Raw genomic sequence first — 52,924 nt, forward strand, 5'->3', positions numbered from 1 at the left:
GGCGGCGGCTTGCCGCCGGGCAGTCCGCCGCTAGGTTGGCGGCATGGCTCCAGCCGACCTGCGCGTCACCGTCGCCTCCTCACTCTCCGCCGTCGATCCGGCGGCGTGGGACGCCTGCGCCAACCCGCCGGCCGCGCCAGGCGCCGTTGAATCGGTTTCCGAAGGACCTGAATCGGCGTCTCAGCCGGACACGGACAACCCCTTCATACGCCACGCCTTCCTGCTGGCGCTGGAGGAGTCCGGGTCGGCCGTCCCGCGCACCGGATGGGGCGCCGCCCACGTGCTGGTCGAGGGCCCCGGAGGCGAGTTGCTGGCCTGCGCGCCGGCCTACCTGAAGTCCCACTCGCAGGGCGAATACGTCTTCGACCACGGCTGGGCCGACGCCTACGAGCGGGCCGGCGGGCGCTACTATCCCAAGCTGCAGGTCAGCGTGCCGTTCACCCCGGCGACCGGACGCCGGCTGCTGGTGCGCCCCGGCCCCCGGGCAGCGGAGGCCCGGGCGACGCTGGTCGCGGGCCTGCGGGCCCTGCGGCAGGAGGCGGGCGCCTCCTCGATCCACGCCACCTTCCTGCCCCGCGACGAATGGGAGACGCTCGGCGCCGCCGGATTCCTGCAGCGCACCGACCAGCAGTTCCATTGGCTGAACGCCGGGTACGACAGCTACGACGCCTTCCTCGCAGAGCTCGCCTCTCGCAAGCGCAAGGCGCTCAAGCGCGAGCGTCGCGAGGCGGTGGAGAACGGGATCGTCATCGAGCAGCTGACCGGTCCGGCCATCACCGAGGAGGCCTGGGACGCCTTCTGGACGTTCTACATGGACACCGGCTCGCGCAAATGGGGCCGCCCCTACCTGACGCGCGCCTTCTTCCGGATCGTCGGCGAGCGCATGGCCGACCGCATCCTGCTCGTGATGGCGCGGCGGGCCGGGCGCTACGTCGCCGGCGCCATCAACTTCATCGGCGCCAACGCCCTCTATGGCCGCAACTGGGGTTGCATCGAGCAGCACCCCTTCCTGCACTTCGAGGTCTGCTACCATCAGGCCATCGACTTCGCGATCGCCCGCAAGCTGGCGCGAGTCGAGGCCGGGGCCCAGGGCGAGCACAAGCTGGCGCGCGGCTACCGGCCGGTGACGACCTATTCCGCCCACGACATCCCGGACCCGGCCCTGCGCCGCGCCGTGGCGCACTACCTCGAGCGCGAGCGCGCCCACGTCGAGGCCGTGCACGAGGAACTGGAGGAAATGGCGCCGTTCAGGAAGGGCTGACGGCGGGTGCGATCCCGGGCGCCGGAGCCTCGCGCGATCCCGCCACGATCAGGTCGCGCACGGCCTTCGCATTCGGGATGTTGAACAGCGTCGGCCGCCGCCACAGGAGGGGGAACACCATCTCCTCGGCGCTCGCCTGCATCCTGTGGTCGCGGAAGATGACGGAGCCTCGTCCGTCCGGCCCCTCCTCCACCTCGACCCGGCCGACGTCGGACAGCGGCACCGTCGTGACCTGCCGGTTCTCGATGATCATCACCTGGTTGTGGGTGAGCGCGTAGACCGTGTGCCGAAGCCGGTACGCCCGCAGCCAGGGATAGGCCGGCCCGACCACGGCGGCGGCGCCCAGCACCGCGAGCCCCGCGATCTTCAGCATCGGCGGGCCGTTGAAGTAGATGATCACCGCCATCCAGATGACGGTGAAGCCGGCCAGGACGCCGGCGTAGATCATCCGCTCGCGCCCCCCGAGCGCGAACGTCACCTCGGCCAGCGGGCGGGCGGCCCACTTGATCCGGTCGGTCGGCTTCAGGTAGCCGTTGAAGGCCACCGCGGCATCCATGTCGATCATTCTCGCAGCCCCCCAGCGGAGACGGACCGTGACCGAAGCCTACGACCCCTCGAACGTCTTCGCCAAGATTTTGCGTGACGAGCTGCCTTGCGAAAAAGTCTATGAGGACGACGCGACGCTCGCCTTCATGGACATCATGCCCAGGGCCGACGGCCACGTCCTCGTGATCCCGAAGGCGCCGGCGCGCAACATCCTCGACATCGCCCCCGACGATCTCGCCCGCCTCGCGCGGTCCGTCCAGACCGTCGCGAAGGCCGTGAAGGCCGGCATGGGCGCGGACGGCCTGACCATCCAGCAGTTCAACGAGAGTGCGGGCGGACAGGTTGTCTTCCACATCCACGTCCACATCCTGCCGCGCTGGAGCGGCGTGGCGCTGCGGCCCCACACCGGCGCCATGGAAAAGCCGGACGTGCTCAAGCTCCACGCCGACAAGATCCGCGCAGCCCTGCGCTGAGCGCGGTTCAGCCCTGCCACCACACGGTCGCCACCAGCACGGCCTCCCCGGCGATCACACCCGCGATGAGGTTGCGGCGCGTGGCCATGAACACTGCCGCCGCCACGGCGATGGCGCCGAGTCGGCCGAGGAGCGGCACCGCCGCGAGCGCGCCACTCGGCGCCAGCAACAGCTTCACCACCACGGCGCAGAGCAGCGCCGTCGCGACCAGCCGGACCCATTCGATGATCGGCGACGTCTCGGAAAGCCCCCGCGACAGGACCACGGCGAGCAGCCGCCAGACCTCGCTCGGCAGGAAGCCGAAGACGATCAGCGCGACATAGGGCCAGAACGGCACCTGCTGGAGCGCCTCGAGCGTCATGCCACCCGCCTCCGGTCCCACCACCGCCCCAGCACGAAGGCCGCCGTGCCGCCGATGAGGCCGACCGCGAGCAAATCGAAGCTGTCACCCGTCACCTTGGCGACGACGGGCTCCAGCAGGAAGCCGAGCGACACCGCGAACCAGTCGGCGGCCCGCCGCGCGCCGCCCGCGACCGACAGCGTGAAGAAGATCGGCGTCAGGAACAGCAACCCCGCCGCGAGCGGCGTCGGGAACGCTCCCATCATGTAGTAGCCCGCCGCCGTCGACGCCGCCGAGAGGAGGAGGCAGGCGTGGGCGAAGCCGAAATAGAACGGCGTGCGCCCCTGTTGTGGGAGCTCCGGCAGGCGCCGCAGGCTCTCGCTCCACACCGTCACCGCGACGAAATGGGCCGCATAGGCCTGCCGCACGATCCCATCTCCGGGTCTCCGCACCATGGGCAGGATCGCCATCGTCATCGGCAGGAAACGGATCGACGAGAAGCAGACGGCGGCGGCGACGGCGAGCGGCGCCATGCCGGCCGCAAGTCCGCCGTAGAAGATGACCTGTGCGGGCCCGGCCCAGATCAGCAGCGTGGAGAGCGTCGCGGCGCCCACGGGATGCCCGGCGTCGCGGGCAAGGCTGCCGACGCCCACGAGCGCCAGCGCCACCGTCCACGCGGGAAACGACAGCGCCGCGAGGACGCCGCGCAAGAACCAGCGGGCATCGGAGAGGGGTTCGTCGGTCTGTTGGCCCGCTTCGCGCATCAGTGGCTCAGTCCGTGGCCCGCGTGCGAGGGACGTCGAGCGAAGCGTGCGCGAATTCGGTCCGGCTCCGCGAAAGCCCTTCGCCCGACCGCCCCTCATCCGCTCCTGCGGGGCACCTTCTGCCCGTCGCACGGCGAGAAGGGCGAGCCGCACGAGGCCGCAGGGTCACGAAGCGGAGGTCGTAAGGAGACATTCGGGCGAGCCGTCGGGGACCTGATCCCTTCTCCCCGTCCGGAGAGACGGTGGCGCGCAAGCGCCGAACTTGCCCGGGGCGTGCTCCGGAAGATGCCGGTGCCGGCTTCGGCCCGTTCCCAATCGCCGGATGAGGGGTCAACCGTCCATCATGGAGCGCAGATGCCGGCATGTCACGGCGGAGCAGGTCCGCCGCGGTCCTTGCCGGTGATGATGCCGATGAGCGGGGTGCCCTTCACCTGTTCGGAGACCTGGAGCCAGGCCCACCAGAGCATCACGCCGATCATCGGCACGACGATCCAGCCGATGACCTCTTCCATGCGCTCGCGGCGCTTGCGGCGCTGCCGCCGTTCCTCGAACCAGGACGCCACGCCCCCTCCGTCAGCCCATTCCGCCTGCCGTGACCATCGTTTGGCATGGACACGGCCGGCGTGCAATCGGCAGGGCGCCGCGAGGCGCCCGGGCGATCAGCCCTTCACCAGCGGTACCTTGGGGACGGTGCGGACGGGCGGCTTGCCCGGCCCCTTGCCGCCGCCACCGGGGCCTTCGCCGGACGGCCCCTTGGCGCGCGCGGCCTTGCGGGCGGCCGCGGCCTTGCGGGCCGAGGCGGAGCGCTTCTCGCGCTGCTTGCGCGCCTCCTCCACGTCCTTCTCGGGCTTCGGCGTGATCGGCCCGGCCGGGAATTCGAAGGCGAGGTGCTTCCTGCCCTTCTCCTCGCCCACGATCACGCGGACCGCCCCGCCGTCCTTCAGCTTGCCGAACAGCACTTCGTCGGCGAGCGGCGTCTTGATGGTCGTCTGGATGAGGCGGGCCATGGGCCGGGCGCCCATCGTCTCGTCGTAGCCGTTCTCGACAAGCCACTCGCGCGCCTCGTCGGACAGTTCGATCGTGACGTTGCGGTCTGCGAGCTGCGCCTCGAGCTGCATGACGAACTTGTCGACGACCTTGGCCACCACCTCCTTCGGCAGCTGGCCGAACGAGATGATCGCGTCGAGGCGGTTGCGGAATTCCGGCGCGAAGAGGCGGTTGATCGCCTCGTTGTCGTCGCCCTCGCGCCGCGAGCGCGTGAAGCCGAAGGCCGGCTTGGCGAGGTCGGCCGCGCCCGCATTCGTCGTCATGATCAGAATGACGTTGCGGAAGTCGACCTGCTTGCCGTTGTGGTCGGTCAGCTTCCCGTGATCCATGATCTGCAGGAGGATGTTGAAGAGGTCCGGGTGGGCCTTCTCGATCTCGTCCAGCAGCAGGACGCAGTGCGGGTGCTGGTCGACGCCGTCGGTCAGCAGGCCGCCCTGGTCGAAGCCCACGTAGCCGGGCGGCGCGCCGATGAGGCGGCTCACCGTGTGGCGCTCCATGTACTCCGACATGTCGAAGCGGATGAGCTCGACGCCGAGGCTCTTGGAGAGCTGGCGGGCGACCTCCGTCTTGCCGACGCCGGTCGGGCCCGCGAAGAGGTAGTTGCCGATCGGCTTCTCCGGATCACGCAGGCCGGCACGGGCGAGCTTGATCGCCGATGTGAGCGCCGTGATCGCCGCATCCTGCCCGTAGACGACGCGCTTCAGCGTCTCGTCGAGGCCCTTCAGCACCTCCGCGTCGTCCTTGGAGACCGTCTTCGGCGGGATGCGCGCCATGGTGGCGATGGCCGCCTCGATCTCCTTGACGCCGATCGTCTTCTTGCGCCGGGTCTCAGGCAGCAGCATCTGCGACGCGCCGGTCTCGTCGATCACGTCGATCGCCTTGTCCGGCAGCTTGCGGTCGTGGATGTAGCGCGCCGAGAGCTCGACCGCCGCCTTGATGGCGTCGTTCGTGTAGCGGATGCGGTGGAAGTCCTCGAAATAGGGCTTCAGGCCCTTCAGGATCTCGATGGCGTCCGGCACCGACGGCTCGTTGACGTCGATCTTCTGGAACCGGCGCACGAGCGCGCGGTCCTTCTCGAAGTACTGGCGGTACTCCTTGTAGGTCGTCGAGCCGATGCAGCGCAGCGTGCCCTGGGCGAGCGCCGGCTTCAGCAGGTTCGAGGCGTCCATGGCGCCGCCCGACGTCGCTCCCGCACCGATGACGGTGTGGATCTCGTCGATGAACATGATCGCCTTGGGGTGGCTCTCGATCTCCTTCATCACCTGCTTGAGGCGCTCCTCGAAGTCGCCGCGGTAGCGGGTGCCGGCGAGCAGCGTGCCCATGTCGAGGGCGAAGACGGTGGCATCGGCCAGCACGTCGGGCACCTCGCCGGTGACGATCTTGCGCGCCAGGCCCTCGGCGATGGCGGTCTTGCCCACGCCAGGCTCGCCCACCAGCAGCGGGTTGTTCTTCTGCCGGCGGCAGAGCACCTGGATGGTGCGCTGCACCTCGGGCTCGCGCCCGATTAGCGGGTCGATCCGGCCCTCGCGGGCCCGCTTGTTGAGGTTGACGCAGTAGGCGTCGAGCGCCTCGCCCTTCTTCTTGGCGTTGCCGCCCTCCTCCTGCGAGGACGACGAGCTGCGGTCACCACCCTGCTCTTCCTCGGCACCGCGCGGAGAGCGGGATTCGGACATGCCGGCGCGCTTGGCGATGCCGTGGGAGATGTAGTTCACGGCGTCGTAGCGCGTCATGTCCTGCTCCTGCAGGAAATACGCGGCGTGGCTCTCGCGCTCGGCGAAGATCGCCACGAGGACGTTGGCGCCCGTCACCTCCTCGCGGCCGGACGACTGCACGTGGATGACCGCGCGCTGGATGACGCGCTGGAACCCCGCCGTCGGCTTGCTGTCGTCGCCGCCGTCGGTGATCAGGTTCGACAGTTCGCTGTCGACATACTCGGTGAGGTTGCGGCGCAGGGCCTCGAGGTCGACGTTGCAGGCCCGCATGACGGCCGCCGCGTCCTGATCGTCGATCAGCGCGAGGAGCAGGTGCTCGAGTGTCGCATACTCGTGGTGCCGGTCGTTGGCCAAGGCCAGCGCCCGGTGGAGAGCCTGCTCGAGATTGCGCGAGAAGGACGGCATTCGGTCAGCCTTTCACTTCTTTTCCATGACGCACTGCAGGGGGTGCTGGTGCTTGCGGGCAAAGTCCATCACCAGCGTCACCTTGGTCTCCGCGACCTCGTAGGTGAAGACGCCGCACTCGCCGACGCCGTGCTGGTGGACGTGGAGCATGATGCGGGTGGCCTCGTCCGCATCCTTGTTGAAGAAGCGCTGCAGCACGTGGACGACGAACTCCATCGGCGTGTAGTCGTCGTTCAGGAGCAGCACGCGGTACATGTTCGGGCGCTTCGTCCGCGTCCGGGTCTGCGTGATGACGGCGGTCCCCGAGCCGTTGTCGCCCGGCCTCACGGGCCCGCGCCGGCGTTCGGCCATGCGGGCGGGAACCGGGGCCGCCTGCGGGCGAGCAGAGTCCGCCGTTGCGGAGCCGGCGCGCCGTGTGCGGTCGCGGACCGCGGGAAGCTTCGATGTCAGGTCCATATCGATCGGCGCAACTCGTTGACGGGCGGCGGGGTGCCAACGAGAGGGAACGCACGCCGGTTCCGTCGCCACGACCCCGTTAATCTAGACCTGCGATCGCTGCTTCGCCAGACGGCAACGGGCCGGGACGGAAGGACGGATCGGCGCAGGGCCGGAGAACGAAAAAAGGGCCCGGCACGAGGCCGGACCCATCTCATATAGTCACTGCGGACGTCGCGAACAGGTCGCCGTCCCGCGATGCCATGGCGGCCATGCGGCCGCCGCGGATCACTTCGTGGCGGCAGCCTGGGCCTTGGCGACGAGAGCCTCGTACGGCTTCACCGTCTCCTTGGCGAGGTTCGTGTAGAGCTCGCCGACCTTCGACGCGTAGGCGACGAAGCTCTCGTAGGCGGCCTTCACGTAGTCCGACTGGATCTCGACGGCCTTGTCGAGCGTCTTGGCGGCCGCGAGCTTCTCGGCGACGGCCGAGCCCTGCTCGAACGCCTTCTTGGAATAGTCGGCGAACTCGGTCGCGATCGCCTGCACGCCCTTGGAGGTCGCGCCGAAGCTCTTCACGGCGAGATCGACGTTGTCCTTCGCCAGCTTCTGGAAGTCCTCGAACTGCGCAGCCATGGTACACCTCTTTCATGGCGGACCGCCCTGTGCGGTCCGTTCCGTTTGGGAGGGGCCGCACCTCCGGCAGTTACGCGCCGTTCGACCCCGTTGCGGTCGTTATATGTGCACTGCACAATGAATGTCAACGACGTTGTTGCACTGCACCATCGGCCCTTTGGCGCCCTCCGCGCCACGGTTGCTGCAACCCGCCTTAACCACCGGGTAACCGCAACTCTTTAGCGTCGCTCCCTGTGCTGCCGATGCGACACCGGGCTCCGGGACGGTCCGGCGTCGGCTCGGCGGCAACGGTCCGGGTGGGTCGGGCCGGGTTTGTTCGGGGATTCTGAATGCTCTACAGCCGCGAGTTCGGGAGGCGCTGCACGGCGCTCGCCTCCATCGCCGTCACTGCGACCGTCATCCTGGTCTCGGTGGCCGGACCGGCGGAAGCCCGCCGTCGCTCCGTCGCCAAGGGCGGCGGCTACAACCCGCCCTACGCGGCCATGGTGGTCGACGCCAAGACCGGCCGCGTGCTGCACGCGACCAACGAGGACGCCACCCGGCATCCGGCCTCCGTCACCAAGGTCATGACCCTCTATCTGCTGTTCGAGCAGATGGAGCGCGGCCGGTTCAACCTGAACTCGGAACTCAAGATCTCGGCGTTCGCCGCCCGTCAGGCGCCGTCGAAGCTCGGCCTGCGCCCCGGCGAGACGATCGAGGTCGAGGACGCCATCAAGGCGCTCGTGACGAAGTCGGCCAACGACATCGCGGTCGCCGTCGCCGAGAACATCGCCGGGTCCGAGGAGGCCTTCGCCGAGCAGATGACGCGTAAGGCGCGCCAACTCGGCATGAACCGCACGGTCTACAAGAACGCATCCGGCCTGCCCGACCCGGGCCAGATCACGACGGCGCGCGACCTGATCACCCTCGGCCGCGCGATGCAGGACCGGTTCCCGAAGTACTACCACTACTTCTCGCTGCCGGGCTTCACCTACGCCGGCCGCTACCACCGCAACCACAACCGTCTGCTCTCGCGCGTCGAGGGCATGGACGGCATCAAGACCGGCTACACCCGGATGTCGGGGTTCAACCTCCTGACGTCCGTGCGCACGGATGGCCGCCACATCGTCGCCGTCGTCCTCGGTGGCCGCTCCGCCGCGGCCCGCGACAACCAGATGGCCTCGCTGCTGCACCAGGGCATCGAGCGCGCCTATGCCGGCGCCCGCACAGCCCCGCAGGTCGGCGAGGGAGCCGCCCCGGCCGTCGCCGCCGCCGAGCCGCGCGTGCGGGTCGCGTCCGCCGATGACGAGACGCCGGTCACCACTGCCGCCGTGCGCCCCACCGCCGCGGTCGCGACGCCCGCGCCGACCGCCGCTCCGGCCCCCGCCGCGACGCCGAAGCCCGCGGTCGCCATGGCTCCGCCACCGGCCGCTGCCCCGAAGACGATCGAGCTCTCCGCCGCGCGCCCCGTGGTGGCTTCGGCCGCCGGCGCCACCACCACGACACCCTCCTCCGCCAGCCCGGCCACGGGCAGCAACGGCATGCGCTGGGTGGTCGGCGCCCAGCCGAAGGCCGAGGAGACGAAGGTCGCCCGCGCCGAGCCCACCAGGGCCGAGCCGGCCCGCCCCGAGCCCAAGGCCGAGGCTCGCTCCTCGATCCCGAAGTCGGCGATGAGCGGCTGGCTGATCCAGCTCGGCGCCACCGACGACGAGGCGAAGGCCAAGGAAATCCTGTCGAAAGCGCGCAGCCAGAACCGCTCGCTCGCCAAGGCCGACGCCTTCACCGAGAAGGTCTCGAAGGGCGGCTCCACCCTCTACCGGGCCCGCTTCTCGGGCTTCGACGAGGACGACGCCCAGTCTGCCTGCAAGGCGCTGAAGCGCTCGGGCTTCGCTTGCTTCGCCATCCGCGGGGGCTGACCCGCGGCGGCGGGGCCGTCCCCGCCGAGACCTGAACGCCTTTGTTTTTGCCGGACTTGCGCGTGGAGTATCAGCGATGCCGGTTCAAGAGGACGTCCTTGGCCTGGTTCACGCGGGTGGCGAGATACGTCGACCCCCCGTGGTCGGGATGCAGTTTCTTCATGAGCGAGCGGTGCGCACGGCGGATGTCCTCCTCCCCCGCGCCCGGCTGAAGGCCCAGGATCTCGTAGGCTTCCTGCTCGGACAGCGCGCTCCCGCGCTGCGGCGCCGCCCCCGCGTCCGCGTCCGCGTCTGCTGCTTTACGCCGGCCGGGAAACCGGCGGTCGACATAAGCCTCTAGCAGCCGCTCGCCCTCGGGGTCGGACGCACGGCACTGCGCGGCGAGGTCGGCAAGATCCCCCTCGGTCAGGCTGTCGAGCGCCCTGCCTTCGAACGGGCCCGCCAGCACGGCGCCGGTCAGCGCCCCGGTATCGTGCTCGAGTTCCATCTCGATCAGCGCCGAGCGCACCCGCGAGCGCATCCCGGGCGAGCCCTGCGTGCGCTGGCCCCACCCGGGCATCGAGAATCCCTGCAGGTCCAGCAGGTAGGCGCCCAGGAACCCGACCGGGATGGCGGCGTCCACGCGCCCCCTGAAGAGGAGGAACGCCGCCGCCCCCAGCGCGGCGATGCCCCCGATGCGCTTCATGTTGCGGGCGATGAGGGAGGGATTGGTCTTGGTGTAGCTCTTGAGGAGCCACCAGATGAGGCCAACGGCCACCAGTCCTGCCAGAAAGGTCAAGGTCCCCTCACGAGATCTGGCCGAGGAGCGCCTGCGCCCCCGCGCCGTCCCGGCGTGCGAGCGCCTCGAGCGAAGCGCGCCCTCCGGCTGCGTACGCCGCCGCGGCGCGCAGAAGCGCGGCCAGTTCGGCACCCGCGCCTGCCCCGAACCGGGCATAGGCTCCGCCGGTGATCCGCGCAACCTCGCGGAAAGCGGTGTCCGCCGCCCCGTCCCGGCCTTCCTGGAACATGAAGGCCTTGACGCCGAGCAGGCGCAGTTCTCCCGCGACGGCACAGACGTCGTCGAGCTTCTCCTCCATCGCGTCGCCGACGAAGACGAGCGCACGCACAGGCGTGCGCCGCGTCTCGTCGCGAACGTGTTCCAGCACGCGCCGGATCTGCGTGTGCCCGCCGCGGCAGGAGATTTGCGTCATCAGGTCGGTCAGCCCGCGGGCGTCGGACACCCAGCGGGACGCGCGGCACTCGGCGAAGCCGCGGAAGAAGCACAACTGGACGTCGAGGCCGCCCACGGACGCCGCCGCCTCGAACATCTGAGCCTGCTGCCGGCAGGCGAGGTCCCACGTGGGCTGGCGGCTCATGGTGGCGTCGAGCGCGAAGACGAGGCGCCCGCGCTGTCCCGCCGCGCCGGGCGCCAGCGCCTTCGTAGTGGCGATGAACGCGTCGATCGCGCCGCGGTCCGACACCGGCGCAGGCGTCGACGCGCCGCCGGCGGCGCCCGTCCGCGTCACGTCCTTCCGGGTGTCGTTCGCCATGCCTGCTCCGTCCTCCCGGCTAATGTGGCCGGGCGAACGGCGAATGCAACCGGTTGCGCAGGCGCGTCGGAACCGGCACGGCTTCGCCCTGGGTCAGAGTAGACCCAGTTCGGCCAGTTCGCGCCGCAGTGCTTCCGGCATGGCCGCCGTTCCGGCACCGCCGGCGCCGAGGTCCTTCGGCGCCGTGTCGGCCGGCAGGTAGCGCCAGCCCTGGAACGGCCGGCAGGGACGCGGAACCACGGGGATCACCTTCGGCTCCAGCACGAGGTGGCACCGCCCGATGCCTTCCCCGTCGGTGAAGGGCCGGATGTCGACGAGGCGCTGCCGGCAGGCGACCTGGCCCTTGATCACCCAGTAGAGCGAGCCCCCGTCGAGGATCTCGTCGATCTTCTTGGGCACCATCCGCGTCGTGTGGATCTGCTCCTCCGGCTTCCCGAGCCGGCGCCACAGCGCCATCGTCTCCTCGATCCAGCCTTCGAGATCGGCGATCGAGTCGCAGCCAACGCAGAGCTTGAGGAGGTGCAGGGCCATGGTCTCCTCGTAATCCGCCGTGACAGGCCCGACAACGGACCTCGCCAGCGGCCTGTGGACAAGCCCCCGCGGATCAGCCGGCAGCGTCCCCGATCACCAGGATCCGGGCGCCCTCCCCGACCTGCTGTCCGGGCTCCACGGCCACCTCGGCCACCACGCCCGCGCGCGGGGCCAGGAGACTGTGCTCCATCTTCATGGCCTCGACGATGGCCAGCCGCTGGCCCTTCTCGACGCTCTCGCCGGCTGCGACGAACACCGCCACGACCTTGCCATGCATCGGCGCCTTCACGAGCCCGCCGCCGTCGGCGGCGTCGAGCGACTGGGCGAGCGGGTCGAACAGTGCCACCCGCGTCTGCCGCGCGTCGGCGAGAACGATCAGGTCGCTGCCCGCCGGAACGACGGTCAGGTCGTGGTCGCCGGGCGGCACCGGCTGGCCCGGAATCTCGACCGTCGCCCCCTCCGAGTCGAAGCCGAGGAGCACGTCGAGCCGCTCTCCTTCGACAACGAGGGGCAGCACCGCCTGCCGGGGGCCGGCCAGCTGGAAGCCGTCGGCGACATCCCAGGGATCGTTCGCCGAGCCGGCCGCCGGGCGGATGCGTGCCTGCTCGGCCGCGACGAGGGCCAGCGCCCCCGCCGCCACCGCGCGCGGATCGACCGGCCGCGGCACGGCGCCGAGCGATTCGAGATGGCGGTCGATGAACCCGGTGTCAAAGCGTCCGGCGCGGAAGTCGGGCGCGTCAGCCAGCGCCTGCAGGAAGGCCAGGTTGGTGCGCGGGCCCGCCGCCAGCGTGGCGCCGAGCGCTGCCGACAGCCGATCAAGGGCCTCGTCTCGCGTCTCGCCGTGGGCGATGACCTTGGCGATCATCGGGTCGTAGAACGGGGTGACCTCGCCCCCCTCCTCGACGCCCGTGTCGATGCGGATGCCCTCCCCCTCCGGGAAGCGCAGGGCCCACAGGCGACCGGTGGACGGCAGGAAGCCGTGCTCCGGATCCTCGGCGTAGAGCCGGGCCTCGACGGCATGGCCGCCGATGACGAGGTCGCCCTGCGCGAAGGGCAGCTTTTCGCCGGCCGCCACCTGGAACTGCAACTCGACGAGGTCGAGTCCGGTAATCGCCTCGGTGACCGGATGCTCGACCTGCAGGCGGGTGTTCATCTCCATGAAGAAGAAGCCGTCCGGCCGCAGCCCCTGCGATCCGTCGGCGATGAACTCGACCGTCCCGGCCCCCACGTAGCCCACGGCCCGCGCCGCCTCGACGGCGGCCTTGCCCATCGCGGCCCGCACCGCCTCGGGCATGCCCGGCGCCGGCGCCTCCTCGATGACCTTCTGGTGGCGGCGCTGCAACGAGCAGTCGCGTTCGAACAGATGCACCACGTTACCGTGCGCGTCTGCGAAGACCTGGATCTCGACGTGCCGGGGCGAGCGGACATAGCGCTCCACAAGCACGCGCGGGTCGCCGAACGCGTTCGACGCCTCGCGCTGCGCGCCCTGCAGAGCCTCCTCGAAGTCGATCAGCCGGTCGACGCGGCGCATGCCCTTGCCGCCGCCGCCGGCCACGGCCTTGATCAGCACGGGGAAGCCGATGTTGGCGGCCCGCTCGCGCAGGAACGCCGGGTCCTGCTTGGGCCCGTGGTAGCCCGGCACCACCGGCACGCCGGCCCGCTCGACCAGCGACTTCGCCGCGTCCTTGAGCCCCATGGCGCGGATGGCCGATGCCGGCGGTCCGACGAAGACGACACCTGCCGCGGCGCAGGCCTCGGCGAACTCGGCGTTCTCCGACAGGAACCCGTAGCCGGGGTGGATGCATTGCGCCCCGGTCGCCCGGGCCACCTCAAGGATCCTCTCGCCGACGAGGTAGCTCTCCCGCGCCGGCGCCGGCCCGATGAGGTGGGCCTCGTCGGCCTCGCGCACGAAGAGCGCGTCCGCATCCGCCTCGGAATGAACCGCGATCGTCCGCAGCCCCAGCCGGCGCGCCGTGCGGATCACCCGGCAGGCGATTTCGCCGCGGTTGGCGATGAGGACGGACGAGAACATGCGGTGCGGTTCCTCGGATGGGGTCGGTGTCAGGTGAGCGTGACGTCGTCGTAGGCGAGGGACTCCGGGACGATCATCATCGAATGAGCTTGCGCGACGTCCGACATGGCTTCAATCCCCGATGGAGAATGGCTGCTGACACACGCGTCGTCCTGAAAGGACCGCGGCGGCCTGGGGCGCCGCGGGCCGTCACATGCGGAAGACGCCGAAGCGCGTTTCCTCGACGGGGGCATTGAGGCAGGCCGAGAAGGCGAGCCCGAGCACGCGCCGCGTCTCCGAGGGCAGGATGATGCCGTCGTCCCAGAGCCGCGCCGTGGCGTGGTAGGGATGGCCCTCGGCCTCGTACTTCGCCCGGATCGGCGCCTTGAAGGCCTCCTCCTCCTCGGCAGACCAGGTCTTGCCCTCGGCGGTGAGGTTGTCGCGCCGCACGGTGGCGAGCACGCTCGCCGCCTGCTCGCCGCCCATCACCGAGATGCGGGCGTTCGGCCACGTGAACAGGAAGCGCGGCGAGTAGGCCCGGCCGCACATGCCGTAGTTGCCCGCCCCGAACGAGCCGCCGACGATGACGGTGATCTTGGGCACCCGCGCGCAGGCGACCGCCGTGACGAGCTTCGCGCCGTCCTTGGCGATGCCGCCGGCCTCGTACTGGCGTCCCACCATGAACCCCGAGATGTTCTGAAGGAACAGCAGCGGGATGCGGCGCTGCGCGCAGAGCTCGATGAAGTGCGCGCCCTTCACGGCCGATTCGGAGAAGAGAATCCCGTTGTTGGCGACGATGCCGACCGGCATGCCCCACAGCGTCGCGAACCCGGTGACCAGCGTGGTGCCGTAGAGCGCCTTGAACTCGTCGAACTCCGAGCCGTCGACGAGCCGCGCGATGACTTCGCGAATATCGTACTGCTTGCGCAGGTCGACCGGCACGAGGCCTTCGAGTTCGCCCGCGTCGAGCCGCGGGTCGACGGCCGGGCGCAGTGGGACACCGGGCTCCTTGCGCAGCGGGATCGTCGAGACGATGCGGCGGGCAATGGCCAGGGCGTGCGTGTCGTCCAGGGCGTAGTGGTCGGCCACGCCGGAGACGCGAGCGTGGACGTCGGCTCCGCCGAGGTCCTCCGCGGAGACCTCCTCGCCCGTCGCGGCCTTCACGAGCGGCGGGCCGCCGAGGAAGATCGTTCCCTGCCGCCGCACGATGACGGTCTCGTCGGACATGGCGGGAACGTAGGCCCCGCCGGCCGTGCACGATCCCATCACCACCGCGATCTGCGGGATGCCGAGCGAGGACAACGTCGCCTGATTGTAGAAGATGCGGCCGAAGTGCTCGCGGTCGGGGAACACGTCGGTCTGGTGCGGCAGGTTCGCCCCGCCCGAATCGACGAGATAGACGCAGGGCAGACGGTTCTCCCGCGCGATCTCCTGCGCGCGCAGGTGCTTCTTCACCGTCATCGGGTAGTAGGTGCCGCCCTTGATGGTCGAGTCGTTGCAGACGACCATGACCTCGCGGCCTTCGACCCGGCCGATCCCGGCGATCATCCCGGCCCCGTGGATGGCGTCCTCGTACATGCCGTGGGCCGCAAGCGCGCCGATCTCGAGAAAGGGCGAGCCGGGATCGATGAGGCGGGTCACCCGGTCGCGCGGCAGGAGCTTGCCGCGGCCGAGATGCCGTTCGCGGGCCTTGGGGGGACCGCCGAGGGCGGCCTCTGCCCGCTTCTCGCGCAGGTCGGCGGCAAGCGCTTCCCACTGCTCGGCATTGGCCCGGAAGGCGGCGGAACGCGAATCGACGGAGGTCGTGAGAACGGCCAACGGAGGTTTATCCCTGCTGGCGGCGCGGAAGGCCCCGCGCCGGCGTGGCTGATGCGATCATGGCGGAACGGCGACGGCTTGCAATGCCGGCCGGGTAGCTGGGTCGGCGGTCAGCCCTTCGGCTTCGGCGTCACGGCTTCGACCGCTCCACCGGCCTCCTTCCACGCAGAGAACCCGCCGCCGATGTGGGCCACGGGCTTGAGGCCCATCTCGCGGGCGGTGCGGGCCGCGAGCGCCGAGCGCCAGCCGCCGGCGCAGAAGAACACGAAGGTCTTGTCCTCCGCGAAGACGGGCTTGTGGTAGGGGCTCTCCGGGTCGATCCAGAACTCCAGCATGCCGCGCGGGCAGTGGAACGCGCCGGGTACCTTGCCTTCCCGCTCCAGCTCCCGCGGATCGCGCAGGTCGACGAGGACCACGTCGTCGCGTCCGACGAGCTTCACCGCCTCGGCGGCCGGCACCGTCTCGACCATGGCGTTCGCCTCGGCGAGCAGCGCCTTGTACCCCTTGCTGATGGTCTGGACCATGTTTCGAGCCTCCGGCCGGAAGGATCGGACGCCGCCCCCGCCGCGTCAATCCACGCCGCGGGCGGGGACTTATGCACATTGCGCCGCGCCTCCGGCTTGGCGGCGGGGGCCGTGTCGCCGACACTGCCGGTCATGTCGATCCTGACGCCCGCGGACTGGGCCGCCCTCGTCTTCTTCACCGTCACCTGGGTGGGCTACGGCCAGCTCGTCGAATCGCGCTGGCTGTCGGACCGCACGCTGAACGGCGCGATGCACCTCTACCGCGACGAATGGATGCGCCGGATGCTCCTTCGAGAGGTGCGGATCATCGACACCCAGATCATGGCGAGCCTGCAGAACGGCACCGCCTTCTTCGCCTCGACCTCGCTGCTGGCGATCGGCGGATCGCTCGCCCTGCTGCGCTCGGCCGACGACGTGGTGCGGGTGTTCGTCGACCTCCCGCTCGGAATCGCGACGACGCGGGCGGCGTGGGAGGCGAAGTCCATCGGACTGGCCATCATCTTCGTCTACGCCTTCTACAAGTTCGCGTGGTCCTACCGGTTGTTCAACTACGCCGCGATCCTGCTGGGCGGCACGCCGCCCCACGAGGAGGCCGAGACGGAGGCGGCGCGCGCCCACGCGCGGCGGACGGCCGCCATGACGACGGCGGCGGGCAAGCACTTCAACCGCGGCCAGCGGGCCTTCTTCTTCGCGCTCGGCTATCTCGGCTGGTTCGTCTCGCCGATCGTGCTCGTCGGCTCGACGGCGGCCGTTCTGGTCGTGATGGCGCTGCGCCAGCTGAAGTCGGACAGCCACGACGCCGTTCTGCGGGACGTCTGAGGCCTTGACGCCACGCGCCTGTCGGCGCACACGCGGCGGATGACCGAACGCCCTGCCCCCTCCCCCGCCGACCTCGAAGAGACCATCCTGACGCTGGTGACCGAGCGCGGCGAGGGCAAGACCATCTGCCCGTCCGAGGCCGCCCGGGCGCTCGGGGGCACGCACCCGGATGGCTGGGGCCCTCTGATGATCCCCGTCCGGCGCGCGGCCGTGAGGCTTGCGGAGACGGGTCGCATCGTCATCTACCGCAAGGGCAAGCCCGCGGATCCGCACGATTTCAAGGGCGTCTACCGGCTCGGCCTGCCGCGGCAGGACTGACGGGCTCAGGGCCGCGGGAGCAGCGACGGCGTCTGGCCGAGCAGCCGGGCCGCCACGACACCGATCCATTCGCGCAGCGACAGGTCGACCCGGCTGAGACCCTCGACGAGGTTGGTGGAGAAGACCCCGTCGTCCAGAGGCCGGCTGCGGTAGTCGACCGGCCAGGGCAGCACGTCGAGCCCCGCCTGCCGGAAGATGCCCAGCGCGCGGGGCATGTGCGCGGCCGACGTCACCAGCACGAACCGGTCGCCGGGCCTCGGCTTGAGGAGGTCACGCGTGAAGAGTGCGTTCTCCACCGTGTTGCGCGAGCGCGTCTCGAAAAGCACGCGGCCCTGCGCGATCCCGAGTTCGCCGACGAAACGCTGCAGCACCTCGCCCTCGCTCGGAACCGTCCCGACGAGGTTGCCGGCCCCGCCGGTGAAGACCACCGGCAGGTCCGGGCGGTTGCGGACCCACGTCGCCATCGCGGTCAGCCGCTCCCCCGTATCGGCGAAAGTCAACTGGCGGCGGTAATCCGACGTCTGGGCGTCGAACACGCCGCCGAGCACGATGACGCCCGCGATGGGGCGCCCGTCGTCCTGCCAGCGGGGAACGGCGTCCTCCAGTCCCCGGTAGAGCAGCGTCCCCACCGGCAGGGTCCCGAGGACGATGATGCCCCCGAGGCAGGTCGCAACGAGCCACCAGCCGGTCCGGCGGAAGCGGGTGAGCAGAAGAACGAGCCCGGCAAGGCCGAGCAGGACGAGCGCGTTCAGCGGCGCGGCGAGGATCCAGAGGACCTTGGAGGCGGTGAAGTACATCCCCGCGCCGCCCTGCGGGTCAGCCCTTGGCCTTGTCCGCCTCGTAGCGGGCCTTGGTCTCCGCGTTGGGCGGGTAGAGGCCGGGCAGCGGCAGGCCCTTGTCGACCTCGCCCATGATCCACGCCTCGAGCCGCTCCTGCTCGGGCCCCTGCTCCAGAACCGTGTCCAGGAAGGCCGCCGGGATGCACACCGCCCCGTCCGCATCCGCCACGATCACGTCGTCGGGGAAAACGGCGACGCCGCCGCAGGCGATCGGCTCCTGCCAGTTGACGAAGGTGAGGCCCGCCACCGACGCGGGTGCGGCCGTCCCCTGGCACCAGACCGGCAGGCCGCTGCCGACGACGCCGGCGATGTCGCGCACGACGCCGTCCGACACGAGCGCCGCGACGCCGCGCTTCGCCATGCGGCTCGTCAGGATGTCGCCGAAGATGCCGGCATCCGTGACGCCCATGGCGTCGACGACGGCGACGCAGCCCTCGGGCATCGCCTCGATGGCGGCGCGCGTCGAGCGCGGCGACGACCAGGATTCCGGCGTGGCGAGGTCCTCGCGCGCCGGCACGAAGCGCATCGTGAAGGCCCGGCCCGCGATCCGCTTGCCCTGAGCGGTGGCGAGCGGCTTCGTGCCGCGCATCCACAGCTTCCGCAGGCCCTTCTTGAGCAGGACGGTGGTGATGGTGGCGGTGGAGATGCCCTCGAGGGCGGCGCGGGTGCTGGCGTCGAGAGATCTGGCGTCGAGGCTCATGGTGGGTTCAGGCCTGGTTGAAAGAGGCCGGGACCGTGGCACCAAGCGCAGCGGCGTGCAAGCCCGCGCAACGCTGCCTCAGACGACCGGAAGCGGCAGGGCAGGCTTGGCGGCAGGCCGCGCCGCCATGGCGGCATACCAGCTCTCCAGCGCCGGCCGTGACGCCCGCGTCACCGGCATGTGCAACCACCGGTGGGCCGCCGGCGCGAGGATCACGTCGGCGAAGGTCATCCGCTCCCCCGCCACGTGCCCGTGGCGGGCGATCTGCGCCTCCAGCATGTCGAAGGCCGCCTCGGTCTGCTTGCAGGCGGCCTCGATGGCCGCCATGTCCCGCTTCTCGGGAGGCGTGCGGACGAGCCCCAGGAAGGCCGGCCCCATCGCCCGGCCCAGCACGGTCTGCTGCCAGTCGGCCCACTGGTCCGCGACGGCGCGGGCGCGCGGGTCCTCCGGCCACAGGGTGCCGGCCCCGTAACGGGCGGCGATGTAGCGGACGATCGCATTCGACTCCCACAGGACGAGGCCGTCGTCCTCGATCACGGGGATCATGCCGTTGGGGTTCTTTGCCTTGAACTCCGGCGTCCCGACGATGCCAAAGGCGCCGCCGGCGTCGCGCCGCTCCAGGGCGGCGCCGGTCTCCCCGGCCGCGAACACGACCTTCTGGACGTTGATGGAGGTGATGCGGCCCCACAGGGTGATCATGGCGTGGTCCTTATGGACGGAGATGGAGGCGGGAGGTGGAGCCGTCGCCCGGGCGACGTCCCGTTGAATCAGTTTCGAAGGATCGCCGGCGAAGTCGCTGGCGCGACTCGCGATCACGCAGTCTTGGCGTAGAGCTCCCGGCCGATCAGCATGCGGCGGATTTCGCTGGTGCCGGCGCCGATCTCGTAGAGCTTGGCGTCGCGCAGCAGGCGCCCGGTCGGGTAGTCGTTGATGTAGCCGTTGCCGCCGAGCAGCTGGATGGCGTCGAGCGCCACCTGCGTCGCCTTCTCGGCCGCGTAGAGGATGGCGCCGGCGGCATCCTCGCGGGTCGTCTCGCCCCGGTCGCACGCCTTGGCGACCGCGTAGACGTAGGCGCGGCACGCGTTCAGCGTGACGTACATGTCCGCCACCTTCCCCTGCACCAGCTGGAACTCGCCGATGGGCTGGCCGAACTGCCGGCGCTCGTGGATGTAGGGCATCACCACGTCGAGCGCCGCCTGCATGATGCCGAGCGGCCCCGCCGCCAGCACCGCGCGCTCGTAGTCGAGGCCGGACATCAGCACGTTGACGCCCTTGCCGACGGCGCCGAGCACGTTCTCCGCCGGCACCTCGCAGTCCTCGAAGACCAGTTCGCAGGTGTCGGAGCCGCGCATGCCGAGCTTGTCCAGCTTCTGGTGCGTGGAGAACCCCTTCATGCCCTTCTCGACGAGGAAGGCGGTGATGCCGCGCGGCCCGGCGTCCGGGTCGGTCTTGGCGTAGACGACCAGCGTCTCGGCGATCGGGCCGTTGGTGATCCACATCTTGTTGCCGTTGAGGACGAAGCGGTCGCCCTTCCGGTCCGCGCGGGTGCGCATCGAGACGACGTCGGATCCCGAGCCGGGCTCCGACATGGCCAGGGCACCGACATGGTCTCCGGAGATCAGCTTCGGCAGGTAGCGGCGCTTCTGGTCCTCGGTGCCGTTGCGGCGGATCTGGTTCACGCACAGGTTGGAGTGCGCGCCGTAGGACAGCCCGACGGATGCCGAGGCCCGTGACACCTCCTCCATCGCGATGCAGTGCTCGAGATAGCCGAGCCCGGAGCCGCCGTACTCCTCCTCGACCGTGATCCCGTGCAACCCGAGGTCGCCGAGCTTCGGCCACAGGTCCCGCGGGAACGTGTTCGTGCGGTCGATCTCGGCCGCCCGCGGCGCGATCTCCGCCTGGGCGAAGGCCGACACCGTGTCGCGGAGCATGTCCGCCGTCTCACCGAGGTCGAAGTTGAAGGGGCGCACGGCATTGGCGAGCATGACGGGTGTCCTTGAGTCCCGGAGTGGGGCGCAGGATACTCCGGACGCGGGGGTCTCTTGAAGGCCGCTCCGCCGCAAAAGGGAGAGACGCCCGCCCATGCCGCAGGACACCGGCTCCCGGCCGAACGAATTGCCGTGGCCGCCGCTGATCTACTCGGGCGCGCTGCTCGTCGCCTGGACGCTGGAGCGCTTCGGTCCCTGGCTGTGGCTCGACACGGCGATGGACAGCCTGCCGCGGGTCTTCGGGTCGGTGGTGTTCGGGCTCGGGCTCGGGCTGGACCTGTGGGCCATCGTCACCCTGCGGCGGCACCGCACGACCGTGCTGCCGCACGCCGGCGCGACGGCGCTGGTCACGAGCGGTCCGTACCGCTTCAGCCGCAACCCGATCTACCTCGGCAACACCGTGGCGCTGATCGGACTCGCGCTTCTGCTGCGCTGGGGCTGGCTGCTGCTGCTCGTCCCGGTCACCGTCACGGCCGTCGGGTGGCTCGCCGTCAGCCGGGAGGAGGACCACCTCGCCCGACGCTTCCCGGTGGAATGGCGCGCCTACGCCGAGAAGGTCCGGCGCTGGCTCTAGGCCGGCGCATCGGCCGCGCCCCCGACGGCCGCCGCCGGCCGGGCCCCTGCCCTCACCGCTTGAGGAAGCGTTCCAGCCCCGCCAGCGTCGCCTCGCAGTCCTCGCGCGTGCCGGCGAAGCTGATGCGCATGTAGCGGTGGCCCCGGGCAGGGTCGAAGTCGAGGCCCGGGGTGGTCGCCACCGCCTCTTGCTCCAGCAGGTCCTTGCAGAAGGTCATCGCGTCATTGGTGTAGCGGCCGATGTCGACGTAGACGTAGAAGGCCCCGTCCACCGGCAGGAAGTCCGGCAGCCCCACCCGCGGCAGGCCCTCCAGCAGCAGCGCCCGGTTCGCCGCGTACCCCGCCTTGATCTCCTCGAGTTCTTCCGTCGCGTCGAAGGCGGCCTCCGCGGCCACCTGCGAGAGGTACGGCACCGAGATCGCCAGCGACTGGCTGAGCCGCTCGATCGGTCGAACCAGCCGCTCGGGAACGATCATCCAGCCGATCCGCCAGCCGGTCATGCAGTAGTACTTCGAGAAGCTGTTGATCACGATCGCGTCGTCGTCGATGGCGAGCGCCGTCTCCGCCGGCTTCTCGTAGGTCAGGCCATGGTAGATCTCGTCGGAGACGAACCACAGGCCGCGGTCCCGGCAGAAGGAGGCCATGTCCTCCAGCTGGCGCCGATCCATCATCGTGCCGGATGGATTGGCGGGGCTCATGACGAGCACGCCGTCGATCCGGCCTTCCGCGTGAGCCCGTTCGACGGCCCTCGGCGTCATGACCCAGCCGTCCGCGGGCCCTACCTCGATTTCGACCGGCTCCACCCCGAGGGCGCGCAGCGTGTTTCGGTAGGCGGGATAGCCGGGCGCGGTGATGGCCAGGCGGGCGCCGGGGTCGAACATCGACAGGAACGCCAGGATGAAGCCGCCCGACGAGCCGGTCGTGACGACGACCCGCGCGGGGTCGACCACGAGGCCGTAGGCATCGCGGTAGTGCCGGGCGATGCGCTGCCTCAGGGACGGAAGCCCCAGCGCCTCCGTGTAGCCGATCCGACCGGCGTCGAGGGCCCGGCGGGCCGCCGCGACGACCGCCTTCGGGGCCGGCGCGCCCGGTTGACCCACCTCCATGTGGGCGACGCCGCGGCCCGCGGCCTCGAGCCGGTTGGCCACCGACATCACGTCCATGGCCAGAAACGGCGCGACGTCGCTGCGTCGCGAGGGTCCGGGGCGCCGGTTTGCGTCCGTCATCGTCGTCTCCGGGGCCCGTCGGGCCCGATTTGAGGCCTCGTGCCACGTGTTCGCCGTGATTGGCGGTCACTGCACGGCCGGAATCGTCAACGGCTGCGTGATTTGACCACGCCGCCCTGCCCTCGCTAAGTCTTCAGCCGTGTCAGATACATCCTTTTCCGGCATCAGGCCGCTCCGGGCAGCCAGCCCTAGCAGCAAGGACAGCGGCCGGCCAAGCCTCCTGAGGCGCGCGGTCGCCCTGCTGTGCGCGGGCGCGATCGGCGTGTCCGCGACCGTCCCGACCGGCGCCCCCGCCGAGGCGCAGTCGGCGCGGCAGGCGATCATCCGGGACGCCGAGATCGAGCAGCTGCTTCGCGAGTACGCCACGCCGATCTTCGACGCCGCCGGCATCCGCAAGGGCTCGATCCAGATCATCCTGCTCGACAACCGCGGCTTCAACGCGTTCGTCGCCGACGGGAAGCGGATGTTCATCAACACCGGCGCGCTCATGGAGGCGAAGACCCCGAACGAGATCATCGGGGTCATCGCCCACGAGACGGGACACATCGTCGGCGGCCATCTTTCGCGCCTGCGCCAGGAAATGCAGAAGGCCCAGCTGCTCGCCATCGCCGGCATGCTGCTGGGCGCCGGGGCGATGGTCGGCGGCGCCGCGTCGCGCAACGCCGTCGGCAATGCGGGCACGGGCGCCTCGGGGCTCATGCTGGGTAGCCAGGAGCTGGCGATGCGCAGCCTGCTCGCCTACCAGCGCTCGGAGGAACAGGCCGCCGACCGCATGGCCGTGTCGTATCTTGAGAAGACCGGGCAGTCGCCCAAGGGCCTGCTCGACACCTTCCAGCGCTTCGCCCAGGAGGCGATGTTCAAGTCCGCGAGCATCGACCCCTACATGGTGAGCCATCCGATGCCGACGGAGCGCATCGCCAATCTCGAGGAACTGGTCAGGAAGAGCCCGAACTACGCCCGCAAGGACCCGCCGGCCCTGCAGGCCCGGCACGACCTGATGCGCGCCAAGCTCTACGGCTTCTCGGCAAGCGCCGGCGAGGTGTCGCGACGTTATCCCCTGAGCGACAACTCCCTCGCCGCCCGCTACGCCCGCGCCATCGCCGGCTACCGGGCCAAGCGCCTGCCAGACGCGCTCGCGCAGATCGACGGCCTGCTGCGCGACCAGCCGAACAACCCGTGGTTCTGGGAACTGAAGGGTCAGGTTCTGCTCGAGTTCGGCCGCGCGCAGGAGGCCATCCCGCCGCTGCGGCGCGCCATCGCGCTCGCGCCGTCGGCCGGCCTCGTGAAGATCCTGCTCGGGCAGGCCCTGGTTGCCACCGGCAACCAGGCCAACGCCGCCGAGGCGATCCGCGAGCTCTCCAACGCCACCCAGCGCGAGCCGGAGTGGCCGGAAGGCTGGCGCCAGCTCGCCAACGCCTATGCGCTCAAGGGCGACATCGGCATGGCCGAGTATGCGACGGCGCAGAACTACTTTTACTCGGGCGACTACAGGATGGCGGTCACGCAGGCGACGCGCGCCAAGGAGAAGTTGCCTCCCGGCTCTCCCGCCTATCTGAAGTCGGACGACATCATCAACTACCGTCCCCGCGTTCCCCTGCAGGGCGCGGGACAATGAACGCCCTGCATCGCCGCCGGCTGTGGCGGCCCCGGAGATCCGAACCATGATCCTGCGCCCCTTCCGTCTCGCCGCCGGCGCCCTCGCGGTGACGCTCGCGACGGCCGCCCTCGTGTCCCAGGCCCGGGCCCAGGACTTCACCGACAAGCAGAAGGCCGCGATCGGCGAGATCGTGAAGGACTTCCTGATCAAGAACCCCGAGGTCATCCAGGACGCCCTCATCGAGCTGGACCGGCGCCAGAAGGAGCAGGAGCGGGTTGCCCTGCAGGGAGCGATCAAGGATCTCCAGCCGCTGCTGACCGGGGCGGACAAGAACATCGTCGTCGGCAATCCGCAGGGCGACGTCACCATCGTCGAGTTCACCGACTACAACTGCCCGTACTGCCGCCGGTCGGTGTCCGACCTGCGCGAGCTGCTGAAGGGCGACCCGAAGCTGCGTCTCGTGATCCGCGACTTCCCGCTGCAGGGGCAGGATTCCATCGAGGCCGCGCAGGTGTCCCTGGCCGTCAAGAACCAGTTCAAGGCCGACAAGTTCTGGGACTTCCACGTCCGCCTGATGGAGTCGAAGAGCCGCGTCGGCAAGGCGCAGGCCCTCGCCTTGGCCAAGGAGATGGGCGCGGACATGACCCGCGTCGCCAAGGACATGGACGGCCCCGAGATCCAGGCCAAGCTGCAGGAGACGATGCGGATGGCCGACATGCTGAAGCTCAGCGGCACGCCGTCCTACGTCATCGGCGAGGACATCGTCATGGGCGCCGTGGGCACGGACCAGCTGCGCGCCAACGTCACGGCCATGCGCCAGTGCGGCCGGACCGCCTGCTGAGCACCGGGGAAAGGGGCCCCTGTCGAGGCCGCGCTTCCCCTTTGCGCCTTTAGGTTATATGAGGTCGGCCCGCGCGGATGCGCCGCGCGGCCGTTTCCCGATTCGAAACCGCGACCGGCGGTGGCAGGGCGCGAGGCGGCCGAACCCTTCCCATCGGGACGATGCCCATGGCGAGCGCGACGACGAAGGCGAAGACACCCTCGACCGCCTCCCGGCAATCCCTGAAGACGGCGACCCCAGACACGATGACCACCAAGGACCATGCCATCGACCCGAAGCTCGTGCGCGAGCTCGCCAAGCTCCTCGCCGAGACGGAGCTGACCGAGATCGAGGTCGAGAAGGGGGACCTTCGCATCCGGGTGGCCCGCCAGATCATGGCGGCGGCCCCGATGACGCTCTCGGTTCCGGCCGCAGCACCGGCCGCGATGGCCCCGGCCGCGGCGCCCGTTCCGGCGCCTCTCGCCCCGGCCGCGAAGCCCGAGCCGAGCGTCAACACGGTAACCTCGCCGATGGTCGGCACGGCCTACCGCCGCCCCTCGCCGGACGCGAAAGCCTTCGTCGAGGTGGGCAGCGTGGTGAAGGCCGGCGAGCGCGTGCTGCTCGTCGAGGCCATGAAGACCTTCAACGAGATCGTCGCCCCGCGTGCCGGCACGGTCACCGCCATCCTCGTGGAGGACGGGCAGCCGGTCGAGTACGGCGAGCCGCTGATGGTCATCGAGTGAGCCGGTCGGCAACCCGCGCCGTGCACCCGACCTCCCGACCGGAAGCCTGACCATGTTCGACAAGATCCTGATCGCGAACCGGGGCGAGATTGCGCTGCGCGTGCTGCGCGCGGCCAAGGAACTCGGCATCGCGACGGTTGCAGTCCACTCGACGGCCGACGCGGACGCGATGCACGTGCGCCTCGCCGACGAGAGCGTCTGCATCGGCCCGCCGCCGGCCCGCGACAGCTACCTCAACATCCCAGCGCTGCTCGCCGCCTGCGAGATCACGGGCGCCGACGCCGTGCACCCGGGCTACGGGTTCCTCTCCGAGAACGCGCGCTTCGCCGAGATCCTGGAGAGCCACGGCATCCACTTCATCGGCCCCAAGGCCGAGCACATCCGCATCATGGGCGACAAGATCGAGGCCAAGCGCACGGCGCGCCGCCTCGGCATCCCCTGCGTGCCGGGCTCGGAGGGCGGCATTTCGGACGACGACGAAGCCCTGCGCGTCGCCGCCGACATCGGCTACCCGGTTCTCGTGAAGGCCGCGGCCGGCGGCGGCGGGCGCGGCATGAAGGTCGCCCGCACGGAAGCCGACCTCGTCCACGCCCTGCAGACCGCGCGCGCCGAGGCCAAGGCGGCCTTCGGCGACGACGCGGTGTATCTCGAGAAGTATCTCGAGAAGCCGCGCCACATCGAATTGCAGGTGCTCGGCGACGGCAAGGGTGGCGCGGTGCACCTCTTCGAGCGCGACTGCTCGCTGCAGCGCCGCCACCAGAAGGTGTGGGAGGAAGGCCCCTCCCCCGCGCTGAACGCCGACATGCGCGCGAAGATCGGCGGCACCGTCGCCCGCGCCATGCAGGAACTGGCCTATGTCGGCGCGGGGACCGTCGAGTTCCTGTACGAGAACGGCGAGTTCTACTTCATCGAGATGAACACCCGCATCCAGGTCGAGCATCCCGTCACGGAGATGATCACCGGGATCGACCTCGTGAACGAGCAGATCCGCATTGCCGCCGGCGCGCCGCTGTCCTTCGCGCAGGAGGACATCGCGCTCAACGGCCATGCCATCGAGTGCCGCATCAACGCCGAGCATCCGGCGACCTTCCGGCCCTCGCCGGGCCGGATCGCCTACTTCCATCCGCCCGGTGGCCTCGGCGTGCGCGTCGATTCAGCGGTGTACCAGGGCTACACGATCCCGCCGAACTACGATTCCCTGGTCGGCAAGCTGATCGTCCACGGCCGCAACCGCACCGAGTGCCTCATGCGGCTGCGCCGGGCGCTCGACGAGTTCGTGGTCGACGGCATCGAGACGACGCTGCCGCTGTTCCGGACGCTGGTGCGGAACCCGGACATGCAGAACGGCGATTACGACATCCACTGGCTGGAATCCTTCCTCGCCACCGGGGGCATGGCGGATCCCTCGGGGGCCTGACGACAGGCGGAGCGGCATGGGCCGGCGGCGGGACAGCGACGTCGAGATCACGCCAGACCTGCTGCTGCGCGCCTACGCGGCGGGCATTTTCCCCATGGCCGAGAGCGCCGACGACCCGGCGCTCTACTGGGTCGAGCCGCGCGAGCGCGGCATCATCCCGCTGGACAACTTCCACGTGCCATCGCGGCTCGCCCGCACCGTGCGCGCCGACCAGTTCGAGATCCGCATCGACAGCGACTTCGACGGCGTCATCGCCGGCTGCGCGGCTCCGGCGGAAGGTCGCGACCAGACCTGGATCAACGCCCGCATCCGCGACCTCTACGGCGCCCTGTTCGACTCCGGCCACGCCCACACGGTCGAGGCCTGGGAGAACGGGCGGCTCGTCGGCGGGCTCTACGGCGTGCGGCTGGGAGCGGCCTTCTTCGGCGAGAGCATGTTTCACACGGCCCGGGACGCGTCGAAGGTGGCGCTCGTCCACCTCGTGGCCCGGCTGAGGGCAGGCGGGTTCCAACTGCTGGACACGCAGTTCGTCACCGACCACCTCGCCCGCTTCGGCGCCCGCGAGGTGCCGCGCCGGACGTACCGGGCGCTGCTCGACCAGGCGGTGGCGCAGTCGGCAGACTTCTTCGCGTGGCCCAAGGAGCCCCCGGTGCCCGGCGCGCAGGCGCTCGCGGAGATCGCGAAACCCTGGCCCTGAGGCCGCGCGAACGCGTCGCCTAGTCCTTTCCCGGGGCGAATTCCGCCCGCAGCGCCGCCGAGTGCTCGCCGAGTGCCGGCACGGGGTCGAGCCGCGGCGTCCATCCGGCCCCACCCACGGGGACGAGCGCCGGCAGCGGGCCCGCCGGGGTCCCTACGCTGCCCCAGCGGCCGCGGGCCGCGAGCTGAGGGTGCTCCCACACCGCCTTCAGGTCGTTGACGCGCGCCATGCCGATGCCGGCCTCCTCCAGTCGCGCGCTCGCCTCGGCGGTCGTCAGCGACGCCAGCGTCGGCTCGATCACTGCCGCGAGGTCGGCACGGTGCTCGGCCCGCCCCGCATTGCCCCGGAAGCGCGCGTCGGCCGCGAGATCCTCGCGGCGCAGCACGACGCGGGCGAACTGCTCCCACTCGCGGTCGTTCTGGAGGCCGAAGAGCACCATGCCGTCGGCGGTCCGGAAGGGGCCATAGGGGTAGATCGTCGCGTGGCCCGCGCCCGAGCGGGGCGGCGGCGGCGCGCCGTCGAGGGCGAAGTAGAGTGGGAAGCCCATCCACTCGACCATCGCCTCCAGCATGGAGACGTCGATCCGGTCGCCCTCCCCCGTCCGCTCCCGCCGCAGCAGCGACGCCAGGATGGAGTTGTAGGCGGTGACACCTGCAGCGATGTCGGCGACGGAAATGCCGGCCTTGGCCGGCGAGTCGGGAGTGCCCGTGACCGTGAGGAATCCCGCCTCGGCCTGGATCAGCAGGTCGTAGGCCTTGCGCTCCGACCACGGCCCGCCCTCGCCGTAGCCGGAGATGGAGCAGGTCACGAGCCGCGGATGGCGGGCCCGCAGGACGTCCGCGCCGAGCCCGAGCCGCTCCGCGGCGCCGGGGGCGAGGTTCTGGACGAACACGTCCGCCTTCGCGAGCATCGCGGTCAGCACCGCGAGGTCGGCCGGGTCCTTCAGGTCGAGCGCGATGCTCTCCTTCGACCGGTTGGTCCAGACGAAGTGGCTGGAGAGGCCGCGCGCCCGCTTGTCGTAGGAGCGGGCGAAGTCGCCGCCGTCCGGTCGCTCGACCTTGATCACGCGCGCGCCCAGATCGGCGAGAAGGCGGGTGCAGTAGGGTGCCGCGATCGCCTGCTCCAGCGAGACGACCAGCATTCCGTCGAGCGGCCTCATCCGACCTCCGCCTCCCCCTGCATCGCCAGCCCGCCCGTGGCGTTGGCGGCCCAGACCTTCACGATTCCGTCCTCGCCGGGCGGAATGGCATTCACGCTCATGGGCGCGCCGTCGAAGAGGGGCGACACGGCGCGGAACGAGAACCGCCGGATGCGCTTCGCGGGCACGCTCCGGCGCACGAGGTCCATCATCAGCGTCGCCGTCAGCGGCCCGTGCACGACGAGGCCGGGATAGCCCTCGACCTGCGTCACGTAGCTGCGGTCGTAGTGGATCCGGTGCCCGTTGAACGTGACGGCCGAGTAGCGGAACAGCAGCACCGGGTCCGGCACAAGCTCGCGCCGCCACACGGCACCCTCAGGGGCCGGTGGCGCCGGCTTGGCGGCGGCTGCCTCGATCGAGCGGTAGACGATGTCGTGCTCGTCGGCGACGAGGAGCGGCCCGCCCCCGGCCTCGGTGATCTCGTGCCGCACGGTGACGAAGATCAGCGGCCCCGTCGCGCCCTCGCGCTCCTTCACGGAGAGGATCGTCGAGGTTTTCCGGATGCGCATGCCCGCCGTGATGTCGCCGGGGAACCAGAGCCGGCTTCCCGCCCACATGCGGCGCGGGAGATGGTGGACGGGCGGCAGGAACCCGCCGCGGGCGGGATGCCCGTCCGGCCCCGTCTCGGAGGCACGGACCACGGGCAGGAACAGGCACCAGTGGGCGAGAGGCGGCAGCGGGTCGCCCGGCTGCAGGCGCGGGTCGTCGCGGTCGAGGGCGGCGTTCAGCCGGTCGATCATGGCGCCATCGGCCGTGTCGAACAGCGTCTCCTGCCGTCCGATCCAGTCCTCCAGACGCGGCGCGTCAGCCATGGCGTCGTTCTCCCCTCGCCCGCCGGTAGCGCTCCGGCCTCACTCGGGTATAGACCGGAACGAGCCTCCGAGGGAGGCGCCTGCTCATGACGGGAGGAATGGGTCCCATGCGTGTACGCTCCGCCATCCTGAGGCAATCGGGTGCCCCGCGCCCCTATGCGTCCTCGCGCCCGCTCTCCGTCGAGACCGTCGACCTCGCGCCTCCCGGGCCCGGCGAGGTGCTGGTGCGGATCGCCGCGGCCGGCGTCTGCCATTCCGACCTCTCGGTCATCAACGGCGACCGCCCCCGCCCCCTTCCGATCGCGCTGGGCCACGAGGCGGCCGGCGTCGTCGAGGACATCGGGCCCGATGTCACGGACCTCGCCCGCGGCGACCATGTCGTGATGTCGTTCGTTCCGACGTGCGGCCACTGCGCCATGTGCATGGACGGCCGCGCCGCCCTCTGCGAACCCGGCAACGCCGCAAACGCCGCCGGCCGGCTGCTCTCCGGCGCGCGGCGCTTCAGCTGCGACGGCGGCGACGTCAACCACCACTGCGGCGTGTGCGCCTTCTCGGAGTACTCGGTCATCTCCCGCCGCTCGATCGTGAAGATCGACCCCGAGGTACCGCTGACGCACGCTGCACTCTTCGGCTGCGCGGTGATGACCGGCGTGGGCACCGTCATGAACACCTGCGCGGTGCGGCCGGGACAGTCGGTCGCCGTCGTCGGCCTCGGCGGCGTGGGCCTGGCCGCCCTTCTGGGCGCCGTGGCGAGCGGCGCCGGACGAATCGTGGCCGTCGACCTGTCGCCGCAGAAGCTTGAGATCGCCGCTTCGCTCGGCGCCACGGACACCGTTCTCGCGACCGATCCCGACGCGGTGCGCATCATCCGTGACCGGACGGGCGGCGGCGTCGACGCGGCGGTCGAGGTCGCTGGGGCGGCCAAGGCGTTCGACCTCGCCTGGGCGATCACCCGCCGGGGCGGCACGACGGCGACCGGCGGCCTGCCCCATCCCTCGACGCAGTTCTCGATCCCCGCCGTCGCGATGGTGGCGGAGGAGCGCACCGTCCGCGGCGCCTACATGGGCAGTTGCGTCCCGCCGCGCGACATTCCGCGCTACCTGGCGCTGTACCAGGCGGGCAAGCTGCCGGTAGACCGCCTGCTCTCCTCCACCGGTCCGCTCGACGGCATCAACGAAGCCTTCGACCGGCTCGACCGTGGCGAGGTCGTGCGCCACGTCGTGGTTCCTTAGCGACTCGCAAAGCCTTCCCTCCCGTCGCCCTTGCCACGGCGGCGCCCCGGCCGGATGATCGGCGGGAGCGAGGGAGGGCCGCCGTGGCGGAGAGAGCGGGCAGCGGGTTCGGGCCGGCGACGTTCCTGACCTTCTTCGTCCTTTTCGCCACCGGGGCGATCATCATTCTCGGGATGAGCGCCTTCGTCTGGCCGTTCTCCACGCTGGAGAGCAACTGGCGCTCCATCGCCATCGTCGTGGCCGTGATCGGCTTTGCCGGCCTCGCCGGCCTGCTGATGCACTGGGCCGCCGAGCGGACCAACGCGATTCGCCGCAAGCGCCGCCGCAAGGCCGCGGCGAGGGCCGAGAGCGAGCGGGAGGCGGCGCTGCGCGATGCCGAGGCGCTGGCGAACCTCCCCGCCCTCTCACACGAGGAGAGCTACGCCCTGGCGTGGCTCCTCTGCCGCACGGCTCCCCGCTTCGAGGCGGATATCGACGAGCCCGTCGTCACGGATCTCGTCCGGCTGCACGTCGTGCGGGCCACGGCCTCCGAGGGCGTCCTCGCGGTTGCGGCGAGCGTCTGGGACCGCCGGGAGGACATCCTGCGGGCGCTCAAGCCGCAGGAGCGCGAGGCCATGGCCGGATCCGAGCCCCCCTGGCGCTGACCGTGCCGCCCCGATCCGGCGGCGGGCCAGACCCACCGACTTCGTGCTGGCCATCGCCTCGGAACGGCGCTTAAATCCGACCTAACGAAGCATACATCTGATCTAGGGGAGGATCGTCATGGCGTCGGCCGAAGAGGCTCTCAACCGCGTCAACCCGCACTCGCGGCCGTCGCAGCTGCGCATCACCGACATCCGGTTCGCGGACATCCAGGGCGCGCCCTTCACCTCGTCCCTGATGAAGATCTACACAAACCAGGGCATCGTCGGCCTCGGCGAGGTGCGCGACGGCGCGAGCAAGACCTTCGCGCTGATGCTCAAGAGCCGCCTGCTCGGCGAGAACCCCTGCGATGTCGACCGGCTCTTCCGCCGCATCAAGCAGTTCGGCGGCCACGGCCGGCAGGGCGGCGGCGTCTCGGCCGTCGAGATCGCCCTGTGGGACCTCGCCGGCAAGGCCTACGGCGTGCCGATCTACCAGATGCTCGGCGGGAAGTTCCGCGACAAGGTGCGCCAGTATTCCGACACCGACGCCGAGTTCCCGAGCGGAACCGAGACCGGCAAGCGCCTGAAGAAGCGCATGGAGCTGGGCTTCACCTTCCTCAAGATGGACCTCGGCCTCGGCCAGGTCATGCACGAGAAAGGCACCGTCAACGCGCCGACCGGCGTGCTCGAGCAGTTCCGCTCCCACCCCCTTCGCGAGCACCCGAAGAACCTCGAGGAGCGTCGCAAGGCCAACGCCATCTACGACGTCCACAACGTCATGCACCCCTTCACGGGCCTCCACTTCACGGAGAAGGGGCTCGACATGATGGAGCAGTACATCGCCGAGGTCCGCGCCGTGATCGGCGACGAGATCCCGCTCGCCATCGACCATCTCGGGCACATCTCGCTGTCCGACGGCATCCGGCTCGCGAAGCGCATCGAGAAGTACAACGTCGCCTGGCTCGAGGACGTGCTGCCCTGGCAGTACACCGACCAGTACGAGACGCTGTCGAAGTCGACCTCGGTGCCGATCTGCACCGGCGAGGACATCTACCTCAAGGAGAACTTCATGCCGCTGCTCAAGAGCGGCATCGCGGTGATCCACCCCGACCTGCTGACGACGGGCGGCATCCTGGAGACCAAGAAGATCGGCGACGCGGCACAGGACTACGGCGTCGCCATGGCCATCCACATGGCCGAGAGCCCGATCGCCTGCATGGCCGCGGCGCACGTCGCGGTGGCAACCGAGAACTTCCTCGCGCTGGAGCAGCACTCGGTCGACGTCGACTGGTGGGACGACATCGCGACCGGCCTGCCCCCGATCTGCCGCTCGGGGTTCATCGAGGTTCCCGACAAGCCGGGGCTCGGCATCGACGACCTCAACGACGAGGTCCTGCGCGCCCATCTGCAGCCCGGCGTGAAGGACATCTGGGAACCAACCGACCGCTGGGACGACGAGTACTCCTGGGACCGGACGTGGAGCTGAGGGAGGTCCCACTGCCCGCGAGGACGGATCCGGTCCGTCCCGCGGCGCGTTCGCTCAGAACGGCAGGAAGCCGCGCGGCAGGATCGAGGACGTGGCCTCGACCTCCTCGGGGTCGCGCGTCGGCACGCGGGCCCGCTTGAGCCACTCCTTCCACTCCTTCTCGCTGCCGTAGAAGACGTTGCGGTCCACGTCGCCGCGGATGCCGGGCACGCGGCCCGTCGTCGTCCACTGCCAGAAGGTCCAGCGCCGGTTGACGTAGCGCTCCTCGGGCTCCGCCGCGACGCTGCGCAGCCAGAACGGATAGTCCTCGAACTCGCCTTCCAGCACGTCCTTGTGGAAGGTGATGTCGGTATAGATGATCGGCCGCTTGCCCGTGTGGCGCTCGAGCTGGTCGAGCATCACCTTGATCTTCTCCAGGGCGACCTCCTTCGGCACCTTGCGCGGGCAGGACGGCGAGTGGCCATTCCACTCGAGGTCGAGCACAGGCGGCAGGGCGTCGGGATCGTTGGGGATGTGCTGGACGAACCAGTGCGCCTGCTCGATGGCCGGCCGGCACCAGTAGACGAAGTGATAGGCGCCGACGGGAATGCCCGCGGCCCGCGCCGCAGCCCAGTTGGCGCGGAAGGCGGGGTCCTCGTGGTCGCCGCCCTCGGTCGCCTTCATGAAGACGAACCTCGTTCCGGCATCCTTCACCTGGGCCCAGTCGATCTGCCCCTGCCAGCGCGACACGTCGATGCCGTGCACCGGCATGGTCAGCGCTTTGGACACGCCCGGATGGGGCTTGGCGTCGCTTTTGCGCGGGTAGTAGTTGGGCGCCATGGTGCATCCCGCCACGGCGAGCGCGATGGCGGCCGCGACGACGGCGAGGCGGCGGGGACGCGGGAAGGCGAACGAAGAGAGCGACACGGAGACCCGCCGGAGGTTGAACGAAGGGTTACGCTTCGTCCTTGGATGGTACGGGACGCGTTAACAAATCGGAAAGGCCCCGCCCAAGCTCGGCGCGGGAGGCCGGCGGCAAGGTGCCTCAGGCGAGGCCGAACCAGATCGTCGCGATGCCGAGGAAGGCAAAGAAGCCGACCACGTCGGTGACCGTGGTCACGAACACCCCCGAGGAGACGGCCGGGTCCGCGCCGTAGCGGTCGAGCGCCATCGGGATCAGGATTCCCCCGAGCGCCCCGGCGACGAGGTTCACGATCATCGCCAGGCCAATGACGATGCCGAGGTTCCAGTCGGCGAACCACAGGCTTGCGACGACACCCGTCAGGAGGCCGAAGCCGATGCCGTTGAGCAGACCGACGGTCGCCTCGCGCGAGGTGACACGGAGGGCATTCGCGGGGCCGAGGTCGCGCATCGCGAGCGCCCGCACCGCGACCGTCATCGTCTGCGTGGCTGCGTTGCCGCCCTGGCTGGCCACGATGGGCGCCAGCACGGCCAGCGCCACCATCTTCTGCAGCTCACCTTCGAAGAGCCCGAGCACCGCCGAGGCCAGGAAGGCCGTGAAGAGATTGACGAACAGCCAGCCGAAGCGGCTGCGGGTGATGGCCCAGACATCGTCGGAGAGCTCTTCGTCGCCGCGCACGCCGCCCAGAGCCTTGATCTCGTCGTCTGCCTCCTCCTGCAGCACGTCCACCATGTCGTCGATGGTGATGACGCCGACGAGCCTCCCCGCCTCGTCGACGACCGGCGCGGAGACGAGGTTGTAGCGCTCGAACAGCCGCGCCACCTCCTCGCTCTCGTCCATCACGTCCACGCGGCGCCGGTCCGGCTCCATGATCCGGTCGACGGTGAGGCTTCCCTGCCCGCGCACGAGGCGGTCGAGGAAGATGTGGCCGAGCAGCCGGTGGCCGGGGTCCACGACGAAAACCTCGAAGAAGCTCTCGGGCAGGTCCTGCGTGGTCTTGAGGTGTTCGAGGACGCGGTCGACCGTCCAGAACGGCGGAACGGCGATGAGGTCCGTCTGCATCAGGCGGCCGGCGGAGCCCTCGGGATAGTCCAGGCTCTTCTGCAGCGCGACGCGCTCGCTCGCCGGCAGCGCGTCGAGGATCTCGTCCTGGTCCTCCTTGTCGAGGTCCTCGAGGATGTAGACCGCGTCGTCGCTGTCGAGGTCCTTCATGCCCTCGACGACGGTCTCCGTCGGCAGTTCCTCGAGGATCTCCTCGCGGACGGCGTCGTCGACCTCAGTCAGCGCCGCGAAGTCGAAGTCGTCGCCGAGCAGCCCGATCAGACGGGTGCGGAGCTCCGGCTCCAGCGCTTCCAGAAGCGCGCCCTGGTCGGCCTCGTGCAGGTCCGACACCAGCGCGCGGACCCGCTCGCCATGGTCGTGCTCGACGGCGTTCGCAACCGCCTCGACGAACGCCGCGACGACCTCGCCCTCCTCGTCGCGGAAGGCGAGCGGCGCACGCGCGGCAGTGTCGGTCACGTCGACGTCGGTCATCGGGCTTGTCCGCGCGTCAGTCCGGTCCGGCGGCGGCCGGGCCCTGCGCGCTTGTAGGAAGTCGGGGGCTCCGGTGCAACGCGGGACGGGCCCGCGCCGAACGCGCTTCGCACCCTATACTGCTGCCATGACGATTCGGATGACCCGCCGCGCGATGCTGGCCGGGGCAGTGGTCACGGCCTCCGCCGGCGCTGCACGGGCCGCCGGGCGCTGCGACGCGCTCGCGGCGCGGACGCTGCCTGTGGGCACACACGGCGGCCTCGAGGTCGGCCTGCGCTCCTATCCGCGCACGCTGCCGCTTGCCGAAGGCGAGGTCGTGCTCACCTTCGACGACGGGCCGGCGGCGAACACGCCACGCGTGCTGGAAGCGCTGTCCTGCGCGGGCGCCAAGGCCACGTTCTTCCTCATCGGCCGCAACGCCGCGGCGCAGCCGGCGCTGGTGCGCCGCATCGCAGCGGACGGCCACACCCTCGCCTGCCACACCTTCTCGCACCCGTGGACGCTGCGCGAGCGGTCTCCGGCGGTCGGCGAGCAGGAGATCCTCTCCGGCTTCAAGGCCATCGAGGACGCGCTGGGGCGCTCCATCGCGCCGTTCTTCCGCTACCCGGGCTTTGCCGACACGGCCCACCTCAACGCCTTCCTCGCGGCGCGGGACACGGGCGTGTTCGGCTGCGACCTGTGGGCGTCGGACTGGCGGCCGATGTCGCCGGCCGAGCAGCTGGCGCTCGTCATGGGCCGCCTGCGCCGCCAAAGGCGCGGCATCGTCCTGTTCCACGACACCCAGGGCCAGACGGCGGCCATGCTGCCGGCCTTCCTCGCCGCCCTCGCGAGCGAAGGCTACGGCATCGTCCACATGACGCCCGGTTCGGGGACCTCGCCCACCGTGGCGGCGCCGCCGGGCTGGACCAGCGACACGGAGCGCATGATTGCCATCGCCCGCGGGCGCAGCTGAGGCTCAGAGCAGGCGCGACAGGATCGCCGAGAGCGCGCGCGCATCCTCGCAGGACAGCTTCGACCCGACATGGTCGCGGATGGCGTCGCGGTAGACCGGCCACATGCGCGCCTTGAGCGCCCGGCCCTCGTCGGTGATCACGACCATCTGCCCGCGGCCGTCGAACGGGCAGGCCTCGCGTCGCACCAGCCCCTCTCGCTCCATGCGGTCGATGAGGCGCGACGTGTTGGACTGCGCCAGCAAAAGCCGCCGTTCCAGGTCCACGGGCCGCAGGCGCCCTTCCGGTTCGCGGCCGATCTCCAGCAGCACGTCGTACCATCCGAGCGGCGGGAAGCCGGCCGCCTTGAGATCGCCCTCGACCCGCGTCAGCAGCGCCTGCTCGACGCGCACCAGCCGCACCCAGGCGTCGACGGCGGCCTCCGTCGCCATGCCCTCCAGATCGTCAGCCATCGATCGTTCCGACCATCGCCCAATTCCATGCATCTGCATCCACCTTGACGGATAGATGCAAATGCATCAACTTCGCTCCCGCCGGCGCACCGTTCGACCCGCGCCGCGGAGACCCACCATGAAGCTCTACTACACCCCCGGCGCCTGCTCCCTCGCGCCCCACATCGTTGCCGCCGAGGCCGGCATTCCGATCGACCTTGTGAAGGTCGACCTGCACGCGCGCAAGACCGAGGACGGCCGGGACTACACCACCATCAACCCGCGGGGCTACGTGCCGGCCCTCGACATCGGCGACGGCGAGCCGCTGACCGAGGCCAGCATCATCGTCCAGCACCTTGCCGATTCGAAGCCCGAAGCGGGGCTCATCCCGCCGGTGGGCTCGCGCGAGCGCCTGAGGGTCCAGCAGTGGCTCGCCTTCATCGCGACGGAACTGCACAAGGGCTTCGGGCCGCTGTGGAACCCGGCCCTCCCCGCTGAGGTGAAGGAGGCGACCGTGGCGCGGCTGAAGACCCGCATCGCCGACGTCGAGACGCGCCTCGCCGGCCGCTCCTTCCTCGCCGGCGACCACTTCGGCGTGGCGGATGCCTACCTGTTCACGATTCTCGGCTGGGCGAAGCTGCTCCACGTCGACCTCTCGCCCTACCCCAACGTCGTCGCCTATCTCGGCCGCGTCGGCTCCCGGCCGGGCGTCCAGGCGGCGCTGAAGGCGGAGGGCCTGCTGGGCTGACGCCACCGGCGAACGTCGTTCAAACGAAGACGGCGGCGCGGGGATCACCCGCAGCCGCCGTCTTTCGTTCTGCCGATTGTCTCGTCGCATCGCCGGTCCGGGGACCGGGTGCGAGTGGTGCGGTCGAGAAGACTCGAACTTCCACTCCGGTTAAGGAACTAGCACCTCAAGCTAGCGCGTCTACCAATTCCGCCACGACCGCAAGGGGTTCAGCCGTCCCGGTTTTTTGTCCCGGCCGACCGAAGCGGGGCACCGTGTAACAGATCGGGTCCCGCCCGACAAGGCTTATCCGGCGATCCTGTCCACACCGCCTACAGGGGCAGGTTGTCGTGCTTCTTCCAGGGCTGCTCGGCATGCTTCTCGGCGAGCATGTCGAGGGCCCGGCAGAGCCGCCGGCGCGTGCCGTGGGGCATGATCACCTCGTCGATGTAGCCGCGCTCGGCGGCGACGAACGGCGACAGGAATCGCTCCTCGTACTCGCGGGTGCGCTCGGCGATCTTGGCGGGGTCGTTCATATCGGCGCGGAAGATGATCTCCACCGCCCCCTTGGCGCCCATCACGGCGATCTGCGCCGTCGGCCACGCATAGTTCACGTCCGCCCCGATGTGCTTGGACGCCATCACGTCGTAGGCCCCGCCGAACGCCTTGCGGGTGATGACCGTGACGAGCGGCACCGTCGCCTGCGTGTAGGCGAACAGCAGTTTCGCCCCGTGCTTGATCAGGCCGCCATACTCCTGCGCGGTTCCCGGCAGGAAGCCCGGCACGTCCACGAAGGTGACGATCGGGATGTTGAAGGCGTCGCAGAACCGCACGAACCGCGCGCCCTTGCGCGAGGCGTCGGCGTCGAGCACGCCGGCGAGCACCATGGGCTGGTTGGCGACGACGCCCACGGTGCGCCCCTCCATGCGGGCGAAGCCGGTGATGATGTTGCCGGCGAAGCTCGGCTGGATCTCGAAGAAGTCGCCCTCGTCCACGACCTTCAGGATCAGCTCCTTCATGTCGTAGGGCTTGTTCGGGTTGTCGGGGACGAGTGTGTCGAGCGACATGTCGACCCGGTCCGGCACGTCGAAGCTCGGCCAGCTCGGCGGCCCCTGCGTGTTGTTGGCCGGCAGGAAGTCGATCATCCGGCGCACCTGCAGCAACGCCTCGACGTCGTTGTCCCAGGCGCCGTCGGCGACCGACGACTTCGTGGTGTGCACCTTGGCGCCGCCGAGTTCCTCGGCCGTCACGGTCTCGTTGGTGACCGTCTTCACCACGTCCGGGCCGGTGACGAACATGTAGCTCGTGTCGCGCACCATGAAGATGAAGTCGGTCATCGCCGGCGAGTACACGTCGCCGCCCGCGCACGGGCCCATGATGACGGAGATCTGCGGGATGACGCCCGAGGCGATGACGTTGCGGCGGAACACCTCGCCGTAGCCGCCCAGCGCCGCGACGCCCTCCTGGATGCGGGCGCCGCCGGCATCGAACAGGCCGATGATCGGCGCGCGCACCTTGAGCGCCATGTCCTGGATCTTGGTGATCTTGGCGGCGTGCGTCTCCGACAGCGATCCGCCGAACACCGTGAAGTCCTTGGCGAAGACGAAAACGGTGCGCCCGTTCACCGTGCCCCAGCCGGTGACGACGCCGTCGCCGGGGATCTTCGTCTGCCTGTCCATGCCGAAGTCGGTGCAGCGGTGCTGCACGAAGGTGTCGAACTCCTCGAAGGACCCCTTGTCGAGCAGGAGCTCGATGCGCTCGCGGGCGGTGAGCTTGCCGCGTGCGTGCTGGGCGTCGATGCGCTTCTGCCCGCCGCCGAGCCGCGCGTCGTGGCGCCGCTGGTCGAGCTTCTCGAGGATGTCCTTCATCGGCACGTCTCCGTCGCGCACGGGGCCAGGCCCCGATGGGTTCACGGGCTGCTTAGCACGCGCCGGGAGCCTCAGAAACTTCGACGGAAGGGGGACGCGACGGTCTGACGCCTGCGGCCGGAACGGCGAGCCCGCCCGGAACGGGCGGAACGCAGCGGGATCAGCGCGCGGCGCCGACGACGAAGGCGGCGGCCTCCATCTCGCGCCAGCGCGCCGCGCGCCGCTGCAGCGCCTCCTCGTCCTCCCCCCACACCTCCATCTGGAAGTCCTCGTCGAGATGCGCGGCGGCCCAGGCCTCCTGCGCCGACAGACGGCCGTGGGCGACGGCGAGCGCCAGCACCACGGACCCCGTGAGGGAGGTCATCGTCGACAGCGCCGCAAGCGCGAGCGGATCGCGGAACCGCTCCACGGCGGCGGTGATGGCGGCCGTCGCGCCGGGCGGCTGCTCCGCGAACATGACGCCCTCGGCAAGGATCAGGCGCGCTCCCAGCGCCTCGTGCGCCCAATCGACCAGCGGGTCCCAGACATCCGTCTGGCGCTGGACCAGCCGGGCCGGCTCACCCGCCCGGTAGCAGAGCAGGTCGGAGCCGCCGTAGCGGGCGATCTCGGCCGCGACGTCGTCGAGCCGCTGCGCCACTCCGTCGAGGGCGCTGTTGACGAGCCGTGTCAGCGGCATGGTCGTGGGGTCGATCACTTCGGCCTGGCTCTCCCACTCGCGGGCGATGGCCTCGGCGACGGCGAGGGAGGGCACGGCAAGGGGCGCCTTGCCGGGCGTGCGGGCGGGACGGCCGTCGAGCACCAGCCCATGCCCTCCGTCGGTCGCGGCCACGCCGGCCTCGCGGTAGAAGCGGCGCGGCAGCGGCGCCTGCACGCTGGCGCGGGCCGCCGCGCGCGGATCGACCGGCCGCGGGCCGTCGTGGAAGAACAGGTCCGTCAGGTCGTCGGCCATGGCTCACCTCTCCACACTGATCTGTCGCACGGCGCCCGCCGTGTCCACCCCGGTTCGCGACGCCCCCCGACCCGGACGCTGGAACGACGCTCTCTGCGACGCAGGCGACGAACAGGTAACTCTTCCTGCGCAGGCGATAGCGCCTTCGTCGGATTTCGATTCAAATCGAACGGATATCGGTGAGTTTCGATGATCGCTGCAAGGGTCGGTTTACGGGGCCTTGGCAGAGTCGCGCCATCGGATCCGATATTAGAGATCCGAGTATAAATTTGAAAAAAGGGTTTGGGTCATGGGTATCGTCAAGGCATTCCTCCGCTCGGAGGATGGGTTTACTGCCGTCGAGTATGCTGCAATCGCTGGTTGTATGGCCATGATCTCGGTGATGATCGCCGAGACGCTCGCCCAGCAGCTCCAGCCGGTGATCGACGCGATCGCCCCGCGCTCGCAGCGTACGACTTCCCCCTGGGCTTGATCTACATCAAGAAGCTTAACGACTGCCGAACCATTCGGCGACGTCGATGACAGCCGATGCCGAGCGAGAGCTCGACATTAGGAACCCGTTTACGATCGTCGCCGGACAATAAGCCCATTAGAATACGAAAATCGTCTCAGGTCTGCATATTGACCCGGTCTCACCGGGCACTTTGGTGGGGAGGATCGCCCTCCTCCCCGGAACGAGCAGGGGTGGCGCCATGTTGGTTGGCGCCACCCTCTCGCTTCAGGTCGACGGCGCCTCTTCGATCGGATCGTAGCGCTTCGCGTCGAACCCCAGCAGGTTCCAAGACTGCTGCATGTGCGGCGGCAACGGCGCGGTGACGTCGATCGGCTTTCCCGTACGCGGATGCGGCACCACGATGCGCCGCGCCAGCAGGTGCAGGCGGTTCTGGATGCCGCCGGGCAGTTCCCAGTTCTCGACGTCGAAGTATTTCGGGTCGCCCACGATCGGATGGCCGATGTGGGCCGTGTGCGCCCGCAACTGGTGCGTCCGGCCCGTCACCGGGCGCAGCGACAGCCACGCCAGCTTCTGCGCCGCCGTCTCGACGACGGCGTAGTAGGTGACGGCATGGCTGGCGCCTTCGTCCCCATGCCGCGCGATCTGCATCCGGGCGTCGCCCTCCTCGTCCTCGCCCTTCGCGAGATAGGTGGAGACGCGCCCCTGCTTGACCCGGGGCACGCCGGCGACGAGCGCCCAGTACACCTTTTTGGTGTCGCGCGAGCGGAAGCTCTTGGCCAGCGCCGACGCCGCGAAGCGCGTCTTGGCGATGACGAGGCAACCAGCCGTGTCCTTGTCCAGCCGGTGGACGAGGCGCGGCTTCTGCCCCTTGGCGTCGGTCATCGACGCCAGCATGCCGTCGACGTGCTTGCGCGTGCCCGAGCCGCCCTGCACGGCGAGGCCGAACGGCTTGTTGAGCACCATCACGTCGGTGTCCTCGAAGAGGACGAGGGACTGCAGGAAGGCCCGCGTCTCGTCGTCGACCTTCGAGGCCCGGGGGCCTTCCTTCGGCTTGTCGAGCGCCAGCGGCGGGATGCGCACGGCCTGCCCGGCTTCGAGACGGTCCTTGGTCTCGACGCGCCGGCCGTTCACGCGCAACTCGCCCTTCCGGACGATCCGCTGGATGTGGCTGAACGAGAGCCCTGGAAACCGCGCCTCGAGGAAACGGTCGACCCGCATCCCCGACTCGTCGGGCGTGACGGTAACCGTCTGAACGCCGACCGTGGCTGCGGGCGGCGTGGCGGCAACGGCCTCCTCGACCGGCGCCTCGACCAGCCGCAGGGGGCGCGCGGCCCTTTCCGGCGCCGGACGGCTTGCAGGACGCTCGGGACGCTGGCCGTTGGACGGCCGCCCGCTTCGTCCATCCACCGAGGGCTTTCCGCCTGCGCGCGACGGCCTGGCATCGGCCCGTTCGCTCCGCGGACCGGCCGGGCGCTTCGGCCCCTCGGCGCGGCCGGCAGGCCCGCTCCGCTTGTCCCGGGATCCCGGACGTGCGGGCCCGCGGCCGGGCTTCGGCCCCTCGCCGCCCCGGCCACCCGGCCCGCGTGCCTTGCGCGTCATGACAGGCTCCTCATCAGCACCAGCCCCGCGACGAGGCCCAGAATGGACGCGGCGACCGAGCCGCCGACATAGACCGCTGCCGCCGCCGTCTCCCCGCGCTCCCACAGGAGCACGGCGTCGAGCGAGAAGGCGGAGAACGTCGTGAAGCCGCCACAGATGCCCGTCGCGAGGAAGAGCCGCAGGGACTGCGACCAAGGCTCCGCAGCGCGCAGCGCCAGCCAGCCCGCGATCAGCCCCATCGCCAGCGATCCAACGATGTTCACTGCCAGCGTGTGCCAGGGAAAGGAGGTGCCGAACGCGCGTGCCGAGGCGACGTTGACGCCATGCCGCAGCACCGCGCCGATCCCGCCGCCCACGAACACGAGGAGCGTGCCCAGCATCCCGTCGCCCCCAAGCCGCCGCGCGACCGGACGATCAGGCCGCGAGGGAGCGGTAGCACGACCGGCGCCGCGCGGTCGACCCTGCGAGGCGCAAGTCGCGCCGCATCCCCGTCACTCGCCGCGCCGCTCGCGCCTCAGCCTCTCCCACCACTCCAGGCGCTTGCGGATGTCGCGCTCGAAGCCGCGCTCGACCGGATCGTAGAAGTGCTGCCGGCCGAGCCGCTCGGGCCAGTAGTCCTGTCCGGAGAAGGCGTCCGGCTGGTCGTGGTCGTAGCGGTAGTCGGCGCCGTAGCCCTCGTCCTTCATCAGCTGTGTCGGGGCATTGAGGATGGTGCGCGGCGGCGGCAGGGAGCCGTGCGCCTTCGCCGTGGCCATTGCCGCCTTGTAAGCGGTGTAGACCGCGTTCGACTTGGGCGCGGTGGCGAGATAGACGACCGCCTGCGCCAGCGCGAGCTCGCCCTCCGGCGAGCCCAGGTAGTCGTAGGCGTCCTTGGCGGCGTTGCAGACGACCAGCGCCTGAGGGTCCGCGAGGCCGATGTCCTCCACGGCCATGCGCACCAGCCGGCGGCCGATGTAGAGCGGGTTCTCCCCGGCATCCAGCATGCGCGCGAGGTAGTAGAGCGCCGCGTCGGGGTCTGATCCCCGCACCGTCTTGTGCAGCGCGCTGATGAGGTTGTAGTGGCCGTCCTGCGACTTGTCGTAGACGGGCGCGCGCCGCTGCGTGATGCGCCCGAGGCCCGCGGTGTCGAACACCTCGCCCGGCCGCGCCGCGCGCCAGATCTCCTCCGCGAGCGTCAGCGCCGCCCGCCCGTCGCCGTCGGCCATGGCAACCAGCGCGACCCGGGCGTCGACATCGACAGGCAGGGGCTTGCCCTCCACCTCCTCGGCCCGGGCCAGCAGCCGGTCGACGGCCGCGTCGTCGAGCGCCCGGAAGGTGAGGACCCGCGCCCGCGACAGCAGCGCCGCGTTGAGTTCGAAGGACGGGTTCTCGGTGGTGGCGCCGACGAGCGTGATGGTGCCGTCCTCCATCACCGGCAGGAATGCGTCCTGCTGCGAGCGGTTGAAGCGGTGGATCTCGTCGACGAAGAGCAGGGTCCCCTGCCCCGTCTGCCGGCGGGCCCGTGCCGCCTCGAACACCTTCTTCAGGTCCGCCACGCCGCTGAAGATCGCCGAGATCGGCTCGAAGTGCAGGGTGGTCTCGTGGGCGAGCAGCCGGGCGACGGTGGTTTTGCCCGTGCCCGGAGGGCCCCAGAAGATTAGGGAACCGAGCGATCCCGCCTCGATCAGGCGCGTCAGGGCGCCGTCAGACCCGACGAGATGATCCTGCCCGACCACCTCGTCCAGCCGGGTCGGCCGCAGGCGGTCTGCCAGCGGGCGCGGCGCGCCCCTGTCGAGTCCCGCCGCCTGGAACAGGTCGGACATCGCCGGGCCTCAGCCCCCGACCATCGCGGTGACGGTCTCCCCGTCGCGGCGCACGACGAGCTTCCAGTAGTACTGCCGCGGCTTGGCGAGCTTCTCGAGGTCCCGGGTCGTCTCGACCTTCTCGCCGTCGACGGAGAGGATGACATCGCCGCGTTTGAGATTGAGCTCTTGGGCCGGCGAGTTGCGCGCGACGTCCATCACGGCGACACCTTCGTTCGAGCCGTCGATGGACAGTTCCTCGGCGAGGGCGGGAGACATGTTCGCGACCTGCAGCCCGGCGAGCGGCCAGCGGCCCTTCACCACGAGAAGGTCGCGCGGGCGCGTCTCCGGGGCCGGCGCGAGCCTCACGGCCGTCGTCATCTTCCGGTTGCCGCGCAGCACGGTGAGGTTCGCCTGGCCGCCGAGCGGCTTGGTCGCGAAGCGGAAGCCGAAGGCGTCCGGATCGTCGACCGGCTGGCCGTCGATCGCCTGGATCACGTCGCCGGCCTTGAGCCCGGCCTCCGCGGCGGGCCCCTTCTCCACCGTGCCAGCCACCAGGGCGCCGACGGGACGGTCGAGGCCGAGGCTCTCCTGAAGGTCCGGCGTCACCACCTGCAGCCGCGCCCCGAACCAGGGCCGGCGCACGAGCTTGCTGCCGCCGCGCGCCGAGGCGACGACCACCTTCACCATGGCGGCAGGGATGGCGAAGCCGATGCCGTGGCTGCCGCCGGACTGCGAGAAGATGGCCGTATTGATGCCGATGAGGCGGCCGAACACGTCGACGAGGGCGCCGCCCGAGTTGCCGGGATTGATGGCCGCATCCGTCTGGATGAAGAACTGGAAGTCGGAGACGCCGACCTGCGTGCGCGCCAGCGCCGACACGATGCCCGACGTCACCGTCTGGCCGACGCCGAACGGGTTGCCCACGGCGAGCACGAGGTCGCCGACCTCGACCCCGTCGCTGTCGCCGATCTCGAGCGAAGCGAATCGCTCGGTCGACTTCAGTTTCAGCACGGCGAGGTCCGTGCGCGGGTCGCGCAGCACGATGTCGGCCTCGAACTCGCGCTTGTCGGCGAGCGCCACCTTCACCTCCGTCATGTTCTCGATGACGTGGTTGTTGGTGACGACGAAGCCGGAGGGATCCACGATGACGCCCGACCCCAGGGAGCGCTGCGTGCGCTCCCGCGGCATCTGCCCGGGTTCGCCGCCGAAGAAGCGACGGAAGAACGGGTCGTCCATCAGTGGGTTGCGCGCCTGCCGCTCGACCCGCGAGGCGTAGACGTTCACGACCGCCGGGCTGACGCTCTTCACCAGCGGCGCGAAGCTCTGCTTGATCTGCTGCTGTGACTGCGGGACCTGCACCACCTGCGCGTGTCCCGACCCAGCCGGCGCCAGCACCGCCGCCATCACTCCCGCCACGGCCCACATCAGCCTGCGCATCGCCGTCGTTCCCGTTCCGGTGGCCAAGTGTCCCGTGGCCAAATGCCCGGTGGCCATGAGCCGATATAACGACGCCGCGACGGCGGCGGAAGGGTGGCGGACGGCCCGGGAGACCGGCCGAAACGCAAACGGGCGGCCCAAGGGCCGCCCGCCGGTGATCCGGGAGTGTCGCGGCCTCAGGCCGCGGCCTCGACCACCTCTTCCTTCTGCGTCGGGCCCGAGTCGAGGCCCTTCGCGTCGACGTCGCGGTCGACGAACTCGATCACGGCCATGGCGGCGTTGTCGCCGAAGCGGAAGCCAGCCTTGAGCACGCGGGTGTAGCCGCCGTTGCGCTCCTTGTAGCGCGGGCCCAGCACCTCGAAGAGCTTCTTCACCAGCGCCACGTCCTGTATCTGGGCGATCGCCTGGCGGCGGGCGTGCAGGTCGCCGCGCTTGCCGAGCGTCACGAGCTTCTCGACGACGGGACGCAGGTCCTTCGCCTTCTCGAGCGTGGTGACGATCTGCTCATGCTTGATGAGCGCCTGCGAGAGATTCATGAACATCGCCTTGCGATGCTCGGCCGAGCGGTTGAAGCGGCGGCCGCGGTATCCGTGACGCATGGTGGCTTCTCCTGGTTATCGCCCCGCCGTGCCAAGGTACGGGGCGTCGTTGTCGATCGAGCCCGGGACGGGGTCGGGACAACGTGTCCCCTCCCCCGTGCCGGGAGCGTCTCAGTAGTGCTCCTCGAAGCGCTTCGCGAGCTCCTCGATGTTCTCCGGCGGCCAGCCGGGCACTTCCATGCCCAGGTGCAGGCCCATGCCGGCGAGAACTTCCTTGATCTCGTTCAGCGACTTGCGGCCGAAGTTCGGGGTGCGGAGCATCTCCGCCTCCGTCTTCTGGATCAGGTCGCCGATGTAGACGATGTTGTCGTTCTTCAGGCAGTTGGCCGAGCGGACCGACAGCTCGAGCTCGTCGACCTTCTTCAGCAGCGCCGGGTTGAAGGCCAGCTCCGGCATGGACGGCTTCTCGTCCTCGCGGCGCGGCTCCTCGAAGTTGACGAACACCTCGAGCTGGTCCTGCAGGATGCGCGCGGCATAGGCCACGGCGTCCTCTGGGGACACGCCGCCGTTGGTCTCAACGGTCATGGTCAGCTTGTCGTAGTCGAGGATCTGGCCCTCGCGGGTGTTCTCGACGCGGTAGCTGACCTTGCGCACCGGCGAATAGAGGCTGTCGACAGGGATGAGCCCGATCGGAGCGTCCTCGGGACGGTTGCGGTCCGCCGGGACGTAGCCCTTGCCCATCTTCACCGAGAACTCCATGCGGATCTCGGCGCCCTCGTCGAGGGTGCAGATGACGAGCTCGGGGTTCAGGATCTGGACGTCGCCGGGCGTCTGGATGTCGCCGGCCTTCACCTGGCCGGGGCCCTGCTTGCGCAGCGTCATCCGCTTCACGCCATCGGCCTGCATCTTGATCGCGATGGCCTTGATGTTGAGGACGATGTCGGTGACGTCCTCGCGCACGCCCGGGATCGAGGAGAACTCGTGGAGCACGCCGTCGATCTGCACCGACACGATGGCGGCGCCCTGGAGCGACGACAGCAGGATGCGGCGCAGCGCGTTGCCGAGCGTCACGCCGAAGCCGCGCTCGAGCGGCTCGGCGACGAGCGTCGCGACGCGGCGCGGATCGTCGCCCGCGGTGACGTCGAGCTTCGTCGGCTTGATCAGGTCTTGCCAGTTCTTCTGGATCACGGGGTCAGTCCTTCATGAGAGAGCGCGGGCATATCGGTCCGTCGACCCTGGCCCGCGTCCACGATGGAAGTGCAGACGCCTCCTGAGCCCGTCGGCGCAGGAGGCGGTAGGCGTAAAGGCGAATGGGTCAGACGCGACGACGCTTGCGCGGACGGCAGCCGTTGTGCGGGATCGGCGTGACGTCGCGGATGGACGTGACGGTGAAGCCCGCGGCCTGCAGCGCGCGCAGCGCCGACTCGCGGCCGGAGCCGGGGCCCGTGACCTCGACCTCGAGGGTGCGCATGCCGTGCTCGGCGGCCTTGCGGGCGGCGTCCTCGGCGGCGACCTGGGCGGCGTAAGGGGTCGACTTGCGCGAGCCCTTGAAGCCCATCATGCCGGCCGACGACCACGAGATCGTGTTGCCCTGCGCGTCGGTGATCGTGATCATCGTGTTGTTGAACGAGGCGTTCACGTGCGCGACGCCGGAGACGATGTTCTTGCGTTCACGGCGGCGAACGCGGGCGGCTTCCTTGGCCATGGTCTGATCCTTCTGGCGCGCCCGTCATGCCAGGCGCTGGGGATTGAGGTGATCGGGAGGCCGCGGCGCGCCCTCCCCGTGTGCTCCCGGCCGGGGCCGGGTCTCGGCGCGGCGCCCGAGGACGCCGCGAAACTGGATCCCCTTCCCGGCCCGCCGAGGCGGGCCGCCGGGGATGACCTGCCGGCGCTGCGCGCCGTCAGATCACTTCTTCTTGCCGGCGATCGGCTTCGACTTGCCCTTGCGGGTGCGCGCGTTGGTGTGTGTACGCTGGCCACGCACCGGCAGATTGCGGCGATGGCGCAGGCCGCGGTAGCAGCCGAGGTCCATCAGGCGCTTGATGTTCATCGCCACGTCGCGGCGCAGGTCGCCCTCGACGAGGTAGTCGCGGTCGATCATCTCGCGGATCTGGAGCACTTCCGCGTCCGTCAGCTGGGCGACGCGACGCTCGGCCGGGATGTTGAGGGCCGTCGTGATCTCCTCGGCCTTCTTGGGGCCGATGCCGTGGATGTACTGGAGCGCGATGATGACGCGCTTGTTGGTCGGGATGTTGACGCCTGCGATACGGGCCACTGCCGTCTCCATGTCGGCCGGCGCGAAGCCGGCGGTGATGAAACCGCGCGTCCGGTGGAGGCCGGCCCTTGCGCGGTGATGGTGTCCGGTTACTCCAAACGAACGACGCCGCGGCCCGACAGAGCCCCGGCGGCGACACCGATGAAACCGGATGCGGTCGCTTAGAGGATCGGGGTCAGGGTGTCAAGCGAGGCCGGGCGGCGGTTGGCCGGCGACACAATGGACCATCCGCGCAAAGCGCCGTACGGTTTCAGCATTGCGTTTGCCAGTTCTTTTTCATCAAGCCATTGCGAGGGTAGAGATGCCCATCCCGCTCCATTCGCATTTTCGCATCACCGACGCGGCGATACGGCAATACAAGTCCCTCGCCGACGAGTACCGGGCCGCAGGATTCGAGCCCATCATCGCGAGCATTGCCTGGGGCACCGTGATCCTGAACTCCGGCAAGAGCAGCGAACGAGTCGTCGTCGGGTACTACTGCGCGGACGAGCTGAAAGGCGTCCCGGTCGCGGAGATCGGCGAGATTTCCGGCCTGACCTGCGTGTTCTTCGTCCCGGATGACCTAAAGCCGCGGTTCTGGAACCGGACGCTCGACTGGAATGACCGGGAAGGGTGGCATCTGAGGTGACGGACCGCCCCTCCCCCTGCGTGTAGCGTTGGTGAAGGATCGCCCGACAAGAGGAGGCAGACCATGACAGACACCACCTCCGGCCGCTGCCTGTGCGGCGGCATCCGGTTCTCCTTCACGGGCAAGCCCAAATGGGTCGCCTATTGCCACTGCGAGAGTTGCCGGCGCGCGACGTCATCGCCGATCGCCGCGTGGATCGGGCTGGAGAAGGACCAGTTTGCCTGGGACGCCGGTTCCCCGGCCGCCATCGCCTCGTCTCCCGGCGTGGTCCGCCGCTTCTGCCCCACCTGCGGCAGCCCCCTCTCCTACGAGGGCGACCGCTGGCCGACGGAGATTCACGTCTACGTCGCAAGCCTCGACGATCCGTCCGCCGTCGTCCCACGCGCCCATGTGAACGTCGGCGAGCAATTGCCCTGGTTCGAGGTGCACGACGCGTGGCCGCGCTGGGAGAGCGTCGGCAGCCGGGATGTTCCCCCGGTCAGGCGCGGGCCGAAGGCTGACTGAACCATCTGGCCTCCTTGGGGACGGCCGCTGCGCGGCCCCCGGGATCCGGACATCCGCAAAGGCCGGACAAACGAAAAAGCCGGGCCAAGGCCCGGCTTGATGCCATTGGGTGCGGCCACGCAGGAGCCTACGCTCCCAGCGCCTTCTTCATCGCCTCGGTGACGGCGTCGATGGGCTGCATGCCGTCGATTGCCTTCAGCTTGCCCGTCTTCTCGTAGTAGGGCGCCACCACGGCGGTGTCGCGGTTGTAGGCGGCAAGCCGGGTCTTGAAGACCTCCGGGTCGTCGTCCTTGCGCACCGGCTGGCCGGCCGCCTTCGCATCATCGGCCCGCTTGATGATGCGGCCGACGAGGGCGTTCTGGTCGACGACGAGTTCGAGCACGCAGTCGAGCTTGAGGCCCTTGTCGGCCAGCATGAGGTCGAGCGCCTCGGCCTGCGCGACGGTGCGCGGGAAGCCGTCGAGGATGAAGCCCTTCCTCGCGTCCGGCTCGTCGATTCGATCGCGGATGATTCCGATGACGATGTCGTCGGAGACGAGCCCGCCCGACTCCATGACAGCCTTCGCCTTGAGGCCGACGGGCGTGCCCGCCGCGACCGCGGCGCGCAGCATGTCGCCGGTGGAGAGCTGCGGGATCCCCAGCCGCTCGACCAGCCTGACCGCCTGCGTACCCTTGCCCGCCCCAGGCGGTCCCAGCAGAATGAGCCTCACCGACGCTTCCCCCCGCGCAACTTCGCCTTCTTGACCAGCCCCTCGTACTGGTGCGCCAGCAGATGGCCGTGGACCTGGGCCACGGTGTCCATCGTCACGCTGACGACGATGAGGAGCGACGTTCCACCGAAATAGAACGGAAGCGCAGCCTGGGAAATCAGTATTTCGGGCAAGAGGCAGACGAGCACGAGGTAGATGGCGCCGAGCACGGTGATGCGCGACAGCACCTTGTCGATGAACTCCGCCGTGCGCTCGCCGGGCCGGATGCCGGGGATGAAGCCGCCCTGCTTCTTCAGGTTGTCCGCCGTCTCCTGCGGATTGAAGACGATCGCCGTGTAGAAGAAGGCGAAGAAGGCGATCAGCGCCGCGTACATCACCATGTAGAGCGGCCGGCCGTGGCCGAGATACGCCGCCATGGTGCCGAGCCAGCCGGACGGGTCGTTCTGCGCCGAGAACCCGGCGATGGTGGCCGGCAGCAGCAGCAGCGACGACGCGAAGATCGGTGGAATGACGCCCGAGGTGTTCAGCTTCAGCGGCAGGAACGAGGTCTGCCCCTCGTACACGCGGTTGCCCACCTGCCGCTTCGGATAGTTGATCAGCAGGCGCCGCTGCGCGCGCTCCATGAACACGATGAAGGCGATCACGACGATCGCGAGCACGATGACGCCGAGGATGAGGACCGTGGAGACGGCGCCCTGCCGGCCAAGCTCGAGCGTGCCGGCGATGGCCGAGGGCAGCTCCGCCACGATGCCGGCGAAGATGATGAGCGACGAGCCGTTGCCGATGCCGCGCGCGGTGATCTGCTCGCCGAGCCACATCAGGAACATGGTGCCGCCGACGAGCGTGATCGTCGTCGAGATGCGGAAGAACATGCCCGGCTCGGCGACGAGGTTGGACGACGCCTCGAGCCCGACCGCGATGCCGTAGGCCTGGAAGGTCGCCAGCACCACCGTCAGGTAGCGGGTGTACTGGTTGATGACCTTGCGGCCGCTCTCGCCTTCCTTCTTCAGCGCCTCGAGCGTCGGCACCACCGACGTGAGCAGCTGGATGATGATGGAGGCCGAGATGTACGGCATGATGTTGAGCGCGAAGATCGCCATGCGACCCACGGCTCCGCCGGAGAACATGTTGAAGAGGCCGAGCACGCCGGCCTGCTGCTGCTTGAAGATGTCGGCCAGCGCATCGAGGTTGATGCCCGGCAGCGGCACGTAAGTGCCGAGGCGGTAGACGATCAGCGCGCCGAGCGTGAACCAGATCCTCTTCTTCAGTTCCTCGGCCTTCGCCAGGGCCCCGAAGTTGAGGTTCGCTGCAAGCTGTTCAGCCGCCGATGCCATGGATGCGTGCTCCGCTCAGGAACCGGACCCCCGCCCTGCCGGCGCGGGAGCCCCTGACAGACAACGCCGGGCGAAGCGGATCCTCTCCGCCGCCCGGCATCGAATCTCGGACTGAGGCCCTATATGGGGTCAGGCCGTCGCTTCCGCCACGGCGGCAAGGATCTTCACCGACCCGCCAGCCGCCTCGATCGCCGCCTGGGCGGACTTCGAGGCGCCGGCGACCTCGAAGGTCAGCTTCGCCTTGAGCTCGCCTGAGCCGAGGATCTTCACGCCGTCGCGCGGCTTGGACACCACGCCGGCCGCGACGAGCGCCTCGACCGTCACCGGGGTGGCCGAGTCGAGCTTCTTGGCATCGACGGCCTCCTGGATGCGGCCCAGGTTGACCTCGTTGTAGTCCTTCGAGAAGGGATTCCAGAACCCGCGCTTCGGCAGGCGGCGGTAGAGCGGCATCTGGCCGCCCTCGAAGCCCTTCACCGCGACCCCGGTGCGGGCCTTCTGACCCTTCACGCCGCGTCCGCCGGTCTTGCCCTTGCCCGAGCCGATGCCGCGTCCGACGCGGATGCGGGACTTCTTGGCGCCGGGATTGTCACTGATACCGTTGAGCTTCATGACCTGGCACTCCTCACTTCGCGCCCGCGTCGTCGACGACGCGCACGAGGTGATTGACCTTCGCGATCATGCCGCGCACGGCCGGAGTGTCCTCCAGGGTGCGGCGGCGGTGCAGCTTGTTCAGCCCGAGGCCGACCAGCGTCTGGCGCTGGGAGGCCTCGCGGCGGATGGGCGAGCCGATCTGCTCGACCGTCACGGTCTTCTTCGCCATCGGTCCCTCCCTCACGCGTCGGCGCCGGCGCCGTCCGTGTCGCCACGGCGGGCCTGCAGGACGGACACCTTGAGGCCGCGGCGCGCCGCGACCGAGCGCGGGCTGTCCTCGTGCTTCAGGGCGTCGAACGTCGCGCGGACGAGGTTGTAGGGGTTCGACGAGCCGAGCGACTTCGACACGACGTCGTGCATGCCCAGCGCCTCGAAGACGGCGCGCATCGGGCCGCCAGCGATGATGCCAGTACCGGCCGGGGCGGCGCGCAGCACCACCTTGCCGGCGCCGTGGCGGCCGTGCACGTCGTGGTGCAGGGTGCGGCCCTCGCGCAGCGGCACGCGGATCAGCGCACGCTTGGCGGCGTCCGTCGCCTTGCGGATGGCTTCCGGCACTTCGCGCGCCTTGCCGTGGCCGAAGCCGACGCGGCCCTTCTGGTCTCCCACCACGACGAGCGCGGCGAAGCCGAAGCGCCGGCC

The 52,924-nt window shown here is 70.0% G+C and carries 57 protein-coding genes and 1 tRNA gene (1 of these 58 cut by a window edge); 19 read left to right on the plus strand and 39 right to left on the minus strand.

The window, feature by feature from the left end; genetic code table 11:
* Positions 1–43 precede the first annotated feature (43 nt).
* Positions 44–1,261, plus strand: a complete 1,218-nt coding sequence (locus tag ACX9GQ_RS13965) for a GNAT family N-acetyltransferase (RefSeq protein ID WP_459630169.1) — start codon at positions 44–46, stop codon at positions 1,259–1,261.
* Here the strand turns inward: ACX9GQ_RS13965 and ACX9GQ_RS13970 are convergent.
* Positions 1,248–1,826, minus strand: coding sequence for a hypothetical protein (locus ACX9GQ_RS13970; RefSeq protein ID WP_459630170.1), 579 nt, complete (start codon positions 1,824–1,826; stop codon positions 1,248–1,250). The genes ACX9GQ_RS13965 and ACX9GQ_RS13970 overlap by 14 nt on opposite strands.
* On the opposite strand from ACX9GQ_RS13970, the gene ACX9GQ_RS13975 reads away from it, so the two are divergent.
* The gene (locus tag ACX9GQ_RS13975) at positions 1,816–2,280 is read left to right on the plus strand and encodes an HIT family protein (RefSeq protein WP_459630171.1); all 465 of its coding nucleotides are present in this window, start codon (positions 1,816–1,818) and stop codon (positions 2,278–2,280) included. The two genes, ACX9GQ_RS13970 and ACX9GQ_RS13975, sit on opposite strands and share 11 nt — an antisense overlap.
* Positions 2,281–2,287: 7 nt before the next feature.
* On the opposite strand, the gene ACX9GQ_RS13980 is transcribed toward ACX9GQ_RS13975, so the two are convergent.
* The 6 genes from ACX9GQ_RS13980 to ACX9GQ_RS14005 form a co-directional block, all read right to left on the minus strand.
* Positions 2,288–2,641 (minus strand): AzlD domain-containing protein, encoded by a 354-nt coding sequence (locus ACX9GQ_RS13980; RefSeq protein ID WP_459630172.1) that lies wholly within the window; start codon positions 2,639–2,641, stop codon positions 2,288–2,290.
* Entirely contained in the window at positions 2,638–3,384 is a 747-nt protein-coding gene (locus ACX9GQ_RS13985) for an AzlC family ABC transporter permease (RefSeq protein WP_459630173.1), read from the minus strand. Before ACX9GQ_RS13985 ends, ACX9GQ_RS13980 begins: the two co-directional genes overlap by 4 nt.
* A gap of 365 nt (positions 3,385–3,749) precedes the next feature.
* Positions 3,750–3,947, minus strand: a complete 198-nt coding sequence (locus ACX9GQ_RS13990) for a hypothetical protein (protein ID WP_459630174.1) — start codon at positions 3,945–3,947, stop codon at positions 3,750–3,752.
* A gap of 96 nt (positions 3,948–4,043) precedes the next feature.
* The gene (gene clpA, locus ACX9GQ_RS13995; RefSeq protein ID WP_459630175.1) at positions 4,044–6,548 is read right to left on the minus strand and encodes an ATP-dependent Clp protease ATP-binding subunit ClpA; all 2,505 of its coding nucleotides are present in this window, start codon (positions 6,546–6,548) and stop codon (positions 4,044–4,046) included.
* A gap of 12 nt (positions 6,549–6,560) precedes the next feature.
* Positions 6,561–6,899 carry an ATP-dependent Clp protease adapter ClpS gene (gene clpS, locus ACX9GQ_RS14000; protein ID WP_293865139.1) on the minus strand — a complete coding sequence of 113 codons (339 nt, stop codon included), beginning with the start codon at positions 6,897–6,899 and terminating at the stop codon, positions 6,561–6,563.
* A gap of 372 nt (positions 6,900–7,271) precedes the next feature.
* Positions 7,272–7,616 carry a phasin family protein gene (locus ACX9GQ_RS14005; RefSeq protein WP_459630176.1) on the minus strand — a complete coding sequence of 115 codons (345 nt, stop codon included), beginning with the start codon at positions 7,614–7,616 and terminating at the stop codon, positions 7,272–7,274.
* Positions 7,617–7,945: 329 nt separating this feature from the next.
* Between ACX9GQ_RS14005 and ACX9GQ_RS14010 the strand changes: the two genes are divergently transcribed.
* Entirely contained in the window at positions 7,946–9,511 is a 1,566-nt protein-coding gene (locus ACX9GQ_RS14010; RefSeq protein WP_459630177.1) for a serine hydrolase, read from the plus strand.
* 70 nt (positions 9,512–9,581) lie between these two features.
* On the opposite strand, the gene ACX9GQ_RS14015 is transcribed toward ACX9GQ_RS14010, so the two are convergent.
* The 6 genes from ACX9GQ_RS14015 to ACX9GQ_RS14040 all read right to left on the minus strand — a co-directional run bounded on the left by ACX9GQ_RS14015 (position 9,582) and on the right by ACX9GQ_RS14040 (position 15,924).
* A complete protein-coding gene (locus tag ACX9GQ_RS14015; RefSeq protein WP_459630178.1) occupies positions 9,582–10,289 on the minus strand; it encodes a DnaJ domain-containing protein in 708 nt (235 codons plus the stop codon).
* Between the two features lie 7 nt (positions 10,290–10,296).
* Entirely contained in the window at positions 10,297–11,040 is a 744-nt protein-coding gene (locus tag ACX9GQ_RS14020; RefSeq protein ID WP_459630179.1) for a VWA domain-containing protein, read from the minus strand.
* A 93-nt stretch (positions 11,041–11,133) separates the two neighbouring features.
* Positions 11,134–11,571 (minus strand): DUF1489 family protein, encoded by a 438-nt coding sequence (locus tag ACX9GQ_RS14025; RefSeq protein WP_459630180.1) that lies wholly within the window; start codon positions 11,569–11,571, stop codon positions 11,134–11,136.
* A 73-nt stretch (positions 11,572–11,644) separates the two neighbouring features.
* Complete coding sequence (locus tag ACX9GQ_RS14030) at positions 11,645–13,603, minus strand: acetyl/propionyl/methylcrotonyl-CoA carboxylase subunit alpha (protein WP_459630181.1); 1,959 nt, start codon at positions 13,601–13,603, stop codon at positions 11,645–11,647.
* 189 nt (positions 13,604–13,792) lie between these two features.
* A complete protein-coding gene (locus ACX9GQ_RS14035; protein ID WP_459630182.1) occupies positions 13,793–15,400 on the minus strand; it encodes a carboxyl transferase domain-containing protein in 1,608 nt (535 codons plus the stop codon).
* Between the two features lie 110 nt (positions 15,401–15,510).
* On the minus strand, positions 15,511–15,924 hold the full coding sequence (locus ACX9GQ_RS14040) for a rhodanese-like domain-containing protein (RefSeq protein WP_459630183.1): 414 nt from the start codon (positions 15,922–15,924) through the stop codon (positions 15,511–15,513).
* 111 nt (positions 15,925–16,035) lie between these two features.
* On the opposite strand from ACX9GQ_RS14040, the gene ACX9GQ_RS14045 reads away from it, so the two are divergent.
* Together ACX9GQ_RS14045 and ACX9GQ_RS14050 are read left to right on the plus strand one after the other, a co-directional pair.
* On the plus strand, positions 16,036–16,743 hold the full coding sequence (locus ACX9GQ_RS14045; protein ID WP_459630184.1) for a DUF599 domain-containing protein: 708 nt from the start codon (positions 16,036–16,038) through the stop codon (positions 16,741–16,743).
* Between the two features lie 39 nt (positions 16,744–16,782).
* Positions 16,783–17,061: a DUF3253 domain-containing protein gene (locus ACX9GQ_RS14050; protein ID WP_459630185.1), complete on the plus strand. Its 279-nt coding sequence runs from the start codon at positions 16,783–16,785 to the stop codon at positions 17,059–17,061.
* Between the two features lie 5 nt (positions 17,062–17,066).
* On the opposite strand, the gene ACX9GQ_RS14055 is transcribed toward ACX9GQ_RS14050, so the two are convergent.
* From ACX9GQ_RS14055 to ACX9GQ_RS14070, 4 genes are all read right to left on the minus strand, one after another.
* Positions 17,067–17,858, minus strand: a complete 792-nt coding sequence (locus ACX9GQ_RS14055) for a YdcF family protein (protein ID WP_459630186.1) — start codon at positions 17,856–17,858, stop codon at positions 17,067–17,069.
* 19 nt (positions 17,859–17,877) lie between these two features.
* Complete coding sequence (locus ACX9GQ_RS14060) at positions 17,878–18,600, minus strand: ribonuclease activity regulator RraA (protein ID WP_459630187.1); 723 nt, start codon at positions 18,598–18,600, stop codon at positions 17,878–17,880.
* A gap of 78 nt (positions 18,601–18,678) precedes the next feature.
* The gene (locus ACX9GQ_RS14065; protein ID WP_459630188.1) at positions 18,679–19,299 is read right to left on the minus strand and encodes a glutathione S-transferase family protein; all 621 of its coding nucleotides are present in this window, start codon (positions 19,297–19,299) and stop codon (positions 18,679–18,681) included.
* A 113-nt stretch (positions 19,300–19,412) separates the two neighbouring features.
* A complete protein-coding gene (locus ACX9GQ_RS14070) occupies positions 19,413–20,585 on the minus strand; it encodes an isovaleryl-CoA dehydrogenase (RefSeq protein WP_459630189.1) in 1,173 nt (390 codons plus the stop codon).
* Between the two features lie 97 nt (positions 20,586–20,682).
* On the opposite strand from ACX9GQ_RS14070, the gene ACX9GQ_RS14075 reads away from it, so the two are divergent.
* Entirely contained in the window at positions 20,683–21,162 is a 480-nt protein-coding gene (locus ACX9GQ_RS14075) for a methyltransferase family protein (protein WP_459630190.1), read from the plus strand.
* Between the two features lie 52 nt (positions 21,163–21,214).
* Here the strand turns inward: ACX9GQ_RS14075 and ACX9GQ_RS14080 are convergent, their stop codons facing one another.
* Positions 21,215–22,387, minus strand: coding sequence for a pyridoxal phosphate-dependent aminotransferase (locus tag ACX9GQ_RS14080; protein WP_459630191.1), 1,173 nt, complete (start codon positions 22,385–22,387; stop codon positions 21,215–21,217).
* 262 nt (positions 22,388–22,649) lie between these two features.
* Between ACX9GQ_RS14080 and ACX9GQ_RS14085 the strand changes: the two genes are divergently transcribed.
* The 5 genes from ACX9GQ_RS14085 (at position 22,650) to aat (ending at position 27,661) form a co-directional block, all read left to right on the plus strand.
* A complete protein-coding gene (locus ACX9GQ_RS14085; protein ID WP_459630192.1) occupies positions 22,650–24,002 on the plus strand; it encodes a M48 family metalloprotease in 1,353 nt (450 codons plus the stop codon).
* 46 nt (positions 24,003–24,048) lie between these two features.
* Positions 24,049–24,825 carry a DsbA family protein gene (locus ACX9GQ_RS14090; RefSeq protein WP_459630193.1) on the plus strand — a complete coding sequence of 259 codons (777 nt, stop codon included), beginning with the start codon at positions 24,049–24,051 and terminating at the stop codon, positions 24,823–24,825.
* Positions 24,826–25,070: 245 nt separating this feature from the next.
* Positions 25,071–25,547: an acetyl-CoA carboxylase biotin carboxyl carrier protein gene (gene accB, locus ACX9GQ_RS14095; protein ID WP_459630359.1), complete on the plus strand. Its 477-nt coding sequence runs from the start codon at positions 25,071–25,073 to the stop codon at positions 25,545–25,547.
* A 52-nt stretch (positions 25,548–25,599) separates the two neighbouring features.
* Entirely contained in the window at positions 25,600–26,964 is a 1,365-nt protein-coding gene (gene accC, locus ACX9GQ_RS14100) for an acetyl-CoA carboxylase biotin carboxylase subunit (protein ID WP_459630194.1), read from the plus strand.
* A 16-nt stretch (positions 26,965–26,980) separates the two neighbouring features.
* Complete coding sequence (gene aat / locus ACX9GQ_RS14105; protein ID WP_459630195.1) at positions 26,981–27,661, plus strand: leucyl/phenylalanyl-tRNA--protein transferase; 681 nt, start codon at positions 26,981–26,983, stop codon at positions 27,659–27,661.
* Positions 27,662–27,680: 19 nt separating this feature from the next.
* Here aat and ACX9GQ_RS14110 read toward each other — a convergent pair whose 3' ends face one another.
* Together ACX9GQ_RS14110 and ACX9GQ_RS14115 are read right to left on the minus strand one after the other, a co-directional pair.
* Positions 27,681–28,820 (minus strand): CaiB/BaiF CoA transferase family protein, encoded by a 1,140-nt coding sequence (locus ACX9GQ_RS14110; protein ID WP_459630196.1) that lies wholly within the window; start codon positions 28,818–28,820, stop codon positions 27,681–27,683.
* Positions 28,817–29,671 (minus strand): HTD2 family dehydratase, encoded by an 855-nt coding sequence (locus tag ACX9GQ_RS14115; protein WP_459630197.1) that lies wholly within the window; start codon positions 29,669–29,671, stop codon positions 28,817–28,819. Before ACX9GQ_RS14115 ends, ACX9GQ_RS14110 begins: the two co-directional genes overlap by 4 nt.
* A gap of 107 nt (positions 29,672–29,778) precedes the next feature.
* Here ACX9GQ_RS14115 and ACX9GQ_RS14120 point away from each other — a divergent pair, with 107 nt between their 5' ends.
* The 3 genes from ACX9GQ_RS14120 (at position 29,779) to ACX9GQ_RS14130 (ending at position 33,012) form a co-directional block, all read left to right on the plus strand.
* Positions 29,779–30,903, plus strand: a complete 1,125-nt coding sequence (locus ACX9GQ_RS14120; protein WP_459630198.1) for a zinc-dependent alcohol dehydrogenase family protein — start codon at positions 29,779–29,781, stop codon at positions 30,901–30,903.
* A gap of 83 nt (positions 30,904–30,986) precedes the next feature.
* The gene (locus ACX9GQ_RS14125) at positions 30,987–31,547 is read left to right on the plus strand and encodes a hypothetical protein (protein WP_459630199.1); all 561 of its coding nucleotides are present in this window, start codon (positions 30,987–30,989) and stop codon (positions 31,545–31,547) included.
* A gap of 118 nt (positions 31,548–31,665) precedes the next feature.
* Positions 31,666–33,012 carry a mandelate racemase/muconate lactonizing enzyme family protein gene (locus tag ACX9GQ_RS14130; RefSeq protein ID WP_459630200.1) on the plus strand — a complete coding sequence of 449 codons (1,347 nt, stop codon included), beginning with the start codon at positions 31,666–31,668 and terminating at the stop codon, positions 33,010–33,012.
* A gap of 54 nt (positions 33,013–33,066) precedes the next feature.
* Here the strand turns inward: ACX9GQ_RS14130 and ACX9GQ_RS14135 are convergent, their stop codons facing one another.
* Together ACX9GQ_RS14135 and mgtE are read right to left on the minus strand one after the other, a co-directional pair.
* Positions 33,067–33,918, minus strand: coding sequence for a glycoside hydrolase family 25 protein (locus tag ACX9GQ_RS14135; RefSeq protein ID WP_459630201.1), 852 nt, complete (start codon positions 33,916–33,918; stop codon positions 33,067–33,069).
* 118 nt (positions 33,919–34,036) lie between these two features.
* Positions 34,037–35,446, minus strand: a complete 1,410-nt coding sequence (gene mgtE, locus ACX9GQ_RS14140) for a magnesium transporter (protein WP_459630202.1) — start codon at positions 35,444–35,446, stop codon at positions 34,037–34,039.
* Between the two features lie 139 nt (positions 35,447–35,585).
* Between mgtE and ACX9GQ_RS14145 the strand changes: the two genes are divergently transcribed.
* On the plus strand, positions 35,586–36,398 hold the full coding sequence (locus ACX9GQ_RS14145; protein WP_459630203.1) for a polysaccharide deacetylase family protein: 813 nt from the start codon (positions 35,586–35,588) through the stop codon (positions 36,396–36,398).
* 3 nt (positions 36,399–36,401) lie between these two features.
* Here ACX9GQ_RS14145 and ACX9GQ_RS14150 read toward each other — a convergent pair whose 3' ends face one another.
* Entirely contained in the window at positions 36,402–36,848 is a 447-nt protein-coding gene (locus ACX9GQ_RS14150; protein WP_459630204.1) for a MarR family winged helix-turn-helix transcriptional regulator, read from the minus strand.
* 118 nt (positions 36,849–36,966) lie between these two features.
* On the opposite strand from ACX9GQ_RS14150, the gene gstA reads away from it, so the two are divergent.
* A complete protein-coding gene (gene gstA, locus ACX9GQ_RS14155) occupies positions 36,967–37,575 on the plus strand; it encodes a glutathione transferase GstA (protein ID WP_459630205.1) in 609 nt (202 codons plus the stop codon).
* 115 nt (positions 37,576–37,690) lie between these two features.
* Here gstA and ACX9GQ_RS14160 read toward each other — a convergent pair.
* The 3 genes from ACX9GQ_RS14160 to ACX9GQ_RS14170 all read right to left on the minus strand — a co-directional run bounded on the left by ACX9GQ_RS14160 (position 37,691) and on the right by ACX9GQ_RS14170 (position 40,371).
* Positions 37,691–37,777 (minus strand) — tRNA-Leu (locus ACX9GQ_RS14160).
* 109 nt (positions 37,778–37,886) lie between these two features.
* Entirely contained in the window at positions 37,887–39,422 is a 1,536-nt protein-coding gene (locus tag ACX9GQ_RS14165; RefSeq protein WP_459630206.1) for an acyl-CoA carboxylase subunit beta, read from the minus strand.
* 160 nt (positions 39,423–39,582) lie between these two features.
* Positions 39,583–40,371: an ATP12 family chaperone protein gene (locus tag ACX9GQ_RS14170; protein ID WP_459630207.1), complete on the minus strand. Its 789-nt coding sequence runs from the start codon at positions 40,369–40,371 to the stop codon at positions 39,583–39,585.
* Between the two features lie 289 nt (positions 40,372–40,660).
* Here ACX9GQ_RS14170 and ACX9GQ_RS14175 point away from each other — a divergent pair, with 289 nt between their 5' ends.
* The gene (locus tag ACX9GQ_RS14175; RefSeq protein ID WP_459630208.1) at positions 40,661–40,843 is read left to right on the plus strand and encodes a Flp family type IVb pilin; all 183 of its coding nucleotides are present in this window, start codon (positions 40,661–40,663) and stop codon (positions 40,841–40,843) included.
* Positions 40,844–41,089: 246 nt separating this feature from the next.
* Here ACX9GQ_RS14175 and ACX9GQ_RS14180 read toward each other — a convergent pair whose 3' ends face one another.
* From ACX9GQ_RS14180 to rpsM, 8 genes are all read right to left on the minus strand, one after another.
* Positions 41,090–42,424 carry an RluA family pseudouridine synthase gene (locus ACX9GQ_RS14180; RefSeq protein WP_459630209.1) on the minus strand — a complete coding sequence of 445 codons (1,335 nt, stop codon included), beginning with the start codon at positions 42,422–42,424 and terminating at the stop codon, positions 41,090–41,092.
* Complete coding sequence (gene crcB, locus ACX9GQ_RS14185; protein ID WP_459630210.1) at positions 42,421–42,804, minus strand: fluoride efflux transporter CrcB; 384 nt, start codon at positions 42,802–42,804, stop codon at positions 42,421–42,423. Before crcB ends, ACX9GQ_RS14180 begins: the two co-directional genes overlap by 4 nt.
* A gap of 111 nt (positions 42,805–42,915) precedes the next feature.
* A complete protein-coding gene (locus ACX9GQ_RS14190) occupies positions 42,916–44,226 on the minus strand; it encodes a replication-associated recombination protein A (protein ID WP_459630211.1) in 1,311 nt (436 codons plus the stop codon).
* Positions 44,227–44,235: 9 nt separating this feature from the next.
* Positions 44,236–45,645, minus strand: a complete 1,410-nt coding sequence (locus ACX9GQ_RS14195) for a DegQ family serine endoprotease (protein WP_459630212.1) — start codon at positions 45,643–45,645, stop codon at positions 44,236–44,238.
* Positions 45,646–45,821: 176 nt separating this feature from the next.
* On the minus strand, positions 45,822–46,244 hold the full coding sequence (gene rplQ, locus ACX9GQ_RS14200; RefSeq protein ID WP_459630213.1) for a 50S ribosomal protein L17: 423 nt from the start codon (positions 46,242–46,244) through the stop codon (positions 45,822–45,824).
* Between the two features lie 111 nt (positions 46,245–46,355).
* Complete coding sequence (locus ACX9GQ_RS14205) at positions 46,356–47,372, minus strand: DNA-directed RNA polymerase subunit alpha (protein ID WP_459630214.1); 1,017 nt, start codon at positions 47,370–47,372, stop codon at positions 46,356–46,358.
* Between the two features lie 127 nt (positions 47,373–47,499).
* A complete protein-coding gene (gene rpsK, locus ACX9GQ_RS14210; protein ID WP_459630215.1) occupies positions 47,500–47,889 on the minus strand; it encodes a 30S ribosomal protein S11 in 390 nt (129 codons plus the stop codon).
* A 201-nt stretch (positions 47,890–48,090) separates the two neighbouring features.
* Entirely contained in the window at positions 48,091–48,459 is a 369-nt protein-coding gene (gene rpsM, locus ACX9GQ_RS14215) for a 30S ribosomal protein S13 (RefSeq protein WP_459630216.1), read from the minus strand.
* 301 nt (positions 48,460–48,760) lie between these two features.
* Here rpsM and ACX9GQ_RS14220 point away from each other — a divergent pair, with 301 nt between their 5' ends.
* Both ACX9GQ_RS14220 and ACX9GQ_RS14225 read left to right on the plus strand, forming a co-directional pair.
* The gene (locus ACX9GQ_RS14220) at positions 48,761–49,087 is read left to right on the plus strand and encodes a hypothetical protein (RefSeq protein WP_459630217.1); all 327 of its coding nucleotides are present in this window, start codon (positions 48,761–48,763) and stop codon (positions 49,085–49,087) included.
* Between the two features lie 63 nt (positions 49,088–49,150).
* Positions 49,151–49,591 carry a GFA family protein gene (locus ACX9GQ_RS14225; protein WP_459630218.1) on the plus strand — a complete coding sequence of 147 codons (441 nt, stop codon included), beginning with the start codon at positions 49,151–49,153 and terminating at the stop codon, positions 49,589–49,591.
* A 127-nt stretch (positions 49,592–49,718) separates the two neighbouring features.
* On the opposite strand, the gene ACX9GQ_RS14230 is transcribed toward ACX9GQ_RS14225, so the two are convergent.
* From ACX9GQ_RS14230 to rpsE, 5 genes are all read right to left on the minus strand, one after another.
* Complete coding sequence (locus ACX9GQ_RS14230) at positions 49,719–50,300, minus strand: adenylate kinase (protein WP_459630219.1); 582 nt, start codon at positions 50,298–50,300, stop codon at positions 49,719–49,721.
* Positions 50,297–51,634 (minus strand): preprotein translocase subunit SecY, encoded by a 1,338-nt coding sequence (gene secY / locus ACX9GQ_RS14235; protein ID WP_459630220.1) that lies wholly within the window; start codon positions 51,632–51,634, stop codon positions 50,297–50,299. Before secY ends, ACX9GQ_RS14230 begins: the two co-directional genes overlap by 4 nt.
* Positions 51,635–51,763: 129 nt before the next feature.
* Positions 51,764–52,243 carry a 50S ribosomal protein L15 gene (rplO, locus tag ACX9GQ_RS14240; protein ID WP_459630221.1) on the minus strand — a complete coding sequence of 160 codons (480 nt, stop codon included), beginning with the start codon at positions 52,241–52,243 and terminating at the stop codon, positions 51,764–51,766.
* A gap of 13 nt (positions 52,244–52,256) precedes the next feature.
* The gene (gene rpmD / locus ACX9GQ_RS14245) at positions 52,257–52,454 is read right to left on the minus strand and encodes a 50S ribosomal protein L30 (RefSeq protein WP_459630222.1); all 198 of its coding nucleotides are present in this window, start codon (positions 52,452–52,454) and stop codon (positions 52,257–52,259) included.
* An 11-nt stretch (positions 52,455–52,465) separates the two neighbouring features.
* A protein-coding gene (rpsE, locus tag ACX9GQ_RS14250; protein ID WP_459630223.1) for a 30S ribosomal protein S5 crosses the window boundary here: on the minus strand, positions 52,466–52,924 show its 3' portion. 108 nt of this gene lie beyond the right edge of the window; only the last 459 of its 567 coding nucleotides appear in the window; the start codon falls outside the window, past its right edge; its stop codon occupies positions 52,466–52,468.

It is taken from the genome of Alsobacter sp. R-9 (assembly GCF_054612375.1).

Bases quoted from the DNA above. Each gene is read 5' to 3' on its own strand.
- ACX9GQ_RS14025 (WP_459630180.1), bottom strand. From the start codon at position 11,571: ATGGCCCTGCACCTCCTCAAGCTCTGCGTTGGCTGCGACTCGATCGCC.
- mgtE (WP_459630202.1), bottom strand. From the start codon at position 35,446: ATGACCGACGTCGACGTGACCGACACTGCCGCGCGTGCGCCGCTCGCC.
- ACX9GQ_RS14110 (WP_459630196.1), bottom strand. From the start codon at position 28,820: ATGAGGCCGCTCGACGGAATGCTGGTCGTCTCGCTGGAGCAGGCGATC.
- rpsK (WP_459630215.1), bottom strand. From the start codon at position 47,889: ATGGCCAAGGAAGCCGCCCGCGTTCGCCGCCGTGAACGCAAGAACATC.
- rpmD (WP_459630222.1), bottom strand. From the start codon at position 52,454: ATGGCGAAGAAGACCGTGACGGTCGAGCAGATCGGCTCGCCCATCCGC.
- secY (WP_459630220.1), bottom strand. From the start codon at position 51,634: ATGGCATCGGCGGCTGAACAGCTTGCAGCGAACCTCAACTTCGGGGCC.
- ACX9GQ_RS14005 (WP_459630176.1), bottom strand. From the start codon at position 7,616: ATGGCTGCGCAGTTCGAGGACTTCCAGAAGCTGGCGAAGGACAACGTC.
- ACX9GQ_RS14130 (WP_459630200.1), top strand. From the start codon at position 31,666: ATGGCGTCGGCCGAAGAGGCTCTCAACCGCGTCAACCCGCACTCGCGG.
- ACX9GQ_RS14040 (WP_459630183.1), bottom strand. From the start codon at position 15,924: ATGGTCCAGACCATCAGCAAGGGGTACAAGGCGCTGCTCGCCGAGGCG.
- ACX9GQ_RS14145 (WP_459630203.1), top strand. From the start codon at position 35,586: ATGACCCGCCGCGCGATGCTGGCCGGGGCAGTGGTCACGGCCTCCGCC.
- ACX9GQ_RS13980 (WP_459630172.1), bottom strand. From the start codon at position 2,641: ATGACGCTCGAGGCGCTCCAGCAGGTGCCGTTCTGGCCCTATGTCGCG.
- ACX9GQ_RS13975 (WP_459630171.1), top strand. From the start codon at position 1,816: ATGTCGATCATTCTCGCAGCCCCCCAGCGGAGACGGACCGTGACCGAA.
- ACX9GQ_RS14090 (WP_459630193.1), top strand. From the start codon at position 24,049: ATGATCCTGCGCCCCTTCCGTCTCGCCGCCGGCGCCCTCGCGGTGACG.
- ACX9GQ_RS14020 (WP_459630179.1), bottom strand. From the start codon at position 11,040: ATGGCGAACGACACCCGGAAGGACGTGACGCGGACGGGCGCCGCCGGC.
- ACX9GQ_RS14055 (WP_459630186.1), bottom strand. From the start codon at position 17,858: ATGTACTTCACCGCCTCCAAGGTCCTCTGGATCCTCGCCGCGCCGCTG.
- ACX9GQ_RS13970 (WP_459630170.1), bottom strand. From the start codon at position 1,826: ATGATCGACATGGATGCCGCGGTGGCCTTCAACGGCTACCTGAAGCCG.
- ACX9GQ_RS14170 (WP_459630207.1), bottom strand. From the start codon at position 40,371: ATGGCCGACGACCTGACGGACCTGTTCTTCCACGACGGCCCGCGGCCG.
- accB (WP_459630359.1), top strand. From the start codon at position 25,071: ATGACCACCAAGGACCATGCCATCGACCCGAAGCTCGTGCGCGAGCTC.
- crcB (WP_459630210.1), bottom strand. From the start codon at position 42,804: ATGCTGGGCACGCTCCTCGTGTTCGTGGGCGGCGGGATCGGCGCGGTG.
- accC (WP_459630194.1), top strand. From the start codon at position 25,600: ATGTTCGACAAGATCCTGATCGCGAACCGGGGCGAGATTGCGCTGCGC.
- ACX9GQ_RS14165 (WP_459630206.1), bottom strand. From the start codon at position 39,422: ATGAAGGACATCCTCGAGAAGCTCGACCAGCGGCGCCACGACGCGCGG.
- clpS (WP_293865139.1), bottom strand. From the start codon at position 6,899: ATGGCCGAACGCCGGCGCGGGCCCGTGAGGCCGGGCGACAACGGCTCG.
- ACX9GQ_RS14225 (WP_459630218.1), top strand. From the start codon at position 49,151: ATGACAGACACCACCTCCGGCCGCTGCCTGTGCGGCGGCATCCGGTTC.
- ACX9GQ_RS14175 (WP_459630208.1), top strand. From the start codon at position 40,661: ATGGGTATCGTCAAGGCATTCCTCCGCTCGGAGGATGGGTTTACTGCC.
- ACX9GQ_RS14220 (WP_459630217.1), top strand. From the start codon at position 48,761: ATGCCCATCCCGCTCCATTCGCATTTTCGCATCACCGACGCGGCGATA.
- rplQ (WP_459630213.1), bottom strand. From the start codon at position 46,244: ATGCGTCACGGATACCGCGGCCGCCGCTTCAACCGCTCGGCCGAGCAT.
- ACX9GQ_RS14080 (WP_459630191.1), bottom strand. From the start codon at position 22,387: ATGACGGACGCAAACCGGCGCCCCGGACCCTCGCGACGCAGCGACGTC.
- ACX9GQ_RS14065 (WP_459630188.1), bottom strand. From the start codon at position 19,299: ATGATCACCCTGTGGGGCCGCATCACCTCCATCAACGTCCAGAAGGTC.
- ACX9GQ_RS14195 (WP_459630212.1), bottom strand. From the start codon at position 45,645: ATGCGCAGGCTGATGTGGGCCGTGGCGGGAGTGATGGCGGCGGTGCTG.
- ACX9GQ_RS14010 (WP_459630177.1), top strand. From the start codon at position 7,946: ATGCTCTACAGCCGCGAGTTCGGGAGGCGCTGCACGGCGCTCGCCTCC.
- clpA (WP_459630175.1), bottom strand. From the start codon at position 6,548: ATGCCGTCCTTCTCGCGCAATCTCGAGCAGGCTCTCCACCGGGCGCTG.
- ACX9GQ_RS13985 (WP_459630173.1), bottom strand. From the start codon at position 3,384: ATGCGCGAAGCGGGCCAACAGACCGACGAACCCCTCTCCGATGCCCGC.
- rplO (WP_459630221.1), bottom strand. From the start codon at position 52,243: ATGAAGCTCAACGGTATCAGTGACAATCCCGGCGCCAAGAAGTCCCGC.
- gstA (WP_459630205.1), top strand. From the start codon at position 36,967: ATGAAGCTCTACTACACCCCCGGCGCCTGCTCCCTCGCGCCCCACATC.
- ACX9GQ_RS14030 (WP_459630181.1), bottom strand. From the start codon at position 13,603: ATGTTCTCGTCCGTCCTCATCGCCAACCGCGGCGAAATCGCCTGCCGG.
- ACX9GQ_RS14190 (WP_459630211.1), bottom strand. From the start codon at position 44,226: ATGTCCGACCTGTTCCAGGCGGCGGGACTCGACAGGGGCGCGCCGCGC.
- ACX9GQ_RS14070 (WP_459630189.1), bottom strand. From the start codon at position 20,585: ATGCTCGCCAATGCCGTGCGCCCCTTCAACTTCGACCTCGGTGAGACG.
- ACX9GQ_RS14060 (WP_459630187.1), bottom strand. From the start codon at position 18,600: ATGAGCCTCGACGCCAGATCTCTCGACGCCAGCACCCGCGCCGCCCTC.
- ACX9GQ_RS14050 (WP_459630185.1), top strand. From the start codon at position 16,783: ATGACCGAACGCCCTGCCCCCTCCCCCGCCGACCTCGAAGAGACCATC.
- ACX9GQ_RS14180 (WP_459630209.1), bottom strand. From the start codon at position 42,424: ATGACGCGCAAGGCACGCGGGCCGGGTGGCCGGGGCGGCGAGGGGCCG.
- ACX9GQ_RS13965 (WP_459630169.1), top strand. From the start codon at position 44: ATGGCTCCAGCCGACCTGCGCGTCACCGTCGCCTCCTCACTCTCCGCC.
- ACX9GQ_RS14075 (WP_459630190.1), top strand. From the start codon at position 20,683: ATGCCGCAGGACACCGGCTCCCGGCCGAACGAATTGCCGTGGCCGCCG.
- ACX9GQ_RS14120 (WP_459630198.1), top strand. From the start codon at position 29,779: ATGCGTGTACGCTCCGCCATCCTGAGGCAATCGGGTGCCCCGCGCCCC.
- ACX9GQ_RS14150 (WP_459630204.1), bottom strand. From the start codon at position 36,848: ATGGCTGACGATCTGGAGGGCATGGCGACGGAGGCCGCCGTCGACGCC.
- aat (WP_459630195.1), top strand. From the start codon at position 26,981: ATGGGCCGGCGGCGGGACAGCGACGTCGAGATCACGCCAGACCTGCTG.
- ACX9GQ_RS14115 (WP_459630197.1), bottom strand. From the start codon at position 29,671: ATGGCTGACGCGCCGCGTCTGGAGGACTGGATCGGACGGCAGGAGACG.